This is a genomic window from Calothrix sp. NIES-2100, assembly GCF_963875285.1.
Taxonomy (GTDB): Bacteria; Cyanobacteriota; Cyanobacteriia; order Cyanobacteriales; family Nostocaceae; genus Aulosira.
In genome coordinates this window covers 1718266-1775936 of sequence record NZ_CAWNLA010000001.1, presented here as the reverse complement: position 1 = coordinate 1775936, position 57671 = coordinate 1718266, and the positions used below count along the sequence as shown (strand labels likewise).

The window sequence follows — 57671 nt, the reverse complement described above, 5'->3', positions numbered from 1 at the left end:
TCAACAGGGGGCTATAGATTTACTTGTTCTCAGCGCTTGCGAAACAGCAGCCGGTGATAGCCGCGCCGCCTTAGGAATAGCTGGTATTGCCGTCCAATCTGGCGCACGCAGTACATTGGCGACGCTTTGGACTGTCAATGATGAAGCAACTGCGGCGCTAATGATTGAGTTTTATAAACAGATATCTCAAAACCAAAAAAAAGCTGAAGCTTTGCGTAATGCCCAACTATTTCTGCTATCTGGAAAGTTAAATTCTGTGTTTAAACATCCATACTACTGGGCACCTTTTGTATTAGTTGGTAACTGGCAATAATACCTGGAAATTAACCAGATTTTTGCTACCTTTAAAGATGCCTGTCCTTGCAGTGATAAGAGTAGGCCATTGCACACAACTATGTACTTTACATAAACAGCCTTGAAACCCCTACCAATGACAAATGACAAATTTTCAGATATTCAAAACCATTGGGCAAAAGCATCTATTCTCGCTGCTGCTGGGCGAAATATATTAAGAGGTTATCCAGACGGTACTTTTCGCCCGACTGCACCTGTAACTCGTGCGGAATTTGCGGCAATTATTGCTACAGGTTTACCAAAACAACCAGCATCTCGCCCTCCCATTACCTTTACAGATGTACCGGCTAATCATTGGGCGGCTAAGGCGATCGCCCAAGCATATCAGACAAATTATCTCTCTGGCTATCCCAATGGGGTATTTAAACCTAATGAAATTATCCTGCGGGTGCAAGCTTTAGTGGCGTTAGCTTCCGGCTTGAAATACCCAGCCTCAACTGATCCAGTCAGTATTTTGAAGAAAAATTACGACGATTTCGCCCAAATTCCCAGTTATGCGACAAGTGCGATCGCAGCTGCAACTGAAAAGTCAATTGTTGTCAACTATCCCGACATCAGACGCTTACAGCCCAATCAAAACATTACTAGAGGCGAAATCGCAGCTTTAATTTGTCGAGTTCTCGGAATTCCGACTGTACCTCACAAGTACATCCCTGGTATAGAATTATTCGTGATTCCCCCGAAATTTGATGCAGCCGATGCTTTTACGCAAGGATTGGCACGAGTGCAAATCAATAATCAGTGGGGTTATATCGACAAAACGGGAAAATTTGTTATTCCCCCAGAATTTGATGAAGCTCATCCTTTTTTAGATGGATTGGCATTAGTTAGAGCAAATATCAATAAATCAAGCATAACCTGATTCATGGAAATTCGCGGTATTTGGATTCCGACAACATCTAGCCAAGTCTTAAATTCTCAACGAAATATTGCAGAGGCGATGGATTTTCTCGCCGACACTGGATTTAATGTCGTATTTCCTGTTGTTTGGAATAATGGGGAAACCATTTATCCCAGTAAAGTGATGCGAGAAAATTTTGGGGTAGAAATTAATCAACGATTTCAAGGTAGAGACCCCTTAGCCGAATTAATAATTGAAGCCAAACGAGTTAATATTGCCGTTATCCCTTGGTTTGAATATGGCTTTGCTAGTTCTTATCAAAAACAAAATGATACAATCCTCACCAAAAAACCAGAATGGGCGGCGACTGATGCGACTAAGAAATTAGTTGTTAAAAATGGCTTTGCTTGGCTTAATGCTTTTGATATTGAAGTGCAAAACTTCTTATTAAGTTTATTTTTAGAAGTCGTTAAGAACTATAAAATAGCAGGAATTCAAGGAGACGATCGCTTTCCCGCTTTACCCAGTGAAGCGGGTTACGATGACAAAACTGTTGCTCGTTATAATCAGGAATTTAATCGCCTCCCACCAGAAAATATCAAAGATCCACAATGGTTACAGTGGCGCGCTGATATCCTTTCCAATTTTTTAACCCGCTTCTACCGGGAAATAATTAGTATCAATCCTGAATTAATTATTTCAATGGCTCCCAGTGTTTATCCTTGGGGTTATGAAAATTACCTGCAAGATGCCCAAACTTGGGTTGATTTAGGATTAGTTGATTTAATTCATCCGCAGTTATATTGGCGAGATTTTGAAACTTATAAGCGAGATATCGATAGGCTCTTAGCTAAGAATTTTACCAAACAACAATTACCCCAATTCATCCCTGGGTTGCTGTTAAAACAAGGTAACTATCGGATTTCTCCAGAATATTTAGTCCAGGCGTTAAACTATAATCGTTCTGTTGGTCTGCAAGGAGAAGTTCTCTTTTCCTATGAAGGTTTACGCGAAGATAATAACGCTTTAGCTCAGTTGCTAAAATCGGAATTTTATGCTAAGTCACCTGCTAAATTCGACCCCAAAGAAATCAAAAACAATAGCTTTACCCATAGGCGCATCAATAGTCATTATATCTCGCAAAATCCAGCACAGGAAATTATCCTAAAGGCGCAATTTGACTGGGTTGAACCATTTTCTGAAGGTATAGCAGCCGTCAAAATGGGATATAAATACGCGCATATTGATAAAACAGGTAAATTGCTCAACCGCTTTGAATACGATCAAGCTGAACCTTGTTCAGAAGGACTAGCATTAGTAAAACTGAACAATCAATACGGCTATATTGACAAAGTCGGTAACCTGAAAATTAAGCAACAATTTGATGATGCTAAATCATTCTCTCAAGGTTTAGCAGCCGTTAAAAAAGCTGAAAAATGGGGATATATTGGGCAAGGATATATTGGTAACAATATTCCCCTAGTTATTCCCGCCAACTTTGACGATGCAAAATCCTTTAGAGAAGGTTTAGCCGCCGTCAAAATAGCTGAAAAGTGGGGATATATTGATAAACAGGGCAATGGAATCATTAAATTTTATTTTGATGATGCTAGAGATTTTTCCGCAGGTTTAGCATTAGTTAAATTCCAGGATAAATTAGGATATATAGATATAAACGGCAATTACATTATTCAACCCCAATTTGATGATGCTGATATTTTTTCTGAAGGTTTAGCTCCTGCTAAATTAGGAGATAAATGGGGATATATTAATCAGTATGCCGAATTTATTATTACCCCAAATTTCGATTCTGCTAAACCTTTTTTTGACGGGATAGCCTTAGTTAATATTGAGGGTAAATGGGGATATATTCGCAAACCTTAAACATAGATTGGCGGGGAGATGAGGAAGTGTGGGGAGTGTGGGGAGTGTGGGGAGAAATGGGAAAAGGGAGACAAGGGAGACAAGGGAGAAATCTCTAATGACAAATGACAAATGACAAATGACAAATGACAAATGACAAATGACAAATGACAAATGACAAATGACAAATGACAAATGACAAATGACAACTGACAACTGACAACTGACAAATGACAACTGACAACTGACAAATGACAACTGACAAATGACAACTGACAACTGACTATTGACTATAAATCTGATGCTGATTTACCCTCAGCTTCCAAATACTCAAAATTAGGATAATCAAAAATCGGAGACTGAGTAGAAGTAATACCCTTAGCAGCTAAGTCATCTTTGAGTTGACCCGTAAAAGCTGCGATTAAAATATTATGCTGGTGCAGAATTTCGGCGAGTTTTTCTATACTCCTGTGTTCCCAATAACCCGTTTCATCGGTAATATCGCAAGTAATCCCTAACTCGCAAGCAAAATCCAGCATTTTCACAATCAGCAAATGACACTTGAGAAAATTCTCTAAACCGCCATATTCAAGATTACTAGCATATTGAGTTTTACAAAAACCAGTCCAAGACCAATCATTAACATCTTTCATGGCTGAGTAGATAGCCAATCCAAATACAGAATTTTCAGCACCTTCTCCCACTAGAGAATTAAAACCAATAATATAGGTAGGATTTTGCCAAGAAAAGGTATCCATAGCGATTTCTATGGGTTTTCCAGCCCTTATTTTAATCAACGCATAGGGGTCATCACAATTATCTGGCTCGAAATCACAAGCATCCCCGGCGATTTCCACTAATTCATCAACTCTCTGAAATGGCAGTTGCAATGCTAAATTATGTAAAGCGATCGCTTTTTCCCTGGCTTGAGTAACAGTTGCATTATTTAAACTAAATTGATAATGAATAGTTAATCCCATTGTTTTAATTAAATCTCTCCAAGTGAGGATTTTAACAACTATTAATTATGTTATGCAAATCCACCAGCCAGAATATTTAATCCGCTTGAATAGTGATCATTCAGACGAAAGCAGCGATAGAGATACACAAGAATATGGCGATTTTTTTGATCAGCAATTAGACAGACATTATATAGCGAGACGAACTTTAGAGTTCATAAGAAATCTACAGATAAATTACGAATTATGAATTAAGAATTAGCTGCGGTGATGTTATCTACTCTCGGAAATTTTTAGTCCTTATTGCTGATATTCTAAACCATCCTCATAGATGTAAAATATTAATATTACAGTCTTGAAATCAAGACAGGGCAGGGATTATGGTAACATTAAATGTTTCTGAGTTAGATCAGGTTGATCCGTTTCGGAGTCTGCAATCAACTTTGCGCGATCGCTGGAAAACTATCGAACTGTTTGACAACAGTGAGGCGGATATTGTAATTATTCCTTCTTTGAGTATTGACCAGCGTGAACTGCAAAAAATCGAAGGCTGCGAACATTATGAAGAACGATTATTATTTTCTTTGATGCGGTTGCGTAATCCCCGCACAAGGTTAATTTATGTAACATCAATGCCCCTGCATCCGAGCATTATTGATTACTATCTCCAACTGTTACCAGGAATTCCTTTTTCCCACGCCCGCAATCGGTTACTGTTACTTTCTACTTATGATTCTTCTCTTAAACCCCTGACTCAAAAGATTTTAGAACGTCCACGTTTGCTAGAGAGGATTCGTCAAGCTGTCAGGCACGAACAAGCATTCATGGTGTGCTATAATTCCACATCTTTGGAAGCAGAATTATCGTTAAAATTAGGTGTCCCACTGTATGCAGCTGCGCCAGATTTGCAGATTTGGGGGTCAAAAAGTGGTAGCCGTCAAATATTTGCCGAAAGTGGTGTACCCCATCCAGATGGTAGCGAAAGGGTATGGAATCCACAAGATTTAGCACAAGCCGCTAGCGATTTGTGGGAACGTCAGCCAACATTACAACGGATAGTAGTCAAACTTAACGAAGGGATTTCGGGCGAGGGAAATGCCCTCTTAGATTTAAGACCGATAATGAATGTAGCTCCAGGAGAAGCTACTAGTGCTAAACGAGTAGCAGCAATTAGCGATCGCTTTGCAATCATGAGCTTTCAATCTTCCCAAGAAACTTGGGCAAATTTTTCTGGGCGGATCTCGGAATTAGGGGCGATTGTAGAGGCTTTTGTGGAAGGGGAAAATAAGCGATCGCCCAGTGTCCAAGGACGCATTACACCCACAGGCGAAATCGAAATTCTTTCCACCCATGACCAAATTTTAGGCGGTCCCGACGGTCAGATTTATCTAGGTTGTCGATTTCCCGCAGACGAAAGCTATCGGTTGCAATTGCAGCAGTTAGGCTTAAAGGTAGGCAGAAAACTCGCCGAAAAAGGTGCTTTAGAACGATTTGGTGTAGATTTTATCGCCGTTGACCAGGGAAATGGCCAGTGGGATATGCAGGCGATCGAAATTAACCTACGTAAAGGCGGCACTACTCACCCGTTCATGACCCTAAAATTATTAACTAATGGGCGCTATGACCTTTCTACAGGCTTATTTTACAGTCAACAAGGTCGTCCTAAATATTACATCGCCACCGACAACCTGCAAAAAGACCGTTATCAAGGATTATTACCCAACGATTTAATGGATATTATTGCCCACCACAGATTGCATTTTGATAGTTGCACTGAGACAGGGACAGTGTTTCATCTGATGGGTTGTCTTTCCCAGTTTGGCAAATTGGGATTAACCAGCATCGGTGATTCTTTGCAACAAGCAGAAGATATCTATAACAAGGTTGTCAAAGTTTTGGATCAAGAAAGTCGCAGCGATAATCTTGATGTTCCCTCATTTTCCGATTCTGCTTTCCCCTTAATTTGGGATGGACATAACGACTAGTACCAGCCTGCACAAAATTTCATTTTGACGCGCGATCGCACATCACTAACTGCGATCGCATTTTTTTACCCATTGTGGTCAGATAAATTCCAATAGCAAAACCGCTTGTAAAAATCTGGACAAGACTACCCAACGATAGATAAGGCTAGACATTTACATTTGTAATCCTAGTCCAAAGTCCTAAAACTACAGGGATAAACGGCAATCCCTCTATCCCATCCATAAAATTTGGGATTACTTTACGAGCTATGTTTAGACTTCCATTGGTATCAGCATTAATGAACTTACCAGTGGAAGTTTTGTATAAACCTCGTTGAATACGCTGACCACTAAACACAGGTTTATTATTGGTTTTGCGGTTATATACTGGCAATTCATCACCATCTAATGCACTAGCTTTACTGGTATAGCTTTCTTCAGTGAGGACAATTGTCATCCCTGTTAACTTGGCTTTGTAAGTCAGTAAACTGATTAATTTAGCGTGAGGAATTTTGGTGAATTCTTGATTATTCTTTTTGCCAATATTGATATATTGCTTCCATCCTGAGTTCTTGCCGATAATCAATTGACCGATATCATTTAACTGACACCAATCAATTACCCGGCGGGTACTAGTATGGAGATAATTATCAATCCTTCTATCACGCTTATCCCAAAGTTCTTTGACTTGCGCCATAGCGTTTATAGATTGTGCTTTTGCCACTCGTTTATTGAAGAATTGGTTAATACTTTTTAATGGACTACCATTAATCAAGAGCGGCTTGATACCGGGATGATTGGATGTTATAGCCATTAAATTGTTTAAACCCAAGTCTACACCTGCTGAGTATTTGCCTGTAGATTTAACTCTTTCATCAACTGTATAAACAACTTCAATAACATAATGGTTTAGCTTGGGTACAATCCTGACTTGGTCTATGTTTTTAGCTTGTGTTGGTATCTGAATATGAGACTGAGAAAGCTTAACAACACCTTTGATTAACGCTGGTTTTGATATGGCATCGAGCGGATAGATTACGACATTTCTCCCAAGTTCTTTATGCTTGTATCTTGGCATTTTTGGTTGCCCAAGATATTTATCAGGATGCTTTGACCAGTCTGTTAATGCTGCTAACCACCCTTTCCAAGTTTCGGAAATCCTCCGGACAATTTGCTTACTAACTTTAGTTGGCAAATAACGATAAGCTGCTAAATTCTTGGTTCGATTATAAATATCAATTGAGTTGTAATACTTCTTAGTTTCAAAGAAATATTGACGCTGAACGTAGTTAGCAGCATTGTAAAGATGTTTAGACTGTAAAGCTAAATAATCACATTCTTGCCAAAACTTGTGTTGTTTGTTAATTATGTGTTTCTCAACTAATTGCATTGCATCGAAGAGACAACGTTGTTATACTCATATAATATATTGTCAAGAGAAATATGGCTATATCATTGAACTGCTGAAAAATAAAAAACTCACCGTTGAGCAAGTGCGTCAACTGATGAAATCGCTCAATAAAGCCAACAAAACACCCAAACCACCACAAAAAGTGATGCAGTGACACAGAGCGAAGACTGGAGAGCGCTCTTTAATCTTGCGTTTAGATGCGGAGGTGGGGACAGAATTTGCCGCCAGATACGAAGAATTTGCCGTACCCTTGCCATTATTTGTGCGTTCCCTTTTACGAGGGGAGTCTGCCAATCATGTTTGGCAACAAGCGCAGCAGGAGTTGGAGTTATATATGGAAGAGCAAGCCAACCAAGTAGACGAACTAGTAGAGCTGCAAACCAAAATTGCGCAATGCGATCGCATCATTTCCCAATTTGCTAACTCCACAAATCCCTCAGAAATCATGGTGGTGGAGGTGGCGCAGGCGGATAAAATTCAGCTGCAATCCCAGTGGGAAAATTTGCACAGATTAGCAGCTTGAAACTCCGCTACAGGGTGCGATCGCATCGAAGGCAATAACTGATAGACTCACGGTGAGCGATGCATTCTTCTCATACAGAAACCTAAAGAAACGCTAAAATCGAGTCAGCCTTTGTATTTTAGCGGTTGTGTCCCACAACACTCAGACTGCGGTTCACTGCATAAATCCCGATTGTCAACGTCCCTATCCTCAACCTTGGGGAAACAAATTTTGCAATAGCTGTGGCGCACCGTTACAGCTGTTAGACCTCTATGTGCCAATCCAGCCTTTGGGTGCGGGAGGATTTGCCCAGATTTACACGGTTTGGGATCAAAAAACTCATACAGAAAAGGTGCTGAAAGTCTTGGTGGAAAGTTCAGCCAAGGCACTGGACTTGTTTAGACAAGAAGCTGCTGTTTTAAGAAGTTTACGCCATCCGGGTGTGCCTAGAGTCGAGGCTGATGGCTATTTTTTACTAAATTTATCTAATCCCAAACCACGCCAACTGCATTGTTTGGTGATGGAAAAAATTAATGGTCAGACTTTAGAGGAAGTACTGAAAAACTATCCTCAAGGCTGTCCGGAAGAGATGGTGTTAAACTGGCTGACCCAAGCTGTGCAAATTTTACAGGAATTGCACAAACGCCAGATTATTCACAGGGATATCAAACCTTCTAATTTAATGCTACGTACCCCCACTGCAAATACATCAATGATTTTGCCAGGAATGGGGGGAAATCAGCTAGTATTGATTGATTTTGGCGGAGCAAAACAATTTAGCGACGCTAAAGTGCGATCGCAATCCAGTTCTACGCGGTTATTTTCTTCAGGTTACAGCCCACCAGAACAAGTTATCGGCGGTCATGTGGGGCCAAGTGCAGATTTTTATGCTCTTGGGCGAACGATGATTGAATTACTTACAGGTAAATATCCGCCAGAATTGGAAGATCCCCAATCTGGGTTATTGCAATGGCGCAATCGGGTAAATGTTAACCCCAGATTGGCAGATTTATTAGATGACATGGTGCAGGATGATGAGCGATCGCGTCCTTTAAATGCCAAAATTATTCAAAGACGCTTAGCTAAAATCACTCAAGTCTCCTCGCCACAAGCTTTATCTGTTTTCATTAAAAATAGTCTTCAGCAAGCATCAGCCCGGTTGACACTGTTCATGCAAGCAGTGAAACAAGCCTTAAGGGAATTTACCCAGGCTGTAAGTAAAATTACCCTATTGATTTTGAAGGCGATCGCCCAATTTATACTGGCCTGTTTAATCACTATTTGGGCAATGATACTTACCGGGAGTGGGGCTATACTCGGTACAATCGCTGGGTTCTTTTTGGCTTATCGGACAATTTTCGGCGATCGAGTTGCAGAACAGATATTGTATCAGCTACCAGGCTTGTTTACCGAAGAGCAAACAGTATCGATAGCATCCGTTTTAGTATTTGCGATCGCTGGCTTAGGAACCGCATGGGGACTAACAGTAGCGGGAGGTTTTGCCCAGCGACGGCGGTTTTTCGTCGTCTCACTCATGGGTACAATCAGTTACAGTTTAGCTTGGTTAATTTTGCAATTAACCATACCCAGAAACAGTAATGAAGGATTAGTCATCTCAATTGTGTTTGCAGTTTTCCTACTCACCTTGAGTTTAGGACTGCGCAGCCATCGTATAGTCTACGCTGTAATTGCTTCTTTAGGAACTGCACTGTTATTTGCTGGTGCAATTCGCTTAGAAATTCTACCAACTATCTTCCAATTTTCTAGCCCGATCCAATGGCATCAAGTATTAATACCCATTGCTTTTTTTGCTGTTGAAGGCATTTTGATGAGCTTCTGGTTAGGAGTAAGTTATTACTTAATCGTACCTGGGTTGCGCTTATTAGGATGGCGTTAGGCATTGGGCATGGGGCATTGGGCATTGGGTATTTATCTCCCTTGTCCTCCTTGTCCTCCTTGTCCCCGTCTCCCCCGATCGTCAAATAAATGCCCAAAATTTAAGATCCCCCTAGCTGCTCTTGATCGTTGAGCTAGGGGGATCTCATATATGGTAGTCTATAGAAGGTTCAGTATAGTTCGTTACGACACGATTCTAATCCCTAAATTTTATTTTGGGTAGTACAATCACCATAATTTATAAGAATTTTATAACTTCTTCATTGTCGCTTCATTAGCTGTGATTTGTCGAAAAATTCGGATATGTTTAAGTATGACAGTCAATATAGTTTTTATACCTTGTCCGTGACCGTTGAATTAGCTGTAATCCAGTCACTGTGCCTTTCTAGTGGTGTTAGCCACAGGATAACCTCTCGGTATCGAGGGAAAGACTCAGGATAGTCTCAGTATTATAGGTGTTCAATGGGACTTGCTATTAAATCTGATTTTTGTGAATATCCCTAAAAAATATGAAACTCCAGATTGCCACTACCCTCACCCTGTTAGCTTGTTTTGGGTTCGCAGGACAAGCGATCGCCTTCAATCAGCAAGACTTAGACCAATTGAAAGCAACGAAAAATTGTCCCAGGTGCGATTTAAGTGGTGCTGACCTGACTCAAGTTCCATTAACTGGAGCCAACTTACGCGGGGCTAACTTGAGAGCAGCCAATTTATCGCAAGTGAACTTGACATATGGAGATCTCACTGGGGCGGACTTAGAAACTGCAATTCTCACTTCTGCCAATCTGACTGGTGTCTCCTTCACTGGTGCAAATTTAAAATCAGCATCATTAGAAAACGCTAATCTCTCCTATGCTGGGTTTATTAGCGCCAATTTAGAAGCAGCTAACCTCAAAGGTGCGACATTACTGTTCACTAATTTCCGGGCGGCAAATTTCCGACTGACAACTCTGGCTAATGGTGTGGTCACTTCAGACAAGCCCTATGGCTGGTCGTTACAAGAAGGTACTGAAGCACAACCTAATCAGAAGAAATAGCGGAGCATCCCAAATGTGTAAATTTATTTTGTTGTAGTGATGGCTCTCTAGCCCGCTTTTGACCTGAGGGAGCAAGATGCTCCCACTACAATTAAGGGCGGGGTCTAGCGGGCTTTGAGGTTTTTAGGCTGCTCTTAGCAGGCTTTGGATCGATAGCGTCCAAGCTATCGATTTGGCGGGCGTTTCCGAAAATTAGCGAAGCTATTGGGATAGTACAGTAGTTAACGATTTGTTAACGCTTCTTTATCATGGAAACTAACCTGTCAACTGCGATCAATTCATGCTTAACCAGATCAAAGACTTAGCCACAAAGCTAGCACCTCGTCTGATTGAAATCCGTCGCCACATCCACGCGCACCCAGAACTCAGCGGTCAGGAATACCAAACAGCTGCTTTTGTTGCAGGTGTGTTGTCTTCTAGCGGTCTTCAGGTGCAGGAAGGTGTTGGCAAAACAGGTGTGATTGGCGAACTGCGCGTTAATAGTAGCGATCAGCGTTTATTGGCAATTCGCACCGATATGGACGCTTTACCAATTCAAGAACGCACTGGCTTAGAATACACATCTCGCGCCGACAATGTGATGCACGCTTGCGGTCATGATGTCCACACCACAGTCGGGTTAGGAACAGCAATGGTACTATCCCAAATGGCAGAAGAGTTAGGTGGTAAAGTCCGGTTTTTATTTCAGCCAGCAGAGGAAATTGCCCAAGGCGCAAGTTGGATGGTAGCAGACGGGGCGATGAAAGATGTCTCGGCTATATTGGGCGTGCATGTTTTTCCTTCCATCCCCGCCGGTTCGATTGGCGTGCGTTATGGCGCATTGACAGCAGCAGCCGATGATTTAGAGATTTTGATTATTGGCGAATCTGGACATGGCGCACGTCCCCATGAAGCAATTGATGCTATTTGGATTGCGTCGCAAGTAATTTCTGCTCTACAGCAAGCAATTAGCCGGACACAAAATCCCCTACGTCCTGTAGTATTAACCATAGGGCAAATTAACGGTGGCAGAGCGCCGAATGTGATTGCCGATAAAGTGCGGTTGTTGGGAACAGTGCGATCGCTCCATCCCGAAACCCGCGCCCAACTCCCCAACTGGATTGAAAAAATTGTCGCTAGTGTTTGCCATTCCTATGGTGCTAGTTATCAAGTCAATTATCACCAAGGTGTACCTAGCGTCCAAAATGATTATGCCCTGACACAATTGTTACAATCAACCGCAGAAGAAGCTTGGAATAGCGATCGCGTCCAAGTCTTACCCGAACCCTCCCTGGGCGCAGAAGATTTTTCTGTTTATTTAGATCACGCCCCTGGTTCTATGTTTCGCTTGGGTGTAGGCTACAAAGAAAGAATTATTAATCACCCATTACACCACCCCGAATTTGAAGTTGATGAAACTGCCATTATCACTGGTGTTATAACTATGGGTTATGCTGCGTATAAGTACTGGCAAACTTCTCCAGCCCAGTAAAATCAAGACTTTGCTACTGCCAAAGCGTAGTAGCAATTTAGTAGCGTAACAGGATGAGTATTTATTCTCATCCTTCTAAAGTATTGAGGATTCACTCTAATAAGTTGTGGGGGATTATGAAATATACCTTCTGCTTTCTGAAGTCCTGTAAGGTGTAGCACCAACCACACTGTACTGATTCAGGAAAGTAAGATTCATCTTCCCGGCAATATTTTCCACAGGTACAGCAAAATCTGTCTTTTGCGGCGTTGCTGTTGTTTAGATCCATTGGTTGATTTTCGTAGGAAGTCACAGACAAGTTAGAGACAACTTGGAGACATTTCAAAACCCCTGCACCCAGGTATAGGAGTTTTAGATCGTTATTGAAGATCCCAGAACTCTTGACTTTGATAGTTTTTAGCTTCTGCGTAAGCGATGCACTCTTCGTAACTCCCGGAAAACTCTACATTATCTTTTTCCGTGGGATTTTTTATCACGTCGTAAATCACGGTAGAAGCCTCTACCGAGTACCACCAAGCAACATAGTACATACTTACCTTACTCCGATCGCTCTTGATAACTCTCTAATAGGGCAGTTTTACTGCGGCTATATCGGGATTAACTAATGACAATTTCATCTGTTTTAAAAATCAAGCTCTTTCACTGGATAATAACCGACCGATTTACCACACCAACAGCAAATTTTTCTTTTCATAATCTGGGGTTTGTTTTATCAACCTAAAAAGTCCGGAAAGGGGGTAAGCTGTGATTTCCATAACTAATGTCAGATTTCACTCTCGCGCGTAAACTTTTTAAATCACGTTTGTTGAACGCCTACTACTGCTCAAACCAGTTTAAGTTAGGACTTGCCCCGTGTTTTCGTCGGTCAGCCTCAGAACAAGCTTTGCTATAAACCTCATCCCAACCACGAAGAAAATCTTTTTCATGAGATTCTAAATCCCCATACGGTACAGCCATTTCTCGTTCTAAAGCTTGTAATAATTCTTCAAAAGTCTGAAAATATCGAGGTTCGATTGAGATTGCTTCAAAGAAACTCAACCAATTATTTTTAAATTCTTGACGCAATAGTTGCAATGCTTCAACATTCATCTTCAAAGATGGAGTCAGTGACAATTTCGCCATTTTTAACTCTTCAATAAATGCCTCAATATGTTGTTGTGCTTTTTTGTATTCAGGTGCTTGCTCCTCTAGCTGCAACGATGCCAAGTAGCGAGCGCAAACTTGTTGATAATCCTCAGCGTAGCTGGATGCTTGAGCGAATTTCATATGTTTTTAAAAATCAGGACATTCAGAATCGACAATATCGGGGTGGCAGTAAAATTTTAAGACCGTCGTCACCTCATCCCCAATCCACAGAGCTACACGATCCGGGGTGATACCACTGGTGATCGCCCAAGTGGCGAAAGTGTGGCGACAAGCATAGGGCTTGAGATATGGGCATTTACCCTCAGCCGCGAGCGATCGCACTACACCTGGGTAAAATTTCGCTTCCCGCCCGCTGTAACCATTCCAGAAATTCTGAAGGATATCAGTAGAGAGTGGGCGGCCAGTTGATGAGCGAAAAATTAGTTCACTCGGTCGGTAAAACTCCGGCGGGGGTTTTATATCGAGTAGAAGTTGCTGAACTTTTGACCCCTCAGTTGTGGGAAATGTCCGGCGCTTACCGTTTTTGGTTCCTTTCTTCACTCCGTAAAGGTTGCAGGATTTGTTAATTTCTATCCGGGTGCAATTTTCGCGAATATCTCCCCAGGTCAAAGCGAAAGTTTCACCCAGTCTTGCCCCCGTCCAAAATAGAAATTTAACTAGGGGTGCGTAGTGAGCATAAAGCCTGTGACTTTCAAAAGTTTCAATAATTAAATCGCGTTGCTCTAGGGTGAATGCTCTATGGTCTTCAGTTGTAGAGCGTTTTTTCGGCTTTTTAATTTTGAGTTTTTCAAAAGGGTTATCGGCTATCAGCCCGCTAGCAATTCCCCAGTCGCAACACTCGCTAAATCTCACGAGTAAAGTCCAAGTCATGTAGTGAGTAGTATTTTTTAAAAACCAGTCCCTAATTTGTGGGGCATTTTCTAGCTTCGTCGTTGGCAGTTTGCTTATATAGCGCTGGGTAGCCCGGTAATTGGCTCTAATTGTCGTTTGTTCGAGAATAGCTTTTTTATACTCTGTAAAACGCTCCCAAAGTTCGGCTAAATCGTATTGGTATCGATTTTTGACATCAATTGAGCGTGGGGCTGTTATGTGGGTAGTAAATTGATATTTCGCAAGAGTGCCATCAAAAATACCAAGTTTGATATCGCTGGCGATTAAATCACGCCTGCTTATAACTAGTTCGCGACTGGCCGCAGTATCAGTTAAACCGGTGGCAATAAAAAATTGCTTGGGATGATTTTTGATTTTAAATCGAAGAATGAGTTTGCCCGTTCGCTTATCCGTTGCTATCCACTTGTCGCCCATTAGCTTAAGTAGGAATAATTGCAGTTTAGACAGGTAGAATTGCTCATAAATCTAGTAAAATCTTCTCCATTGGATTTTGTAAAACTCAGTTCTTACGCGGGTTTTCTCTAATTGTCCAGAGAAAACCCGCTTTTTGATGCGGTTAGAATTGTCACAATCCTTATAGTGTTAAGACAACGGCGATCGCTTTTTAGGTAGATGAGGCGATCGCTTTTTTTGGCGAAATTTCATGTTTTTATCCCCCCCCCCTAAAAAGTGTCTACAGATTCTAAAACGCTTGCGTAGCAACGGTTTAAGCCGTCTACAGGCGCATTTTTCCGGGCGAAAAATTGTAGACGCTGTAGACGGACTATTGACCGTTGAGAGTTGACCGTTACTCAGCTACTGCAAAATGAAAATATTTTAGAGTAGCTGAGTAACTGAGCTAAAAAGCAGTGCTGATAAGGTGTAGACGTGCTGTAGGCAAGCTGTAGACAATATTGTGAGTTATTGTGTCCACTTCCAGCCCAAGCGATCGCCGGTTCCCTCAACTGCTCCAAGCGAGCGATCTGCTAGGGAAGCAAAGATAATTCTGATGTCATCTGGTGTCATCCTGTCGAATAGTCGGCTTGCTTGCAGCAGTATGCGGGCTTTTAAAATCTCCCCCGGATGAGATTTTCCCCAATCAACAATGAATTGCTCATATTCGTTAAGGTCGATTTTTGGGGGTGTTTCTTCATCAGTAGCTGGAAGTAATGCATCGGGAGTTATGCCCCAGTTACTTAGATCCAATTCGCAAGGAAAATCATCAACCATGAACCGCTTTTTACCTCCAGCTTTTAACCACTGCTCAAGCTTGGGGTCTTTGAGCCTACGGGCTTGCTCATAGGCGAATTGACCTAACCGCACTAAGCAGAAGCAGCTGTAAAGAGTATCTTTATCACCTGCTAGACCGAAGTTTTCAGCCGTGTCATTTTGGGCGATCGCTAAGATGAATTGCTTATATCGCCGCCCGCGCTTGGCGTGTTTCTTCAGCCAAACTGGGGCGTTATCGCACTCATCCACCAGTATGGGGAATTCTTCGGCGATCAGAAAACGCTCACGACCGACTAGTACTTTATCCCCCTTGTCTCCCCGAAGCTCTACTAATTCCGCAAGTTGCTGGAGGTCATTCCCCATGCCCTCATGGATGGCAGCGAAATTACCTTTACGCCCGATGACGTTCTCCTGGGGAATCCATGACCAGTCATCTGGTTTAGCGTCACTGTCATACACTACAACCTGTCCACCAATTTTAGATGAAAGGTATTGTGTGAAAGTACTTTTACCATCCCCAGTCCCCCCAATCAAAGCAACGTGTTTTTGCTTTTGTTGAATATAGTTAACCGGATCGGTAATTAAATTTTCAGGTTGCCAATTGACATCGATACTGCCAACAGTGACAGCTAACTGTGCTGTGGGTAAAGTTTTCGCCTTTACCCAAACAGCGAAGTTATGCTTTGATGCTATTTCGATATCTCCTAGAGAGTCCCCCAGTTGTTTGGCAGATTTTCTCAGATTTATTCCGCCAATTAATGCAGCTGTAGCACCAGTTAAAAGCCAGGGCTTTACAGCTTTCTGGTTTAAATCAACTGCGGCCGCTAACGCAAAAATTGCACTGCCAAGACATAAATAAGATGCTATTTTGGCACGATCTCGCATTAGTAAGTACAAATGTACCTGGGACGGGTGTAACTCACTCATTTTCACCCCCTACCACGTATTCTTTTGCCTTCCGAACTAGAGAAATCTGCTCTTCTGTTGCCTTAAGAAGTGATGCATCTGGGTAGTGTCGGCTGAGAATGGTAGCCGCTTCTGCTGCTAGCTGTTCAGGACACCAGTGATCGGTCAGCACATCGTAAATGGCTTGTTTAATTTGTTCCCGACTCATGACCCTATCCCAATACCAATAGCGACTAAGGACAATCTAAAAAACATGATTGACCTGATTTCCGGGATATAACGTAATATCTGTACTAAAAACAGCGCATGTATAAGGATGAAGATCCAGCCAATTACCCGAATAAAGTTAGGCAATGGGGTAAACAAAGCAAAACTGGTTATCAATGCGGTAATGGTGATCGTCCCCAAACTGTCAAAAGCCAAATCAGCCGGATTATCAGGTGGCGATAAAATCTCTAGCCAGTGTTGCCGAAATTTTTCCAGTCCTGAAGCTTGAGGGGCATGGGGAATAGGGGTGAAGTTACCCGAACTATGTGGAACTTCAACAACTATTTTTTGTGAATCATCTGTTGTCATTGTTAATTTTACAGGTTGAGGAGTTCATGATTTCAATTGAAGCTTTGAGAGAAAGGGATGCTAGGGGAAGGATGAGGAATAGAAAGAGAATTGCGGCCATTGCTTCCCCTAGTCCGGTGGTGAATTTGTCCTGAGACATTATGTTGACGGCTGAGAATTGGCGGGCTGATCGCTCCAGTCCATGAGCCTGGCAAAGTCGTAAATCGTGACTTGGGGTTCTGGCTGAGTTTCCGTTACTTCCGGCTCAAGTTGGTTTGAGGTTAAGCCGATCGCGTCTTGAGTCTCAGCTTCTAGATTCATAACTACTCGTCATCCCCCAGATCGAGTAAAGTTGGTTGTCCATCTGGTAAAATCCTTGTGTACTCTGATGTACTAGGCGATCTGCGTTCCGTGCAGAAACACGATCGCCTTTAAAAATCTGTTTTACTAGCTGTAATCGAGTTAAAACTGGTAACTAGCCAAACTTGCCAAGAGTTACGCATAGTCGGTTTAATTTCGATCGGTCTTCCGGTATCTAAATTGATGGCCCTTCCGTCGTTGAGCTTTACATGTAAGTTTTTCCCGGTCTTTGAGCGAGAAAATAACTGACCGGGTTCGACAACTGACCAACTTAATGGAGATTTACCGACAATATAGTCAGCGCTATGACTATCAAAACCCTCAGCAAGTGGATCTTGAGATAGATCCTTCCATTGCCTAGGTCTACCTTTTCTTGGACTAGTGTGAGGTTTACTTCCATTAGAAGTTGAAGTATTCGTCACTTGTTGTTCATTCATAAATAAGCGATAGTTGACTTTTACTGAACAAATGACAAGCAGAAGAATAAGGCTGAAGTCCTTAATAGGGTAGGACTTTAGCCTTTTTTGTGCCCGTCATATCAGGCGATCGCTCCTGGCGCGGTAAATTCCTTTGAGTAGGGAATTCTTTGTTTCCCATCCCGACAAATTGATAATGCTTGACGTACACCTTGTAAGGAATCACCAAGCGTAATATCTGGGCTGTAGCAGTCAGCTTCCAGTAGTTTCAGGTATTCTGGTGAGTCGGTCACATTCTCTAGTAGCGTCTCAATAGCTTGCAGTTGGTCAATTAGTTCTTGCATAAATCCCCAAGTTTTTTGATGGTCAGTTGACTGTTACCCCTAGCAGGTCGTTGCTATTTGGCTCAATGCCTTGCAGGCTGCTATCTCTGCATGGTTTAGGGAGTTGAGAATTAGGTATATCTACTACTCAGCACTAGCAGATCGTTGATTGCCTCAATGGCGACAGGCTGCTATTTCTGTCTGTTTTGTGTGAGTATTTATTTATTGCCCATGTGATAACGAAATGTTAGCATTGCATGGGGAATAATTGCAATCTTCACACGGGTAAAATAGGGGTAGTTTACATGGGCAAACAATTACATGGGACGCAAAACCAAGACGGCAGCTCACGGCATGAAGAAAAAAGACGTAACAGTAACACTCACTCCGGAAGGGGTGGAACTATTGGATTCAAAAGCGAGTATTCTGGGCATCAGTCGGAGCGAGCTGATCGAACGAATAGCACGGGGACAAGTCACTTCAATTTCCGAAGTGGAACGGATGGGGGAGTTGTTGATCAACTGATCGACGAGTACCGCGAGCAGGTTGAACTAAAGAAATGTGCTATTAAGAATCTCCAAGTTGAGATAAAACAGCTTGAAGACCGTATTCAAGACTTTGAACAAGTTCGAGAACAATTAACTGAAGCTTCAAACAAGTAAGCAGTCCTTCATCTGATGGGCTGCTTTTTCATGGGTGCATTCTACCCAATGCCCAATGCCCAATGCCCAATGACCAATGACCAAACCAATACCTATGAGAACCTACAGCCATTCACCACAAGATCCTGATTACTTGCTACCGCAAATCGATCATTGCCTTGATACCTTCGGCGAACATTTAAGCGCCCTAGACTTTGCCATTGAATGTCTGGAGGATTTAAAAAAAGAAATTGCCGAAGGCACTAATGACGCACAGACAACTGATGCTTATTTGTATGGTGCTTTGTCTCGGCTCAAAGACGCAAAAAAATATTTATCTCAAGACATTTCAACCATCAAGCGTAAATTATCTGATTTCCTTGATCAGCGATGCGATCGCCCAATGCCCAATAACCAATAACCTATGACTCATAACCCACTCAAAGATCCATGCCCAAAATGCGGTTCCTTTAACACCATGAGCAAGCCGCTGACATTATTTAGCTTGATATGCCGCACATGTGGTCACGACTGGTTGCCTGAGCAAAGATGGGAACCAAAAAGCGATCGCACTAATAAGTAAATCCCCAATGCCCAATCACCAATAAACAATGACTAAACCACTTACCTCCATAGAAAAAGCCACTAACTACGCTGAAATTCAGATGGCTTATTTCGTTGAATACCTGACGTTATAAAAAATAAATGCTTAAAGAAATTGAAAAATGCTGGTTATGGGCTGCAATACATCACAAAGATTTTTCTAAATGCAGCCTCAAAATGTACAAACCACCTATCAGTATTCGTAGCAGTTTCTTATCTCCATACAGTCAAACCCTAGCGACTGTATGCATAGATTTGATATTCCCTGAACTGATGCTAGACATACCCTATAACATCATTGAAGCTTACGAGAATGAGATGAAGAGGATAGGGGTAACGGTAAATATCCGGTGCATTATTGATGACATACCTTTTTAACTACCTGTAGCCATGAATACGTTTAACCAAGCACAAAAAAATAGACAGCAAGGGCCGTCCACTAACATAAAAAGGATTAATTCAAAATGATAAATACGATTCAACCTAATAACAATTATACCGCAAACATTCCCGAAGATATCAGCCTAAAGCACTGGAACGAATGGAAATCTAGCGCGGTTGCTGACCACATAATAACCAGCAATTGCAAGACGATTAATGATGCAAGAGAAATAGATAAAATCTTGAATCGTAATGTTAAACGTCGCCGAAAACATTCAGATCATCTGGTTCCAGCGTGGTGTGTTTCCGGCATTGACCCATTAACAGGTGAGAACACTTTAGAAGGCGTACAAGTAAAGCCAGATACAGCCCAATTTGATAAAAACGGCAAAATTCAAAAGTATCTGGGTGCTACTGGCGGTAGTGCAGCCCCACTATTTTTAAATACGGGCACAGAGGGCTACTGGCAAAACATATTAAAAGATAAATCTATCCCCATAATTATCACTGAGGGGGCTAAGAAAGCAGGTGCAGGTTTGAGTTTGAGCATTCCTACAATTAGCATTCCTGGGGTTAGTACCTGTAGGAAATACGGTAGATTGCATTACTGGCTAGACTCTTTTGCAGGTTTTGGTCGTACTTTCTATCTCTGTTTTGATGCGGATGTTATTGAAAAAAGACCTGTCCAAAACGCTTTAATATCGTTGGCGCGTGACTTGTCTGCGACTGGTTCTAAGGTCATGATCATCGTTCTCCCATCCCTGGATTTAAAGGGGATGGATGATTTTATCTCTGCCAAAGGGGCTGAAGAATTTAAAAAATTAATTGACGATGCACTCACGATTGAGGAATGGCGAAAAGATTTAGAAGAAAAGCGCAAATCCCAAGAGTTTGAATTTGAGGACGAAAATAAAAAATCTAAAATCTATCGTGCTTATAAAATTATCAAGCAAGGCTGGGGGGAATCTATCCGGCTTAATCGGCTAAAAAAATACATTGAATTGGAAGATTCCCGATTAGATTTAGACCTCTTGAAGCTCTATATAGCACTGGAATTTGACATAGATATTTCCAAAGAAGACGCTCACTCTATCGTTATGGCGATAGCCAAAGCTAATGCTTACTCCCCAGTAGTCGAGTACCTTGACTCCTTGTCCTCCAGGTTCCCCAATCCAGATTTATCAATTTTAGATAATTTGGCTTTTAAATATTTTGGGACTCCAGATCCACTACATAATACTTACCTGAAAAAAGCACTCATAGCATCTGTCGCTCGAGCCAGACAGCCAGGATGTAAAGTTGATGATTCCTGTATTCTTGTTGGCGCTCAAGGATTAATGAAAAGTACCTTCTGGAAGGAGCTATTTGGTTCTGACTGGTTTACCGATGAACTCAGCGACAGCAACGAAAAAGACGAGTTGATGAAGCTGCACCAGTTCTGGGGGCTAGAGATTCCCGAAGTAGAGCATATATATAAGAGAAAAGACGTTGGCTCAATGAAAAAATTCATGAGCAGTAGTGTTGACGCTTTTCGTACACCTTACGACCGGGAAATAAAAGAACACCCCCGCAGCTGTGTACTAGTCGGGACTTCTAACGAAACAGAATTACTACACGACCCCACAGGAAATAGAAGATTTTGGATTGTTCCCGTTTCTCAAGCTATCCCCATAGACGAATTGATTCGCGATCGCGATCTGATTTGGGCGGCCGCTAATCATCTTTACCAAGCCGGGCATCAGTGGTGGTTAACTCATGCTGAAGCTGCCCAGCAATCAGAAGCGAATAAGAATTACCAATCATCAGATCCTTGGGAAGAAATAATCATTCCATTTATACAGGGCAAGGAAGAAGGCGTGACAACTCATGAGATTTTGTTTACAGCTTTGGGCGTTGAAACTGGTCGCCAAGACAAGCTAGCGGAAAGGCGCGTATCTTCCGTCATGCGTCAGGAAGGATGGGAACAAAGGCGAAAGTGGGTTAACGGTCGTGCGCTACGTCAATGGTTCAGAAAATTTTCAAATTTCAATGGATCATCTGGATCATCTGGATCAACCCAGTCACAGCAAGTCTTTGAAGGTGATCCAGATATTTTTCCACATCTGGATCATCTGGATCAGTATCCGCAAAATTACGACAGTAGCACAAGCAACAACCCGATCCCTGATCCAGATACATCAAAATATCTGGATCATCTAGAACCCAGTCACAGCAAGCGTGATCCAGATGATCCAGATATTCCGGATATTTTCCAAACTTTTCTAGAAAATAAAAATAGCAATAGCGATCGCGAGACTGAACCCACCCGAAAAGAAATAAATTGCCCCCGAACCGGATTACCCCTACCTAATCCTTTTTGGGGTGGAAGAAATAAATCAGTCGTTTTCACTCCGCTCCGTTATCAAGCTGACAATAAAACTAGGTGGCAGATATCTGTTGGCGGGAAAAATATGGAAGTAGCGATCGCGGCACGAGGAAAAGATGATGCTATCGCCCAGTTAGAAAAACACGCTGAGGCGTTTATCACCAAACTTTGCGAGCAGTGGCGGCCGGAAGTGAATAAGTCAGCACTCCTCGACGGGGACTTGGTGCAAGTTGTCGGCTTTACATCAAACCCGCGAAAATTCCAGGTAGAACATCCCACAGGCAGGTTTGAATATGTCAAACCCGATAAACTCAAAGACCCCAATGGACAAAAGTAATTTGACTTGTCCCTACTGCCAAAGTCTAAAAATTATGCGGCACGGGTTTAGTGTGCGCAAGTCTGGTGAGAAGTTACAGCGGTATTGGTGTAATGAGTGCGATCGCACTTTTACTCTTAAAAATGCATAATAGTAAAAACTTTATGCATTTTTATCATGGCAGAACCGACTTTAGTCCAAATTTTTGGCGCGAGCGCTACTCAAGATAGTACGACGTTAACTATTACTAAATCTTCTCTCACCGGGCTGACAGCAAGCGGTTCAAACTCGGCTGAGAGTTTATTGGTGGCGATTCTTTTGAAAGCTCAGGCTTATTTAACTCAAACTAATTTTGATGCTAATACTGACCAGAGTATTTATATAAGTAGTGGTTTTAGTAGCTTTACTACTCGTGGCACAAACAATGATCCTTACCGGGTAGATCAACTGACAATCAACCTAGCCAAACCTGACACCGGCTCAACTCTTGATCCGGATGATTACTAATGTCAGATCCACATCCCCAATACGGTTGTCCTGGTAGCTGGACAATCATTAGTAGCTACCAGGGAAATAATTATTCATATACATTTTCAGGATATGAACTGGACTATCCCGCTTTGCAGTGCCAGAGCGGGAAAGATTATTTAGTATCACAAGTCCGGGGAAATCTTGAACTGTGGACAAGTTCAGGCTGCAATGTTCAGCCGATTGTCTCTACTTCATTCGTCAAGGATGATCCAAATTGCGGTGTAGCAACAAAGTATGACTGTATTAATGGGGCTTGCATTCCCAGCACGACTTACAGCACCCCAGGAATTTATGCCAATTTAGAAGCTTGTGAAGTCGCTTGTGGTACTGGATGCAGCGGGGTGTGTATTTCAAATAGTGACTGGGCAAAAATCGAAGGGTTATCTAGTCAGTTAAAGAATAAAAATTGTAGTTAACAAATGAGTGCTTCTCTAACAATTAACAATCTTCAGCAAGCTCTTACTTGTGCTGGTAAGTGTGACTGCTGTGATAAACTTCAGCAACAAATTAATGATATTTATTCTAAGATAGCTGGTTTAAAACCTGTAGATGAAGAGGCTTTAATTAACAAGTCTGTTGACAAAGCAAAGATAGTTTTAATCCCAATACTAGGATTCATAATTGCTAAAGAAGTTACAACCGTAATTACACCAATTAAGGCACTTCTTAGTAAACTAGCACCACTAGCACCAGTAGTTAGTTTACTCGTACAACTTGCAGGCGTAGCGACTGGATTACTAGCCTTGTTGGCTAGCAACACAAATTTTGATGCATTATCACATCGAATCGATGTATTAGAAAGAGAAGATAGTAAAATTTATCGATTAATTCAACTCAATAAATACGCAATTGAAAGAGCAGATGCTAAGGCTGAAAAAGCTAATGAAGGAGTTAAAGAAAATACAGCATCTATTCTCAGGCAATCAGTCCAAATCCAAGAAGCGCTAAGTGTTGCCAGGAATGCTCAAACAACTGCTAATGAAGGTGTAAGGCTAGCTAATAGAGCGAAAGACTTTGCAGATAGAGCAGCAGAAATTGCAAATATAGGCATTAAAGATGCTGCTAGAGCTAACACCAGAATTGATAATTACACTGAACGATTAGAAACAGTTGAAAGTCAACTAGAAGATGCTCGTGGTGAAATAAATGCTTTAGAAAATGGTCAACTGCGAATAGATTATGAAATCGGGGAAATTAATAGAAGAGTCGCTACGGTTGAATCTACTATTCCTATTCTTAATACCAAGCTTTCAAATGCACTGGGTGAGATTTCTGGCGTTAGAACCATTGCAGATAATGCCAATGCTAGAGCCAAAAATGCTGAAGATATCGCCACTGTCGCTGATGTCAAAGCACAAGCCGCCCAGATTGATATTATTAGATTACGTGGGCGGGTGGGAACTGTTGAGCAACAAAATAGTAGGCAGGATAGCGAAATTCAGCAAGCTAATCAAGCCGCGCAAGCAGCTTTACAGTTAGGGGGAATCGCATTAAGTACAGCCGCTAACACTGCGCAAGGGTTATCAACTCTACGAGGGCAAGTTGGCAGCATTGATAACACTGCAAATAATGCTGATAACAAGGCTGATAACGCTCTAAATAGAATTAGCCAAATTAAAAATGGGGTAGTAACTAGCCCAGAAATTCAGAATGCGATTACAATTCCCATTGGCACTTTTAAAGCCGAGATAGGGCAACAGATAGGGCAACTCAAGCAACAAATCAGCACGATCAAGGATGGGGTAGTAACATCACCTGAAATTATCAACGCTACACCAGTAGAGATTGATAGGCTTAAACAGAGACAAGGAAATACAGATAGAGAAATCGGTCAAATCAAGGAGCAGATTCAACAGACTGGAGGAATTAATACCAAACAGGTTACAAGGCAAGAATTTGAGGAGATTAAACGCAAATTAGGAGAAGCCGACAAAGTGAACCAAGAAGGACTTAAAAAGACGGATGAAATCTTGAGTAAATTACCTTTCATCCCTGCATTAACAGCTAGTGCAATCAAGCCAAGTATCCCTACACTTCCTCAGATTGAAAATGCTACAGGGACGGCAATGTGTAGAAGCATGAACGGGGGGTGTAGTGGTAGAAAAATTGATGATGCAACTAATAGTATTAACCAGAATTTCAACGATAAAATCAATGGTTTGGATGTCGCTAACGCTGGCGCGAATGCTGCTCAACTAGGTTTATTAAATACCATCAACACAAAGCTAGGGGCTGAGGTTATTGGGGGTATTTCTGGTAGCTTAGGTAAATTTTATGAATGGGCCCACCTCGACCGAATTCTAAATATTCTCACTTTCGCGGCTACGGTTCATAATGCTGCAATGCTATCAAATGATATTGCCCAAACTTTGATAGGTGCAATCAATAATGTACTGTCTTTGATACTTCCAAAAGACAAAGATAATAACCCGCTTAATGTAGATGAGATTATTGGTAATACTATTGAAAATGCAATTAAGGGGATGATTGGTGAAAACAATTACACAACGCTATCCGAGGGATGGGCTAAAGCTAATAGAATTTATCAGGCTACTACCAATATTTTGAATAGTTTTTTAAATCTGTCACAAATAATATTGCAAGCATCAGAGGTAATCGCTTCTTATACTGGCAAAATTGGTAACGCTCTTAAAAAAGGTGGTGTGATTTTAGAAAGTGCATATGGTTGGATGAATCCTCAGCCTAAATTTAATCGGGTAACTGGATTTTTACAAAATCTGCAAGAAGGTGCAAATACCATCCAAATGGTGACACAAATACCCGTTGATGTGGTTACGGCCACCACTGCTTTAACTGACTCCTCTACCGAATTTATTAAAGCGATTAAAGAGGATGACAAGGCAGGAAATAAAGCACCGGCTACACCTGAACCTGATGTATTAAAAGCAGTAGAGGCGACTGGTAAAACTAATTCACAGCCAGTTTCTTTTGATTTTTCAGACTTGTTTGACGGAGAAGATTAATTGTGACTTTACCTGACGACTTTAACCCGTTCGAGCATTTACAGCAAACTTATAAAACTGAATTTAATAGACGAGTAGATAGATATTTTAATGACGTACAGGGGACTGGTGACTTATCATCCACTAGGTCATCTTTAAAATTAGCTTGCAGAATTACTGATGATGACAATGACGCAATAATGAATATGCGTCATAACTTATTCTTTAATGTAATTGGATATGGGCGAAAAAATCTAGCGGTTATGTATGGTAGTACATTTAGTAACGCTCCTCCACTAGCAGGTCACCCTCAATTATTTTTTGTGTTCTCTCAGGATGCCTCAGCAACGCCTACTGAAGAATCTCCAGTGCAACATGAAAAAACTGTAAGATTAATGAAATTCGCCTGCACTAGTGGGCATAGTAAGCCAGCAATTACTAAAGCAGATATGACAGAAATAGCTAATGAAATTAAAACGACTTTTCTGTCTGGGGGCAGGGGTATAACCTATACTTGTGGTAATAAAGCTGCTAGTTATACCGATCCAGAAAATGGATTTGCAAAGGGCAATTACATATTAGTTAATGCTAAGTCAGATGGTGTAGAAATTTACGAGAAAATTTGTAATGTTATTGACGTACCATTCCGTTCTGATAAGGTTTTAATCAATGATCCAGAAAAGCCTAGTACAACAACCGCAACAGCAGGTAAAATAACTATTCTTGGCAAGCAAGTACAAAAACGCAGATTTAGACCAGTTGCAGTACTCCGTTTTAGAAGTGCGTATATTTCTTTGGGCGCTCTTGTCCCCCCAGTGTTTTTACTAGATACAACTATGCGAAATATAGGTTTGGTTAAATATCCTTAATTATTTGCGGTTATTACTTACTTAAACCTAAAAATTATGGAGCTAAAAACCTCTAGAGGTCTCTATAAAAAATCTTAAGCATTTTTGAGGGTAAGATTATGTATAAATTTTGAACAAAGTGATTAACCTTTATGGGATTTAGGGACTTACAACGCTATCCGCTACAAAAGGCTAGATATGATAAATACATTTTATGGCTAGAATCCACACCAGCAGAAAGACAGACTAAATATGCGGAAATTACCGATGAAACTAAGCGAGCAAAGATAGCACGAGAAGCTGGATATATTTCTCCCTTTGGCACGGCCGGAACTACAAAAGTTTACTTACCGGCGCGGTTAATTGCTGATGGTCAAACCGGGCAAGGTGCTGGGGTCGCTAATGTTCTCCGAACGCTTCTTGCTAGCTATACCACAACTGAAACAGAATTTGGCGCTCTGACAAATCCATTGTTGATCGATGCTAAAAAATACAAATTTGCAAAGCTAACACTAAAGGCAATTGTGCCTGGTACGGAAAAAAAACCTAGTCGTATAACTGGAGCAAAATATCTCAAGCCTGATGTAGATTCAGTTACTGCTGCATTTGGTCAAAATACTGGGGGGCAAGAGTATGATGCAGCCGTAGCGGATATCAAGGGTTCATCTGGCTTTACCACTTTTGTGAATGGCAACAACGGTAAGAATACTTATAAATTTACTCCAGAGGGTTAATGAGCGAGATAGCAGCAAGAACGGGAATTATTTGGACTCCAAATGATGCGATTGATTTGCTATCCGTCTCTGTTGATGGTACAGCAACTGAATCTGAATTTCAGGCTATGCTTGCCATCAACCAAGCCGCTAGAGACTGGCTAGCAGGGAAGATAGATATTATTGACTATCTTGATAAACTTGAGTATTACGGCATCCCAAACCCATTTGAGATGTTAGACGAGTTCGCAGATCATGTTGATTTTGTAATCTCTCGCAGCTAGAAAAAGTGAGAGTATGAGAGTAGTAGAATTAAACAACAAAGATAACTGGGAAGACTTATATTATACAGACATCGCTGCTATACAAGTTCCTTTACAAAATGGGCGCTATTTACTTAACCCCATTTCTGAAATAGTTATCCCTTTTAGCCTTGATAAATTTATTCTTGCGGTCAATATAGAAACAGATATTCCGGAAGGCTCAATTTGGAACTTTGCAGGATATATTAACCAAAAAATTAGTACTGGTTTAGTCGTCGGTGGTAGTCAGGATGCAACTTTAGTTAAAGGGAAAGTACTATTTTTAGACAGAATTAATCTAATTCTTTTTGACAAGATTTCAACGTTATACGCTACTAGTATTAAAGTACCTCGATGGTTTCCTAGAGCCAAAGTTACAGTATGGCAATACATCGGAGTAGACGATACATCAGAAGAAATTCTCTCGACCCAGGAATTTGCAAATATCAATTTTAAGCTTGACCAATTACTTTCAAGATAAATAAATCAATAAAGAGAAAAACACTTGATTGCATTAATCAAGTGTTTTCCTCATTCCCAATCACCCGTTAGAAAATATAAAATAAATATAAAGAATAATGAGCCAATAAAATACACCTGATAATGGCTCATTAAATAAATGTTATCAAAGGAATTATACTATGAAATTCATAGATACGATAATCAGTTTAATTCCCCTTGTCGGGGGAATTTGGGTAATAGCTAATTTGCATAATCGCCTATACCGCGATTTTGATACTAGAAGCGATTTAATTGAAAAAAGAATATCTATGCTCGAAGCGCAGTTTTTAGCATTTCAGAGAGAGATGCTGACTTCACAAAAATATATTGAACAAACACTAGATCGGTTGGAATCTCTAAGAACTTAAAATATGATGTAACCGATAGATGCACCCTGAAATTAAATTTGACGCGATTGACCACCATATCAACTCGCGTCATTTTCGTTTGGGGGCTTAACATTTGGGGGCTTAACAAGTTCCGATAACCGATCAAAGTTGTCTTGTAGTTCACTCAACTGCAAAGAATCCGCAAATAGAGCAGTGCTAGCAGTGGTAAGTTGGTTTTGAAGGAAAATGATCCGCTCCTCCTTCTGCTGCAACTGAAGATCCTTGTCGCTTAGCCTGTCTTCAAGGGTCTTTTTTATCTGAGCTTCCCGCTCGATGTATTGAATCGTCGCCTCAACTAAATTGAGCCAATCGTAAAAATTCATTTGAAAGCCATACCTTGTTAAGGATTTGATGAAGTTCATTGACCCTACGTAAAATGGGAAGTCACAATTGATTCTAGGGTATGGCTTACCCTCACATAAATTACACCAAATAAAAGCGATCGCCATTCTTGGAGGCAATCGCTTTTTTCTTTTAACCAGTTTATCTAACCCACAAAAAAGCCCTAATTTTAGTAGCAACTTAGTAGCGTTTTCAGGATGCTACCATTTGATCCAGCCAAAAACCAAGCTACACAAACAATTGACAAGTTTATCGCCACAACAGCGTATAAATACTGGCAGACTCCGCAAACCTGATAAAATCAGGAGTTGATGTTTTGCTTCAACTTGATTACCTCAGTTGAAGCAACTTTTGCCTTGTGCAAATTCTTGCAGTTGAGCGATCGCATCCTGTATATGCTGATTTATCATATTTATCTCACCGTATTATCTCGTAGTCGAGACAGAAAAAGGCGGACAAGCCGCCTCCTGAGAGAGAAAATTTTGAGCTAAAGGTAGAGTCTCAACTACTCTGCTGGCTACACATTATTATCTGTGTTTCATGCAGCCAGATTAAAGCGAACTGAAACTACCATTTGTGTTTGATCCAATCGTAAATCTCTACATATTCCCCACCAGGAACATTCCATGAGTAGTCATACTCCATACCTTGAATAGCTAATTCGCGGAACTCTTCAGGAGAGTAATTCCACAAATCAATTGCCCGTCCCATTGCGGATTCAAGCGCCTGATTATCACTCTCATAAAACACATATCCATTGCGTTTTTCTGGTGGTAAATTCTGGTCGTAGTTGCGGTCAAATACTGTATTTACCAAACCACCAACACCGCGCACAATCGGTACAGTGCCGTATTTCAAGCCAATCATTTGAGTTAACCCACAGGGTTCATAATTGCTGGGGACAACAATCATATCTGCCCCGGCATAAATCAGGTGGGATAATTCTTCGTTAAAGCCCAGTTCTAAATGGACATCTGGGTTATTATTTAAAAATTGTTTTTCATGCTGGAATTTCGCATTGATTGCTGGTTCAGTTGCGGAACCTAGTAATACAAATTGCGCTCCTTTATTCAGGGCGTAATAAATAGCGTGATGCACAAGATGCACGCCTTTTTGATTATCTAACCGACCAATGTAAGCAACAATTGGTTTATCATCTTGGCGGAGCATGAGCCGCTCTCGCAAAGCTTTTTTGTTATCAAATTTTTGTTCAAAATTGTCTTGCGTATAGTTAGAAGGAATGTAGCGGTCAACTTCTGGATTCCAAAAATCGTAATCAATCCCGTTGAGTATCCCACGGAATTTATCTTGATGCAAATGCAAAGTATGACCTAAACCACAACCAACTTCACTAGTACGCGCTTCCCAAGCGTGGTTTGGTGAAACTGTGGTGAAAGCATTGGCGTAAACAATCCCCGCTTTCATAAAGTTCAAAGCAAAGGGGTTGAAGTTATCACGCAACTTATCGTATTGGAAGTAATATTCTGGGCGATTTAAACCTGTAGCTTGGAGAGTTTCGATACCGCCCATTCCTTGATGCTTAAAGTTGTGGATGGTGTAGCAAACTCGTTGATACTCCATGCCATAATACTTGTACATTTCATGGAGCATAACTGGAACTAAGCCTGTTTGCCAGTCATGACAATGAATTACATCAGGTCGCTTGTTGCTTTGCAGTAAAAATTCTAAAGCAGCTTTGCTAAAGAAGGCAAAGCGCATATTGTCGTCATCGCAGCCGTAATAGCAACCGCGATTAAAGAAATTATCTTGAGAATGGGGTTCAATGAAGAAACACACCCTTCCATGTACCCAACCGCATTCAACAGAACAATTAATTGCTCCACCATACCAGGGTACAGATAAATTGCGATAGGCTTCGTGTAGTCCCCAAATATGGTCGTAGCGCATACAATCATATTTGGGCAGGATTAGCTCGACACAATGCCCGCGAATCTCTAATTCCCGACTCAGTCCGTAGACAACATCCCCTAAACCGCCTGCTTTAATTACAGGAGCGCACTCCGAGGCAATCTGTACAATGTACATTCCTAGTCCTCGCTTCACAAAACTTTATTTTAACTATATTATTATCAGTACATGAAAAATGTACTCATTGACACCGGAGTGCATGAATGATAAGAAAAATAAGTTAAACTCGTCTCTAACGATAATCAAATCTATTAGGATTGGGCATTGGGCATTGGGCATTGGGCATTGGGCATTGGTTATTTCTCCTCTGCTTCCTCTGCTTCCTTGTCCCCCTTTCCCCCTTCCCCCTTCCCCCTTCCCCCTTCCCCCTCACTCTTCCTGCTTCAACGCCCGACGGGCTAATTTGACGTAGGTTTTCACGGTGGTATAGGGCATTTCTAAATCCTGGGCTATTACTTGTAATGATTCGCCCATTTCCCGGCGGGCGAGAATTGTTGCCCATGTTGAGGCTATTTTATCAGTGCGATCGCCTCCGGTGCGTTTGCGTTGGGCTGTAAATATCGCTGTTAATTCCGCAATCCGTTCTCCCAGCAAATTTGTGAGTAACTGGGTGGGTGTATGTGGTTCTGGTTCCACCCATTCCAAGCGCGTTTGTCCTAGTCCAAAAGTGGTTTTGTGTCCTGTACCGCAGTAAGGTGCAAGTTTGACTAAGGCATAAAACAATTGGGTAAATTCTGGATTTGCTAAAGCTGCTTTACTCAAACCACAGGACATTGCGCCGGTGAACCCAGTTACCGAACCCCGTTTACCAGCCGCCACTTTTACTGACTCTAAGCGGTGCTGGTGGATGATTACTCCTTCGTCTATCCAGTCGAGAAAAGCTTCTGGTTCTACAGCCATTCCCGAAAAGTCATTCCAGCGCCGCAGGTAACTGTGGAAGAGATTCATGGGAACCGGGAGGGGGAAATGATGACCTTTGCGGCGAAAGCTGGTAGGTGAGACAAAGCTCAGACTAACATTAGTTTGTTTCTCTAAAGCTGACTGCAACAATTGAGCGTAGGTGGTGGGTGGATGGGCGATACTCACCTGTTTGATTTGCAAAGGTGCATCTCTTAAAGCTAAAGTTTGTGGCAATTGGGTTAACCATTGACCGAGAAACTGCGCCACCCTTGGGGAAAGAGCGTTAACATGCCAATGGTAAATTTGCTTGGCTTCTAGATGCAGTTGTCTACCACTAGGGAGGAGTTGACCTTCCAGCGCCGAAATATTGAAGGGCTTTTCTGACTCCCCATCATGGAGATAAGCCGAAAGTTCGGGGTTGAATTGCCTTACTTGGTCAAGAAACCAAGCATGAAGTCCAATTGTGTACTGGGAATAGAGGGAAGTTGAACTAGTCGCCTCAAGGTCAAACACCAATCCCACCAATTCTGTGTCATCCGTCCACTTAGGAAGTGCGGGAGACACAGTTTTAGACTTGGCTTTGCGACTGGTAGATGTAGCTGCTCTTGCCATCGCTGCTTGCTATGCAAATAATGTGGAATATTTTACTGCGGTTTCATCCCCAAAGGGGGATAAATTTTCCGGCTAGGGGCGATGTCTTTTGACTCGCCGCTTGGTGTCTACACACTTTGAAGAAACACAGGGAACAGAAACAGGGGATGATATGGATCATGAGCGATCGCATTTTCATTAACTTTAGACAACTGAGATCACATAGATTGAATTAAAAATAAATAGGGATCAATTTCAACATAATTCGTAATTACCAATTAACTCTACAATTGTTGACTTTTGTAAAGTAAAAATTGGATTTTTAACCAGGTTGTAATTGCTGAACTTGTTGTTTTAGAGGGCGTTCGGCAATATATTACAAATTGTAAATAACTTAATTAATGTCGCTGTAAATATTTTTTTGTATCGAGAGAAATAATTTATTGTTAGGAGATAATTTAGTTTTTTGACCTTTTATCGGAATATTTGGCGTATAAATTCGCTTTATGGTCTCTTCGCTCAATACTGACACAAATAGTTTTCTCGCATACCCGATATACCGCCCGCAGGCTAGAAGCCTGGGGCTATAGTTACAAAGCCCACCTTCGTGGGCTAAGAAATTGAGCCTGCGAATGCAGGCTTTGTACAATTAGCCGCACCCTTCTAGGGTGACGGCGGTATTTTGGGATAGCGAGGTGACAAATAAAAAATATCCCAATCATCAATTTGCTTATTTTATAACTCGTCGGTCTGGGCTGGGAGACCCCGCCCCTACGATTTGGGTTAATTTATTTTTTGCTATTCCCTTATTCAAGATAATTAGCCATCAATCGAATTGAGCAAGAATAATTTCTTTCTCCTCATTAGGAAAATTAGCTACTAGTTTTAAACTTCCACCAAGAGCCTGAATATAACGTGAGAGAGTTACAACTTGAATATCCTCTTGGTTTTCTAAATTAGAAAGAATAGATTCAACACTACCGAGGTCTTTTTCCAAATCATCCTCTGTCAAAACCAACGACTCTTGGAGTTCCATCAAATTAATATGAAGTAGTGCGAGTTTAGCACGAGTTTTGCTTTTCGCCCTGCGTTCGGGTGTCATTCTCTTGCGCAACTCACTAAAAGGTTTTGTTTTCATCTTCACCTTTCATGTTTATTAAAATACGCATTTAATATCAATTTCAAAAAAGAATGCAACAGATGAATTTGTAGGGGTGGGGTCTCCCCGCCCTTGACGACAATTCATAACACAAAATCATGAATTAAATTGGCATCACATTTTTCATCCGCCTATTTTCCTTCAAATTTTCATATTTTATCGATCAATTAGAAAACTGCAAGGAAAAGCGATCGCTCTTTTTAAGCCTAAGTGTATGGGTGAACAACCTAAATAAATATAATACCTGCTTTTTAGTCCCCTTGCGGGGAAGTTGAAAAAACTGAATCAACAGTAATATCAACGTCTAGGAGCGTGTTTCAATCCCCTTGCGGGGTAAGATATAAGTCCTTTTTAGGTATTTGAAACACATATTTCCCCTAGTAATTAAGACAGTATCGTTACAAGCTAAGAAAGTCAAGTTAGTCTCAAGATAAGAAAAAGTTGGCTGACTGTTTTAACTAATTTTTGGTAAATACTTACAAATAGTGGAGGAAAAGCCTTGCAAAAGCAAGGCTTTCGTATTTTTAGTCAGTTTCTCTAGAATCTAGCTGGACTTGCTCAACGCTAGATAACTGATCAGAAAGAGAGCTAATATTTACGTTGTTACGTAAATTCTGCCAGACCTGTACACCATTATTAGCGGCAACAAGAAATGCAGATAATATTCCTACCAGTTGAGGAAGTTTTTTATAATTATGGTGAGATTTGATGAGTTTTTTACCCACTTCGTCACTTTGTAGAGCAGAGGGGTGACGATCCATTGATTGGGTTTGAGATATACCAGAACAGACTGTGACTTGTACTGACACAGATATATTGAGCATGACTACCTTCTTTGTATTAAATACGCTAACTAGAGGTTGTGGATACGGTTGAATCAGTTTGTTGTGATTATTTCGGGTTAATGACACATTTTTTTTCTCCTTGAGTTCAGATATCTAAAGTTTAAGCACCCAAAATATTAAACTTTGAATACTATCTTAATGTTACTTTGGCAACATAAAAATAACAAGCAATTATTTTTGTATTATTCAATACATTTAACTTTCTTGATGCTCCCATCTTCTTTCAGGTCTAAAATTTCAACCTTAACTGTTTGCCCTTCACTAAGTAATTGTGCTTTTTTTGGTTCTTTTTCAGTTAGTTTTATAGCTCCCAGGATTTCGTAAGTTACCTTATTCCCTTTAATAGCAGTAACTCTAGCTTCTACAATTTGACCAACTGTAAACTTCTGAGTATTAGTAGCTTTAGCAATTTCCACTTGACGCGCTGACTCAAAAACAGGCGTTGTCGGAGTCGCAATTTCCCCAATTGGAACGCCAGCATCTTTGTAATAACGCATCAGGCGCGATACCCAGCCTAAAATTTGCAGCATGGTATAAGCATCGGTCACGCTTTTGAGATAATCACTACAAGCTCTCTCAATACTGCGGTAATAATCGGTAGTTTTACTACTGTGTCCAATTTGTCTACCATTACTGACGAGGGTTTTCAGGTATTGGAAAAACCTGGAAGTGGCATTTGGCTGATTTACAGAAGCGCGGAGATAAGCAACAGCTTTACCCAATTCGTTGACATCTGTATTATCTTTGACCAGTGTTTGGGCGATCGCATGAGCAATTTCCCACTGTGCATCTGTGAGAGATTCCGAAGATAACTCAGCTATTGTCATAATTTAGTACACTCCAGATGGGGGTTCACGGTCGGTTGGATAGCGCAAAATCGCAGCGAGTTCTTCTAGTTGCTGTTTTTGAATCAGCTGTGAATGTGCTGCTTGAATTTTTTCCTTGATAAATTGTTGTAATTTTTCCCCAATCAACTCATCAGATTGATTGAGATTATAGGATGAATAACGCTGTTTGAGATTTTGCGGCTGGTGGATTTTGTCGATTTTGACAGTCATTGTTCCCATACCTATCGGTTTACCACCGCCAACTTTTAAAGCCATCGGATATTTAGCATCTTGTCCTAAGACAATTAATAAAGTTCCTAATTCTTCCGCTGTCAAATTTTTAAAGTGTAATTGAGTGTTAAAAATATATTCTCTGCCAGCTTGTTGTACAGGAATTCCAGAATTTTGACCTTTATCAATTGCCTTGATAGTATTATAATAAAACTTGCGTCCCGCAACTCGACCGCGAATAAAGTATGCCCCACGTTCATCAGGACGGGGACGATACAAGGAAGGCATAAACCCTGTATAAAAGCTGATATTTTCACATTTCGCATCGTTGAAATCTAGCAAACCTTGCCAATCCATTGCACCGAAAACTCTACTAGCTGGACAAAGTTGTTCTTTGTGACGACAAGGTAAGCGTTCTGGGGGAATTTTATCTTTATATCTATTAGTAATAACTGCTAAAGTACTATTAGTAATCGCCTCATATACAGACCGGATGCAACCTTTAAGAGAACTCCCTTGAATCGAGAGCTTTTGGTCAACACCCTGTACCATTGTTTTAATTAAGGGAATGCGGTTATTGCCAATATCGCTACCCATAACCACCACCCCAGTAGAGACATGGAGAGCAGTCTGCACTTTCAGGGTAAGATATAAAGTACCATGCAGGCGATCGCTAAAATATTTATGATGTCCAGCCGGATGCTGTAAATTAGGGCGTTCTTGGGGAAACGAAACGAATTCATAAGGTTTTGACGGAAGTTCTGACGATGAACCCCCACCACTAGAACGGTTAGGTGGTTGAGGTCGTTGTGGACGATTTACTGTCATAATTATTGTTTAATTGTCAAAGCGACAAAATGAACTGTAGAAGTTTGTTTATCGATAAAATAACGTTGAGCAATATCTGATTTTTTGTCAGGAAATCCTTTAGGAAAACGGGTTTCTGTAGGTGAATGTAAATGAGCATCTCTGTCTTGAGTATGCCAATGTTCACCAACTGGTGCAAAGTCAGGATAATCTTTGGCGATGCTTGAAATCAAGACTTCATCACTATCTTTACTTAAAAGTAAAACTTCATACACATCTTGACGCTTGTACTTCCACCTTAATTCATAATAATGATTGAACATTTGACCTTCAATCATGGGAAAGCATTCTTCTATTGGTGCTTTTTTCCAATCTCTACTAACTTTGTGAGTCCAGCGCAAGAAATAGTAACTTGGTTCACATGTCAGTTTTTCAACTGCCAATTTTTCCAAACTTGTGATTAATTTTAATAAGTCTTGTACTGATAAAGGTTTTTTCTTATATACAACAAAAGGCTTCATCATGATACCCCTAATAAACCACTCCAAGACCGAACAGCCCGTTCAAATAAATCTGTAACCGTACCATCCCGCCAAGTAAGTTGGACACCAAAACCTAAATCCATCTCTTGTGCTGCTACAGGAGTATCTTGATAATCTGGTTGAGAGAAACCATATAATTTTGCATCTTCATCTGTTAAAAACTCTCCCGCACCTAAAAGAAAAGTATTAGCCCATTGTTTTTGACTACCAATAGCCTGAATTTGGCGTTTATCTTCCGACAAAACACAACCAGGATATTGCACAGTCGCCTGATTCAATTTCACTTTTACAGTACCCAACCCGCGAGATTTTGCGAAACCCAAACCAAACCAACCATCATTTAAATCGCGCAATACTAAACCAATTAAACCCAACTGAGAGAGAGTGAAATTTTTCAAATGAATTTTAGTTTTAAATTCCCCAGCCGTGCAAACTTGATAATTAAAAGGCCCCACCGCTACCGAACCAAAAACCCTATCAATTGCTACGCCATTTCGTTCTTCAATTTTCAGAGGCTGAGATTTATCTGGATAAGCATCTTCAATTCTCAATCTGCTAGCAATCGAAGTATTACCAAATATTTGATCTGTAAAACTAGAGAGTTTGTAAATATCTGGTGCAGGTAAATCTTTACCATCTCTAGTTTTGAGATAATCGTACTTATCACTTAACGGATCATTAGCCCAAGGTAATTTTTTGGAGTTGGGTTTATCATCGCCTACAGTCCTGACAATTCTTTCCGCATGGGCGCGGATTGCACCTTTTAAACTACTTCCAGGTAAATATATAGAACGCCCCCCTGCATGATATGTTTCCACAAATTCCATATCAGGCTTAGTCGGATCAGCCCCTTCCTTCCCCGATTTAATGAGAATCGCCCCGTCAGGAATTAGGGTTACATCAATAGTGCAATGGTTAACAAATCTTTTATGCATAGCTATATTTAATTGAAGAAATATTGCAGATTAGACAGCAACTAAATTATTTAGCTGCAATTCACATTGTTGAAAGATAAAATTCACAACAGCAAATAATTTATCTAGCTCATAAATGTTGTAGAATATTATATTTTTAGTAAATTTATCTGCTTTTAATTTGCCAAATTGCCATGCATCTCCATTAGAAACAATACCAAAGAGAACGATGTCATCTTCTCCATGTAGTCTTTGGGATGCAATCATTTCTGCTAAACATTGCGCCCAACCTGTTGAAAAATCATCTTGCTTGGCTTCTACTAAAATGAAGTACGGCTTGTCAAAGACAACTTTACCTAATGGTGAACGGTTAGCCAAAATATATTCAGGGAAACCTGATAAATTTTCATCATAATTCAATGATTTATGACCCCATAAAATAAATTTACTGCGATAAGTCTTCCAAACTTCTTTGAGTACGGGATAAATCAGATTTTCGCATATAGCAAACTCTGAGTTATTAACAACAGCATCCCGCATCATCAGTTCTAAATCTTCACGGAAGTAATCAGAAACAGTAAAAGCAAGTTCACTGATAAAATTCGCATCCGTGTAAGTAACTTGGAACGCCTTGAGAACCTCACCGATAGTTTTGAAACTGCTGAAAGCCATAATTACCCTCCTGAAGCAATTGAGTTGGTAGAATTTTGAGCTAACTTGTCAGTTAAATGATTGATCAAAGACTGTGTCCAAGTATTTTTAAACTGCTTACCATCTTCATAGATTGATGTATCGCTGGTATCTTCATTTACCAATGTTTGCAAGTATTGCAACAATTTTTCCGGGTTGTTATCGACATCAATCCACAGCATCTTGTCAATATCTAGTTTAACGACACCCAAGCCACGCGATCGCCCTCCACCCAGAGGTATTTGTTCAGTTTCAAACTGGTGTAAGCCAATCATCAATAAACCCAATTCCCAAGGTTCTGCATTCTCGACTACAGCCTTAAACTCAAACTGTGTCGCTGCTGGAACTACTTGAAAATCATAGAGTTTCCCGTCTGCGGCTGTTTCGGTGTCTCTATCAATGGCTACACCGTCTCTTTCCTGGTATTGTCCAAACCAAGTATCAGATACTACAGTTAAATCTCGGACTTGGAATTTGCTAGCAATCCAGGGTGAACCAAACAGGTAAGATGGTAAATCAGTATGCTTGAGAATTTCATCAGTCAAAGCTTGGTCATCATCGTAAGCATCTTTTAACTGCTTCATTTCCTGGGAAGTAATTGACCATTCATCCTCAATGGCTGGATTTGCCACGAGTTTGCGATTATTTCCTACAATACCTCTAAGGAAACTTTCGAGGCGCGATCGCATTGCACCTTTCAAGCTAGAACCTGGTATTAATGGATTACCTAAAGCATCTTTAACTACAGGTAAATCCGATCCTCTGACATCGCTAGAACCACCTGCGCTGATGCGTAGTGCTGTGATTGTGGTGAGTGTACCTGTGATTTCTAGACGATTTTTAAATGTGTCGAACATAAGATAATTAGGGGTTGTCGTTGACATCATCATGCTTTCCATAATGGCGGAGATATAAATTGCCATTTTTGGCAATACAACTTACACGCCAGCCTGTGTTTTTAATATAAAAATGATCAATTTCATTCTTTCTTACTCCTCCTTCACATTTTTGTCCACCTTCATATCTAGTAAAATGTAGTCTAGGGTCAAAACGAGTAGTGTTTCCATTAAACTTAATCATGGAAGCTGAAACTTCAGCTAATACTTCATGCAAATCAAATTTATTTTGTTTACTAACATTATCTCTTTGATAATCCTTCATAAAAGAAGAATTATCATCATAAATTAAACGTGGGAAAGCAACTGGTTTATTACCTGTTAAAAAGTCTCTTTTACATCTATTCCAAAGCAACCTTCCCCAGTTATTCAGTTTTGCTTCATTTCCAACTCTAAATATTAAACTATCTGGCACATTTTCAAGTTCTGATAATTTAACCCAAATATCTACAGATGAAGCCATGATAGCAAATTGGGCAGGCTTTATGACAGAATAATCAATCTGGAGTGGCAATTTAGGTATCGTAATAAAATCTAAATTACCCTCAAATATATAGATAATTTCAGCACCGTATAGCATCCCGATGGTGTTTGCATAACCTTGTAGTGCTTTAAAACCACCTACAAGATTAAAATAAATCTGATGACTGTCTTTATATGCCAAGAAAATTGTATCCCACCATTCTAAAAACTCATCAATACCATCAGCAAACCTTTCAGTATTGAATGTTGAAAGTTGTTTAGGTACTTGTATTTGAGCGTTAATTCCTTTATCTTTTAAGAATTCTTTAACAATTTGTGCTGTAATTCTACCTTGATAGGTATCTGTGGAAATCAGCCAATGTATATCTAATTTTCCTTGTTCTAGATTACCCCCGTATAAGCCATAAATACCATTGAGTTCGGCACTAGTGTCTCTAATTTCTTTAGTGTTCTTAGCATTATCAAGTTTATCCTCAGCCCTATATTTCAAGTCGAGAATAGTTTTTTTAGCTTTATCACTTATTTCTTCTTCTTGATCATTTGCTGATCTTTGTATATGTGTAAAATACTCTTCAGGATCAGTGTATACATCAATCTGATTTGTTAATAAACTTGTTCCTACAGTAGAAACTACAATCTTTGGCATAGCTACCCTCTTCATAATTTAAACTTCACCTTTATTTTTGTAAACCAAATAGCGAGCGCCATAGCCTAAATAACGGCGAATTAACTCTATCCAAATAGGGTTTAACTCATCCGCATCAGACTTTGTTCTAATATCTTTAGCTATGGTCTTAATTTTGTCGTCTATATCATTAATAATTTTGTGAGCCAGAGAATTTTCACCTCTACCCCACTTTTTATCCCTTCCAACTTGATAGAGTAAAAAGTTTTTAATCACTTCTACGCTTTCAGTAGTATCTGCAACACGAACTAAATTACGAAATTGAGACTCTTCTAATTTATCGTAAGAGGTCGTATCGTTTAATGCAGTTTGAATAGCCTTGACTAATTCATCTTCAGATTGACGAATTACTTGCTGAATTTTAAGTTGCTTTTGTTGCGCTGAAAAATTTGTCATGCAGCCTCCTCTCTAAATACAAGATGAAAATCATTACAAACTTCTACTTGTCCAAAACCTTCACAAGTACGTTCCCCTATACCTTGTAACTCTAAATCAGCTAAAGCGTTATACCAAATTTCTGGTTTTATAGTGCTAAATAAATAAACTGCACCCTTATTTGTGATTAGTTCTACATCTTTCATTAATCCCCATGCAGCATTCCAACCGGAACGATAATCGTAACTACTATAAGCAACTTCAAGTTTTAACGAATCATCTTCAATATTTGCAAATTGCTTTAACATCGGTTCAGAAATCACAGTAGTGCGTTGCCATTTATCCGTTAAAATCGCGTCTGATTGTAAATCTAAAGTAAAGTAAGTGCGTTTAGGTAATTCCGCAATTGGATTACCAAAAACTGACCATTTTTGCCAACGCTTCCAGAATGTAGCATTAAATAATTCTATTTTTTCTGGGATATTTTGGATAATTTCTCCTAATTTAGCCTTAATTTCTACCTTTCCTAAGCCTCGTGAAGTTGAACCCCCAAAGCGAAAATTTTTATAATTATCGTTGATAAACTTATGCAAGTTTTCTGGTAACTCTTCTACACTCTCTGGCACTAAAATAGATGACCTAAAAACTAAAGAGTTATTATTTTTAGTTTCCGATTCATTTATAACTTCAATACTGTATAATATTTCTTCTTCAGATGTTGCTCTTCTGCGATTAATCCCGACTCTTGTTAAGAGGCGTTTACTAACCGAAGAATTGTAATACATCCCACCTACTTTGCTATAAAAATTGCTATATGGTTCAACTCTCCCTCCATCTTGTGGACAATTAGGATCATAAGGTAAACCATAATATTCAGCACAAAATCTGTCTATTAAACTATCAAAAGCTCCTTTGTACTCAGTTGAACATTTTCCATTTCTCTTTCTGCAAAATCCTGGTTTAGTTTTGGAACTCAAAGCAGTAACAGGTAATAACTTTATTTCTTTTATCCTATCTTGGGGAAAAATTCTACCTTTCTCAGCTTTTACATTTGCCGGATAAACATTTTGAAAAATCGCAGGTTCATCACTCAAAAATAAAGCTTGAAAATCACCACCATTTTTGCTCAGATTATTAAATTGCTGACCTGATTGTTTTAAAATTTCACTGGCAACCGCCCCACGAATCACACTACCAGGAATATAATTTTCACATTCACTAACTGAACCGCCTGGTTTTTGTCGAGAAATGGCTAAGGGAGATAACGCCTTAATCTCTAATTGAATACGTTTCATTTAATCTCACATCTTGCTAAAAATTGCCAAACTTCAGCACATACATCAATATTTGGTAACTCCCAATGTAACCATCCTAAACCTGCTGACTTACTTCCCCCCAATGCATGAATTTGTCTTATACCTGCCCAAATTAATGCTTTTGCATAATCTGGTTGTTCAGGTGTTAAGCTGGGTTGGATATGAATTTCTCCTTGAAATCGAAGTTTTGCATTTGCAGGTGATGTTTCGATAAAATATAGTTTTTTCTCCTCGGCGCTACGACGACGGCGATTTATTGTCACACCAGTCCGCAAGAATTCAGGTAAATTTTCTGGTTCTTCTGTACATACTAAATCGTCAAAAATTATTCGTGAAGGTAAAACTGGATCGCCAAAAATTTGGCTGATTAAACAGTGATATGTATTTTCATATCCCGGAATTTTGTATTCATCGCGATTAAATGTAGAAGGCGCATTATCTCTACGAATAACCATTTTTCCAGCATTAGGAGATTCAGAAATTTCCCACCCTAAACCACGCAGTAGTTTTTCACATTCATGACGTACACGGCCTTTTATCTGTGAACCAGGAATTAGTAAATTACGTTGTGAATTTCTGATAATCGGTTTATCTGCTAAGGAACCAGAAGAACCTCCTGCGCCTACACATAAAGCTGAGTCAATTATGGCAGTAATTGTGTAAGTTTCAACTGTGTTAGTGCTGGATAATTCACTAAGTCTTATCATGGTGCAATCTCCTTATGTGATGGTTGTGGAGATTCAATTTCTGAAAAAGTAATTAAATCAAATAAATCTACCATTTCTCGCCAAATAGTTTCATATATTTTGAATTCGAGATTGTACATCCAAGGTGCGATGTTACCTTCATTAGTTTTTGCTTGACACCAGATATTTTCAAAATCGGCTTTCAGTGCGTCTTGTCCTTTTTTCAGTCGATGACGAAAATAGTAATAATTTAAACTAGCAGTTCGCTTACCTCGTTCTAGAAAACTACGAATTTGATAAAGTTGTGATTTAGGAAATTCAGCTTTTTGCAGTGCGCGAATAGATTTCAAAAGTTTATCTAATTCTGGTAGTGTATAAGGTGCAGAGTAAAGCTTAAGTTTTGCACCTCGGTTATCAATAGTTAATGCTTGTTTGCGAAAATCTTCGATATTTGATGAAATCATGGTGACTGATTTCATAGTAAAGAAATCTATCGTTCCACCAGAATAGCCATTTTCTTTGAGAGTTTTAGCATATTTTTTCGCAGATTTCATCAACTGGTTTGTCAAATCTTCTGCATAGTAAATTGGTGTATTGTAAGCAGTAATTAATACACCTGTTGACATACTAAGTTTACATTGTTCCTCTTCTGATATGGTTTCAGCAAAGCGATGGTGCTTATTAGAAACTAGCAAATTCTTATCTATCTTATATTTGCCTTTTATTTTTACTCCGGATATTTTGACTTTCTCTAAAAGTATGTTTTCAAATTGCTCACCTATCATCTTAGCAATTTGTAAAGCTCTATCTGCTGGTACTATCAAGAAAATGTCATCACCACCAATCGTAATAATTTCAAATGGATGAATTAAATCTCCATTTTGAACTTTTGATTCTGCTTCACTAATACCTTTAATTTCACGAGGATGCAGATTGTATGCTAAAGCTTGATAAACAGCATATTTTGTGGCATTTTCCACATCTTGGCTAAATTCTTGATATTCTTCCGGTTTGCGGATGTTTTGAATAAAACCACCCATGTTATTACCATCGGCATATATATATGCTACATAGTTATTACTTACTTTGCCCAATTGAGTTAAAGATTGGGCAATTTTAATTTCTTTATTACCATCGTTTTTAGTGCCATAATATTTCTGACGTTGTTCGGAATTATTTTGCAAAAAATCCACAAATTTATCTAGCCAACTTTCAATTATTCCAGGTTCCCATTCTAGCCCAGTATGTTGATACCATTTGGGTGTTTCAGAAATGCTAGTTTTTGCTCTATCGCCTATTCTGCGTTTATAAATTACACTTTCAGAAAGATAAGGTTTACCAGTTAGTTGATTTATCTGAGCAATAGCAGAACGTTTCTCACCTTCATCTCTTCTTAGGTAAGGATGAGTTTCAAACATTGGCGGATAGCGACGAGTCGGACGTTTTTCGCTATCATTTCCACTACGGCGTTGATTAAAACGAATTGCTAACTTTGTGGTTAATTCGTTAAAACTTTTATGCTTTCTAAATGTTTCTTCAAGTTTTGATACGTCATCAATTTTTCCGAAATACGCTTCAACAATGCTATTTTGATACTCTTTCTGATATTTTTCCAGCCAAAATGTTTCTGCAATATTATCTCTAAGCAACCCTAAGCTAGTTTCTAAAATTCTAAAAGTTTCTCCAACTGCACAAGAATTAGCAGTGAGGGTTCTTTGGGTATAACGTTTTTCTATAGCATTAGCTAAATTATCTACAAAACCTGCTGGACAAAAAGCAAGGATATTACCACCAGTTGAATAAATAATTAGTTCAGGAATTAAAGCATCTGATAAATTAGGTTTACAAGCAAAATTTTTATTCAGCCATCTTTTAATTTCTGGAAATTCGGCATTGTAGTTGTCAATAGTTGACTCTGGAATTACATTAAAGAAAGCAGGTAACTCAACCAAGTTAATTTTATCTAAAAGTCCAGAAGCGCCACGAATATCTGGGAGTTTAGATTCTTCAAACACATATTGCTTAATCTTAGTAGCACCACCATAAACTAAACCAATTTTAGAATTCCATAGCAGAGGATATTTCTCTGGTAATTGCTTTAATTTTTCTAGAGTATCTGGAAACTCTAAATTGTGTAATTCCTGCGCTTGCTTCACTAAAGCCTGAACTTCCTCCGGTACTTCTTTCCCATCATTCAAAGCCTCGCGCATTTGCCGCAACACTTCCAGGCTATGCTTAGGTTGTCGTTCATCGCCCCAAGCCAAACACCAAGCGATCGCAGTTGTGATCGAATTTGTATTTTCCATCTGTGTTGTCATCTGTACATACTCCAGCAATTTTGATTCGCACTCCAGCAACGAACGCAAGGATACAAATGCGATCGCTCATCGCTCTCTCTGTTATCATCACTGTAAATCACCAAATTTACGCAACTGTGGAGAGTCAAATCAGCCACTCAATCAACTAAGTCTCCTAATTTATACGTGGGATTGTGTGTGATAGAAATCACATATTTACCTATTTTAGGATCAAAAAAACCAACAGCACCGTAAATATGAGCAAGTTTATGTGCTAACACAAACGCCACAGGTATAGAGATCGGCCCGTTAATCTTCAATAGAGGGCCTCCTGCAAGTTCTCCCGACTGTGCCATTTCCTCTAGTCGCGCGGCTGCATCCTTGACAATTTGGTCATTTTGGGCAGGTTCACCAAAATTAACTCGCAAAATCCCGTCTTTTAATTCGATTTTGTAAGTAGTCATGTTACTTTCCTCGCTATGAATTGTTTTAATCATACAGGTAGCCTGGAAACAGGGTCTTCCAGTTTTGGTTTAAAACGGTAAAATTTGGGTGTTTACTAGTTGCATCCCCTTTTGGGGAATAAAACCAGAACGGCGTGTGATGTCTACGACAAGCTGCTGCGCGTCTACGCATTCTCCATTCCACTCACAATTTAAATAGCTCTGAATTTATTTGTTGCTAAATAATCCTATTGCAAGATATATTATTGCTCTACAGGTTGCTATAAATTGTAAAAGCCTTAATTAATATATATCTGGCGGACTCAAATCCTATCATCACCAACATTTGAGAGATTTCACCTTAGGAATAATCAACATACATTGCTGATTAATTGCAGCAAATTAATTGAGAGCAACTACTCCAATTCAAGAATTTTGTACTGAAAATCACAAATTAATAATATGAAAATGTCACCTATTTAACAAAAATAACGGCTGCTACATTTAAGTTTTATCAAGCTGCTAACTTCGATACATATAACAAAACAGTTTTTTGATAAAACAACTACTCCTAAATTTTTTATTTAGACTCTTTTGACAACTACTAAAAAAATCCTTAAGCTAATAGATAGGTTTAATTAATCAAAGAGAAAACGGCGATTTTCTTTGGTCAACAGCAAAAGTCGTTATCTCAAAAAATCCCCATGAACCAATGAATCGAGACTAAAACCCTTCACTGACGATTGAACTCTATCACTCAACTCCTCTACCACGAACCTAATATTAAAACAACCGGATATCGCCCCAAATATATGTATTTCTATATTCCGGTAATGGTAGAGAAGTTGTAGCGAAATCTCTAGGGTATCAATCGCAGAAGTTTGTTTGAGGTAAAACAGATATGCCTAGGAGAATACCGTGTTTGAGTATCTAACAAATTTGAATGACCACAATTTACCGTATCCAGATACGCTCCATCCCATCGTTGTCCACTTTGTAATTGCGATGGTGTTGTTTGCCTTCTGTTGCGATGTAATTGGCTATTTCACCCGTAACTTTCGGCTATTTGAGGTGAGTTGGTGGAATATGTTAATCGCGACAATTTCCATCTTTGTCGCCATCATTTTTGGTCAATTTGAAGCAGGTTTAGCACATCCTTACGAAGCTGCTAAATCAGTGCTAAATGTACATACACTCATTGGCTGGTCACTATCAGGAATTATTGCCGCAGTTACAGCTTGGCGCTATGTAATTCGTGCCCGCGACCCACAGAGAATATCAATTTATTATCTCGGTGCAGGGCTAATTTTAACAGCAATAGTTGGCTTGCAAGTGTACTTGGGAGATGAATTGGTTTGGGTATATGGACTGCATACAGTACCCGTTGTTGAAGCACTCAGAGACGGTATTTTGCCATGAACTCAGAACTCATTAATCAATTAAGCGGGCAATTAGGCCCAAACGGCTTACCTTACAGTATTCCGGTTCATCCGAACTTAGTCCATTTGACTCTAGGTCTATTCATCATTGGTATTACCTTTGATATTGTTGGGGCAGTATTTCCCTTCCAGAAATGGGTCTTTAAATTTTTTGCAATTTCTGTTGAACGTGACAACTTATTTGATGTTGGCTGGTACAACATGGTAGCAGCATCTGCCATTACCTTTTTCACAGTGGCGGCTGGCTTTTACGAAATGTTGCTAGCACAACCGCCAACTGACATCAAAAGTGCTTGGGGATTGCAGGCGATGGATACAATGCTTTGGCATGGTATCGGTGGTGTGTTGTTATTAGCGATCATTATCGGTATGACTGTCTGGAGAGCTTACCAGCGCTTTGTTACCCGCCGGTATGAAGAGAAACAAGTGCGATCGCGCTATCTCCTCACAGGTGTATTCGTGATGTTTCTCTTGTACCTCCACGGCACTTTAGGGGCACAACTAGCCGCCGAATTTGGTGTTCACAATACAGCAGATAGTTTGTTGCGATTAGGCCAAGACCTGAACACAGTGTTTAAGTAGTTAATTGTCATTTGTCAGTTGTCATTTGTCATTTGTGACTAACAATAACCAATGACCAATGACTAATGACCAATGACTAACGCCCAATGACCCATGACCAATAGACCATGAAACTTCAGAAGACTTTAAATATTTTTACACTGATAACAGGCGCGATCGCTATTACTGTTATGAGTATCTGGATTGGTAAGCAGGCTTATACCTGGCTTCCTCCACAAGCGGCGGCTGAATCTGTCCTGATTGATGATTTAATCAGCTTCTTGGTCACCCTAGGTGCTTTTATCTTTTTGGGTGTGACTAGCACTCTCATGTATTCGATCATTTTCCATCGCGCAGCTAAGGGTGATTTGAGCGACGGCCCAGCAATTGAGGGTAATTTAACCCTAGAAGTTGTCTGGACAGCTATCCCCATCCTGCTAGTATTTTGGATTGCAGCTTACAGTTACCAAGTCTATGAAAAGATGGGCATTCAAGGCCCAATGGAATTGGTTCACCTGCATAATCCAATGGGAATGGAATCAGCTTATGCAGCACCAATGGAAGACAAGGAGACGCGGGGACAAAGGGACACGGGGACTTCTTCTGTCGCCGCGTCACCAAGTCTCCCCCTCACCGCGTCCAACCTGGTACCAGTGGAAAACATTGACGTAGTTGCCAAACAATGGGCATGGGTTTTCCACTATCCAGAAAGAAATGTTACCAGTACTGAACTTCATCTGCCAAGCGATCGCCGCATCCGTTTGGCACTGAAATCAGAAGATGTCCTCCACGGCTTCTATATCCCCGCATTCCGCCTGAAGCAAGACATCATTCCCAACCATAATATTGACTTTGAATTCACTCCCATTCGCCCAGGTAAATACCAACTAACCGATTCTCAATATAGCGGCACATACTTTGCAACCATGCACGCAGATGTGGTAGTTGAATCTCCAGAAGATTACCACCAATGGCTAGCCCAAGCAGCAACCAACAAACTTGCGCCCGCAGAAAATCAAGCAGCTTCCGAGTACGCCCAAGCCGCTAGTCAGTCAGTCAAAACTGGTTGGGCTACTGTAGCACCTGGGTCAGCGCCACTAGTCAACTATCCTGGTTGAAAGGAACTTAACCGATGACAAATATCCCTATTGAAGGCATCAGTCTCCCTAGTGGAAAGCCGCAACACGAATCCCCAGGTAACTGGAAGCAATACTTTAGCTTTAGTACTGACCACAAGGTTATTGGTATCCAGTACCTCGTCACATCATTTATCTTCTTTCTCGTTGGCGGTATCTTTGCAATGGTCATTCGGGGAGAACTCATCACCCCCGAATCAGACCTCATTGACCGCACCGTGTACAACGGTATGTTCACCATGCATGGCACAGTGATGCTGTTTTTGTGGACATTTCCCTCACTAGTTGGTTTTGCTAACTATTTAGTGCCCTTGATGATTGGGGCGCGAGATATGGCTTTTCCCCGCCTCAACGCCGTCGCCTTCTGGATGGTGCCAGTAGTCGGGATTCTCTTGATGGGTAGCTTTTTAGTCCCAGGAGGCCCAGCCCAAGCCGGTTGGTGGGCTTACCCACCAGTCAGTTTGCAAAACCCCACAGGTAACTTGATTAACGGTCAAGTCATCTGGTTATTGGCAGTTGCCATCTCAGGTGTTTCCTCGATTATGGGGGCAGTTAACTTTGTCACCACAATCGTGAAGATGCGGGCGCCAGGCATGACCTTCTTCCGGATGCCCCTGTTCGTTTGGGCAGTATTTAGCGCCCAAATTATCCAACTTTTCGGTCTACCTGCCTTGACTGCTGGTGCAGTCATGCTGCTACTCGACCTCACCGCTGGTACTGCCTTTTTCGATCCCAGTAAGGGCGGGAATCCAGTGATGTTCCAGCACTATTTCTGGTTCTACTCCCACCCTGCTGTTTATGTGATTATCCTGCCTATCTTTGGCATATTCTCCGAAATCTTCCCTGTTTATAGCCGTAAACCTCTATTTGGTTACAAAGTAGTTGCTATTTCATCAATCTTGATTGCCGCAGTTAGTGCCATTGTTTGGGTACACCATTTGTATGTCAGCGGTACACCTGCTTGGATGCGGATGCTGTTCATGTTCACAACGATGTTGGTATCTGTACCCACAGGCATCAAGGTATTTGCTTGGGTAGCAACCATTTGGGGTGGTAAGTTACGACTAACTACACCCATGCTATTTGCCCTAGGTGGATTGATTTTGTTCGTCTTCGCCGGTATCGTCGGCATTATGCTTTCCTCCGTACCTGTTGATGTGCATGTGAACAACACCTATTTTGTAGTTGGTCACTTCCACTATGTACTCTTCGGTACGGTGACAATGGGCTTGTATGCAGCCTTTTACCACTGGTTCCCCAAAATGACCGGTCGGATGTACTACGAAGGCTGGGGTAAATTGCACTTCTGGTTGACATTCATCGGTGTAAACCTCAACTTTTTACCCATGCACCCCTTAGGATTGCAAGGGATGCTACGTCGTGTTTCTTCCTACGCCCCAGAATATGAATTCTGGAATATCATCGCTAGCCTTGGTTCCTTCCTCTTGGGAATGTCTACCTTACCTTTCATTTTCAACATGGTAGTTTCCTGGATGCATGGTGAGAAAGCACCTGATAACCCTTGGCGGGCAATTGGCTTGGAATGGTTGGTTTCTTCACCACCCCCAGTAGAAAACTTTGAAGAAATTCCCATCGTCATTAGCGAACCCTACGGCTACGGTAAGTCTGAACCATTGATTGCTGAAGCTCATAGCAAGTCGCATTCCTAAAGAGAGATGAAGGAAGTAACTTTTTCAACGCCCTAGGAATGCAGAGTTAGCACAGAGTCTTTTGTGAAATTCTCTACTTATATCTCTGTGCCACGCCAGTTGCTACAACGCGGGAAACCCGCGCAACGCACTGGCTCCTCTGCGTTCTCTGCGGGTTGTTAATTCTTCCCTTCCCATCAAACTTGAAAATAAGGCAGAGGGGACACTTCTCTTCTCACTCGGGGAGACGCGCAAGGGACGAGACGCTCCGCGTAGCTTGCTTCCCGTAGGGTACGACTTCGCTCAGTGTCCTGGAGGCAGATGGCAGAAAAGGTAATATTTTCATGTTTGGTTGTAATATTTTCACCCTACTGCCTGGAAATGAACATAATTCACAAAAAAAACCGAAAAATCATCTTCCCTAGCCCCTACTCCCTAGTCCCTAGCCCCTTATTACCCATCACTAAAGCTGCCGCAGTCTGCAAGGTCAAGGAGAATTTAAGCAATGGATAGTTATGTTGCATCCGGGGAGTTACATCACACAGGTGGTGAACATACCCACGACGAAGAAGGCAATAAGATGTTTGGCTTCATGGTCTTCTTAGTCTCAGAAAGCGTCATTTTCCTGAGTTTTTTCGCTGGATATATTGTTTACAAAATCACGACTCCTAACTGGTTACCAGCTGGTGTTTCTGGTCTAGAAATCAAAGACCCTGCAATCAATACAGTCATTCTGGTTTCTAGTAGCTTTGTGATTTATTTAGCAGAACGTGCCCTGCAACGCCACGATTTAAGGAAATTTCGGCTGTTTCTCTTAGCCACAATGGCTATGGGTAGCTACTTTTTGCTAGGACAGGCGATTGAATGGAACAGCCTCGCCTTTGGTTTCACCTCTGGGGTGTTTGGTGGAATGTTCTACCTACTTACAGGGTTCCACGGTTTGCACGTATTCACCGGTATTTTATTGCAGCTGATTATTTTGATTCGCTCTTTTATTCCCGGTAATTACGACACTGGCCACTTCGGTGTGAATGCCACTTCGTTGTTCTGGCACTTTGTCGATGTCATCTGGATTGTTTTGTTTCTTCTGCTCTATATTTGGCAGTAAGCTGACCTCTAACTGAAGTATGGCGGCTTTCGCCGGGAGCGACAAAAATTTTCAATGTAGGGTGGGCATAATGCCCAAAGCCACTCCTCTCAACGCTTTTAACCTGCGCACGAGGGTGGCTTTTCTACGTATAGTTTAAAAATTCAATATACATTCCATCTGATTGTATTGATATTTTGTTAAAGATTGTATGAAGTAGAAAAATATTTTATATTCTTTTGATAAAGAATACGTATTGTCATTGTTTTTTGATCGTTTAACAGACATACTATCTATAAAATCATGTAAAAAAAATACAGGAGCTTAACCGAAATATCACTAGTATTAGGTGTAAGCAAACTTTCGATTTGTTTCAGGAATATCATCTACTTCATTGCTCTGCATCCATATTTTCCAACCAGTGATTTTTTGTCTGAAGACAATTTGCTGCAACGGGATGTACACTGTATTTTTTGTCCAGGTGTTACCAGATTTCTGATTTCTGTTGTCAAAAATTACCTCTTTGGAGAAATTAACTTATGATGAAACCCGCTGTATTACTGCAAGCTTTGGGTGCAAGTCTCATGGTTATGTTCACTGCTTCCTCAGCCAGTGCAGCTACCATCACCTTAACAGGAACAATTCGAGACTTTAACGATAACCATCCAGACTTTGAAAAATTAATCAAGAGCGATCCAGGTATTGTGACATCAACCCTAGGTGCAGACGGTAAGCCAGTATATGCAGGCCAAGCAGGTAACCCAACAACTAGTGGTGAAGAAAACTTTAACCAATGGTATAACGATGTTGCAGGTGTGAATCAAAGCAAACAGTATAGTATTACGCTAGACGATACGGGCAATCCTCCTGGTATTTTCTCGTATACTAACAACAGTTTCTTCCCGATTGACGGTGAGTTATTGGGCAATCAGGGACGTAACCACAACTACCACTTTACTTATGAAATTGCTTCCAAGTTTACCTATAAAGGTGGAGAAACCTTTAAATTTAGTGGTGATGACGATCTGTGGGTTTTCATTAATAAGCAACGAGTCATAGATCTTGGTGGTGTTCACCAAACACAGACAGGAACTGTGAATCTTGATACTCTAGGTCTTACCCTAGGGAAAAACTATGATTTAAATCTCTTCTTTGCAGAACGACATACATCTCAATCTAATTTCTCAATTGCTACTTCGATCGATCTGGAAACACCACCAGAAGTTCCCGAACCTCTAACCATTGCTGGTACGGCGATCGCAGCAGCTTTTGGGTTGTGGATGAAGCGCAAGCAACAAGCCGCTCATACAGCATAGTTTCGTAGTTTTTACCGTTTCTTAGAAGATTTTGATGCCCTTACATCCTGTGTAAGGGCATTTTCCTGTTACCGCTACTTAAACTGTAGACAAAATATGCGATCGCACATCTTCTACCAATTTATGTAAATTCCCCATATTCAGGCGATAACTCAGCGGATGGGCAATCAACCGGGCGCTACTTTCATACAATGTCGTAATTTCAATCAAACCGTTTTCTCGCAAAGTTCGTCCAGTAGAAACTAAATCGACGATCGCTTCCGACATGCCGGTAATCGGCCCTAGTTCTACTGAACCATACAGCGGCACTATTTCTATGGGCAAATCCAGACTTTGAAAATATTCCCGCGCACAATTGACATACTTAGAAGCTACTCGACCATTTGCTGGTAAATCTAAAGGCGATTTGTAAGGGCTGGATGCTTTAACTGCTACAGACATCCGACAGTATCCAAAATGCAAATCTACCAATTGTGCAACCTGGGGCTGTTTTTCGCGCAGCACATCATAACCAATAATACCTAGTTGTGCTTGACCATATTCTACATAAACGGGCACATCCTGACCTCTCACCAACAGTCCTTTCGCTTGTCCACTAGCGTCAACAATCTGAAGTTGGCGGTTTCCTGCATCTAAAAAAGCGCTAAAATCCAATCCTACAGATTGCAGTAGGCGGATGCTATTTTTTAGTAGTTCACCTTTTGGCAATGCAACAGTCAACATTATCGTCCTTGGTATCCTTGGCAAATCGGCGGTTCATCATTGAGAATATCTCGATATGCTGACCATAAGTAACATGATACTCAGAAATTAGACTAATTTAACTGCCCATCAAGCCTTTGAAAAATCATCGAAAATAATTTTGAGTAGCATTTGAGTAGTAAATTCAAGTTCTCGCTTCAAGGATTTAGAGATTAATTTTTTCTGCATCTCCCGTCAATACAAAGGCCGCCCAGTAAGAGGGATGGGGTTGATTTTTCCGCACTGCAATCTGTGCTTGTTGTAAGGCCTTGGCTTTATCCATTCCCATTTTTAAATAGTGATAAAACTTTTTCATGAGTGATTGTGTTGCTCGATCTTCTACATTCCACAAGCTCGCTATTACACTGGGTGTGCCAGCATAGATAAAGGCTCGGTTTAGCCCAATAATTTCATCTCCGAGACTGACCTTTTGAGTATTGCCAATAAAAGTTTCACAAGCACTCAGGACGACAAGATTTGTAGAAGTGGTTAAATCTAGCTTGTAAACATCATGAACCTCTAGCCTACCGTCTTTCTGGGCGACTTCGGCTTTGTCATCCATTGCTAGGTGAATAGTACTGAACAGGGGGGTGTTGGGATTATACTTCCCATGAGCCGCAATATGCAAAATTTCAGCTTTTTTGGCTTGCGACCAAACAAGGCTTTCAGTAGCATCTTTTCCTATATAAGCTTTGGTTTGAAATCGGCAGGCGATCGCCTCTACTTCTTTTTGGGCAAAATTTAAAGGAGCTAATAATTTATCAAATGTGTTATCTGGCGCACCAAGCGCTAAAATTCTGTTAGTACTTCGACTACGTTTACCTCGCAAAAAGCGTAAGACATTCGCACAGGGAAGGTTTACCAGAGTATAGTCATCAATTAGGTAGCGTTCCCCATCAGTCAGAGCCGCAAAGGGGAGATAGTGCAGAATATTATGCGGAACGATGGTAAGTCTGGGTGTGGGTAGGTAAGATTTCAGAGGTGCAATTAGGTAATTGTAGAGGTTTTTCAGTTCCAGGGGATGGTGTTCGGATATATTGGCAAAATCCAGAAACAGAGTGATTTGTTCCTTGAGTTCTGCTCGAGTCACATCTAAATTAATTGGTTGGAAGCGATCGCGAGTAATAATAAAAACCAGTGTACGCTCATCAGTAACAAAGTATTCTAGCAAGGTTGTCTCTGTGTCTAATTCTTTCTGAATTTCAGCTAAACTTGCAACATCAACACTGATTAAGCTTGCTATCTCCGGATTCTGGATTTCCAACTTTTCTAATAAGTTGTTGTAGTCTTTTTCGCGGGAAAGTAACTTATGATTCGGGTCTTTGCTACGCAGGGACAATATTTGGTTTCTCAGATTTTGCTCCTGTTTCAAAAGATAACCGCTCACTCTTCCCCGCAAGCCTATCCTCGCATTAGCAAGTTTGTCGAGAAAGGCTCGGGCTTTTGACTGTTCAACGAACTCAAAGGCTTCTTCAAAGTGTTTTTCTTGCCAAAGTAACAGAATTAGACTTCTATAATGCCTTGCCCAAAAATTAACAAATGATGTTGTATTCTCTTCTATTTTTAGAGTACTGCGAATCTTCTCAGCAATTTGAATTCCTTTTTTGTAGTAATTAATAGCGTCAGTTATATTTTTTTGTCCTTTAGCAACTCTCCCCAAGGCTACCCATCCCATTGCCTCTTGTTGAGCGTCTTGGAGTTGTTGAGCTAGTTTTAAAGCCCACTCAAAACAAAATGATGCTTTCTGATATTTTTTAATGTATAAATAAAGTTCTCCCAAATGGTGCAAAGCTTGTATTTTGGCAACAGGAAGTTGATATTGACGGGCAATTTTGAAAATATGTAAGTAAGATTTAATAGCTTTTTTGTATTCTTTATTTAAAAAGTATGCATAACCAAAATGCTCTAAAGCTTGACACTCGGCTTCAATATCTTGATATTTTTGGGCTATCTTGAGGCTACTTTGAGCATAGTTAATTGCTTGATTAATTTTCTGAGTATCCACTACATTATCATCATCTACAGCTAAAGCCCCATAGGCAGCGCTCAAATCTCCCTGTAATCTTCCCTGGATTTTCTCATTTCTCAGTTCGTTGGCAATTTTTAAACTTTCGTTTAAGTACTCTATTGCCTTACTTCGATTGTAAAAGCCATAATTGTAAGCATTACCTAAAGCTTGCCAAACTAGCATTTCTAACTGATTATTTTTCATTTTTTCACGGAAATCGAGACATTTATGCCACGATTGTAAGGCTTGTAAAATATTAGATTTTTTCCAGCGTTCGTTTCCTTGCAGATAATATAAATTAGCCAAAATTAGTATCAGTTTTTCTTCGGCTCGACAATTATTTAATTTTTGGATAATCAACCGTACTTGCTCAAGGCATTGAATTGTTAAGTTATAGTTTTTCAACGCCAAACAAAATTGTTCTAAAATTTTGAACGCTATTGTTTCTAGAGTTAGTATTCTAGATTGTGATTGTATTTGTAATTGCTCTTGACTCTGAAGCATAAGTAATTTGCTCCTAGTTTAATAATATGTAGTCCGCTACACAAATTACGATAGGTTATAGATACCCGAATTTTTTTAAATCGGGTATTTGAACAAAATGCGGTAAATAAACCATCCATTTGAAATGTCTAAAAGCCTTATGCAATGGTAATTACGAATTACGAATTTTACGCCATTTCGCGCAGTCGTTTTTCTAAGTAACTGACCATATCTACATTTCCCAATTCTGTGTATATTGCTTTAGCAGCTTCTAACAAACTTCGCGCTTTTGGTTGTTTACCAAGAGTCCAGTTCACTTCCCCTAATCCAACCTGTGCTGCTGCTAGTTCCGATTTATCCCCAACGGCATCTGCCTTGGCAATTGCTTTTTCGTAGTATACTTCAGCTTCCGAAGGGAGTCTGCTTGAGTAATAGAGTTCACCGAGTTGGCGGTAAACAACTGCGTTCTTGTCTTCGTTTGGTAAAGCTTCTAAAATAGCGATCGCTTCTGCTGTCAGAAGTTTTTGATTATACAGTTCAGCTAGCTTTAATGCTGTTTCCACAGCAGATAATTCTTGTTGCTCAATCTCCTGAGCAGTATTTTGGATCTCAAGTGCTTTATCCTCATCTATCAGCTGAAATCCCAGTCCTGGGACTCCAATCTCTTCGGAAGATCTGTTTGTATCTGTTGTTTCAATCACCAACTTGTAGCTGATCCCCGGTTGCAATGGCTTCTCGTCGGGATAAACGAGTTCGCAGATATCCCCTTGACAAACATCTTCTCGGCTAACTTCTTTTGTCCAATTCAATCCCTGACCTCTTACTGTCACCTTGAAGCGATTGGCATCATTTGGAGCGTGCCATCGCAAAGTAGGTTGTTTGGTAAGAATTAGGGTATCCCGTGGGCTGATAGTATAGGGAATGGCAGGATCGCTGGCATTGCGAAATACTGTCGGACAGATAGAGAGTAATCCCGTTGCTTGATCATCTGGGAAAGATATTCCTTTACTCCCATTACTACAGCGAATTGTGACACTAGCACCTGGTTGTTTTTTCAGAATGTCACCTAAACGGATTTCTGTGCCTTCATTTACTAATAACCAACTTTGTTGATTACTCCGTTTAATCTGGACTACGCCGCTGAATTGAGTAATCTTAGCAGAATCTTGTGGCATTATTCTTCTCCTTTTTTCACGTTTTGCGGTGCCATGTCCATCCACCTATCTTCTTCTGGTATGCGCGGATTGCCATAAGCATTACATAATTTCCATTGCACTAATGCTGTTTTTGGTACTTTTTTTTGTGCTGTTTTTGGTGCTGTTTTTGGTTTATCTGCCTGTTCTAAAACTAGGGCTAACAGACAGTGAGCAGAAGCACGAGTGGGATGAATGACATTTAAATTAATCGTGTCATTAATGGCGATCGCTTCTTCTAAAAGTGCTTTAGAATCGGCGTAGCGTTTTTGCTCGAATCTCGCCCAACCTAGATTTTTTCGTATTTCATACATCAAAATATTGTCGTCTTCTGATATAGTCTGACCTAGCTTTGGCTCTACATCTTTTGCTTTAAAAAGTAAAGAGATAGCCTCTCCAGGCTTATTTTCATTTAGATACAATCGTGCTAAATCGCTGTAGGC

Annotated in this window: 60 protein-coding genes (2 of these 60 only partly in view); 27 read left to right on the top strand and 33 right to left on the bottom strand. The window is 40.5% G+C overall.

The annotated features are described in order from the left end of the window. The 3 genes from AACU32_RS07445 to AACU32_RS07435 form a co-directional block, all read left to right on the top strand. A protein-coding gene (locus AACU32_RS07445; RefSeq protein ID WP_096599007.1) for a CHAT domain-containing protein crosses the window boundary here: on the top strand, positions 1-313 show its final stretch. 2417 nt of this gene lie to the left of the window's left edge; 313 of the gene's 2730 nt are visible here — the last part of the coding sequence; the start codon falls outside the window, past its left edge; the stop codon is at positions 311-313. A 117-nt stretch (positions 314-430) separates the two neighbouring features. Next, the gene (locus AACU32_RS07440) at positions 431-1216 is read left to right on the top strand and encodes an S-layer homology domain-containing protein (protein ID WP_339377632.1); all 786 of its coding nucleotides are present in this window, start codon (positions 431-433) and stop codon (positions 1214-1216) included. 3 nt (positions 1217-1219) lie between these two features. Further along, complete coding sequence (locus AACU32_RS07435) at positions 1220-3079, top strand: WG repeat-containing protein (protein WP_339377631.1); 1860 nt, start codon at positions 1220-1222, stop codon at positions 3077-3079. A gap of 269 nt (positions 3080-3348) precedes the next feature. Here the strand turns inward: AACU32_RS07435 and AACU32_RS07430 are convergent, their stop codons facing one another. Beyond that, positions 3349-4038, bottom strand: coding sequence for a hypothetical protein (locus AACU32_RS07430; protein WP_096599005.1), 690 nt, complete (start codon positions 4036-4038; stop codon positions 3349-3351). A 359-nt stretch (positions 4039-4397) separates the two neighbouring features. Here AACU32_RS07430 and AACU32_RS07425 point away from each other — a divergent pair, with 359 nt between their 5' ends. Next, complete coding sequence (locus AACU32_RS07425) at positions 4398-6002, top strand: peptide ligase PGM1-related protein (RefSeq protein WP_096599004.1); 1605 nt, start codon at positions 4398-4400, stop codon at positions 6000-6002. A gap of 145 nt (positions 6003-6147) precedes the next feature. Here AACU32_RS07425 and AACU32_RS07420 read toward each other — a convergent pair whose 3' ends face one another. Then, the gene (locus AACU32_RS07420; RefSeq protein ID WP_096599003.1) at positions 6148-7371 is read right to left on the bottom strand and encodes an RNA-guided endonuclease InsQ/TnpB family protein; all 1224 of its coding nucleotides are present in this window, start codon (positions 7369-7371) and stop codon (positions 6148-6150) included. A gap of 208 nt (positions 7372-7579) precedes the next feature. On the opposite strand from AACU32_RS07420, the gene AACU32_RS07415 reads away from it, so the two are divergent. From AACU32_RS07415 to AACU32_RS07400, 4 genes are all read left to right on the top strand, one after another. Further along, positions 7580-7915, top strand: coding sequence for a hypothetical protein (locus AACU32_RS07415; RefSeq protein ID WP_096599002.1), 336 nt, complete (start codon positions 7580-7582; stop codon positions 7913-7915). 127 nt (positions 7916-8042) lie between these two features. Beyond that, complete coding sequence (locus tag AACU32_RS07410; protein WP_096599001.1) at positions 8043-9791, top strand: serine/threonine protein kinase; 1749 nt, start codon at positions 8043-8045, stop codon at positions 9789-9791. A 508-nt stretch (positions 9792-10299) separates the two neighbouring features. After that, the gene (locus tag AACU32_RS07405; RefSeq protein WP_096599000.1) at positions 10300-10827 is read left to right on the top strand and encodes a pentapeptide repeat-containing protein; all 528 of its coding nucleotides are present in this window, start codon (positions 10300-10302) and stop codon (positions 10825-10827) included. 280 nt (positions 10828-11107) lie between these two features. Further along, a complete protein-coding gene (locus tag AACU32_RS07400) occupies positions 11108-12298 on the top strand; it encodes a M20 family metallopeptidase (RefSeq protein ID WP_096598999.1) in 1191 nt (396 codons plus the stop codon). A gap of 359 nt (positions 12299-12657) precedes the next feature. Here AACU32_RS07400 and AACU32_RS07395 read toward each other — a convergent pair whose 3' ends face one another. From AACU32_RS07395 to AACU32_RS07355, 9 genes are all read right to left on the bottom strand, one after another. Beyond that, complete coding sequence (locus tag AACU32_RS07395; protein WP_339377629.1) at positions 12658-12828, bottom strand: hypothetical protein; 171 nt, start codon at positions 12826-12828, stop codon at positions 12658-12660. 286 nt (positions 12829-13114) lie between these two features. Next, positions 13115-13564, bottom strand: coding sequence for a hypothetical protein (locus AACU32_RS07390; protein WP_339377628.1), 450 nt, complete (start codon positions 13562-13564; stop codon positions 13115-13117). A 6-nt stretch (positions 13565-13570) separates the two neighbouring features. Next, on the bottom strand, positions 13571-14749 hold the full coding sequence (locus AACU32_RS07385; RefSeq protein ID WP_096598998.1) for a site-specific integrase: 1179 nt from the start codon (positions 14747-14749) through the stop codon (positions 13571-13573). A 486-nt stretch (positions 14750-15235) separates the two neighbouring features. After that, on the bottom strand, positions 15236-16429 hold the full coding sequence (locus AACU32_RS07380; protein WP_096598997.1) for a hypothetical protein: 1194 nt from the start codon (positions 16427-16429) through the stop codon (positions 15236-15238). Positions 16430-16463: 34 nt separating this feature from the next. Next, a complete protein-coding gene (locus tag AACU32_RS07375; protein WP_096598996.1) occupies positions 16464-16658 on the bottom strand; it encodes a hypothetical protein in 195 nt (64 codons plus the stop codon). Beyond that, the gene (locus AACU32_RS07370) at positions 16655-17026 is read right to left on the bottom strand and encodes a hypothetical protein (RefSeq protein ID WP_096598995.1); all 372 of its coding nucleotides are present in this window, start codon (positions 17024-17026) and stop codon (positions 16655-16657) included. Before AACU32_RS07370 ends, AACU32_RS07375 begins: the two co-directional genes overlap by 4 nt. Positions 17027-17164: 138 nt before the next feature. Continuing rightward, positions 17165-17326: a hypothetical protein gene (locus tag AACU32_RS07365; RefSeq protein WP_339377627.1), complete on the bottom strand. Its 162-nt coding sequence runs from the start codon at positions 17324-17326 to the stop codon at positions 17165-17167. 110 nt (positions 17327-17436) lie between these two features. Beyond that, positions 17437-17802: a hypothetical protein gene (locus AACU32_RS07360; RefSeq protein ID WP_096598994.1), complete on the bottom strand. Its 366-nt coding sequence runs from the start codon at positions 17800-17802 to the stop codon at positions 17437-17439. A 101-nt stretch (positions 17803-17903) separates the two neighbouring features. Then, complete coding sequence (locus AACU32_RS07355) at positions 17904-18125, bottom strand: hypothetical protein (protein ID WP_096598993.1); 222 nt, start codon at positions 18123-18125, stop codon at positions 17904-17906. 300 nt (positions 18126-18425) lie between these two features. Here AACU32_RS07355 and AACU32_RS40660 point away from each other — a divergent pair, with 300 nt between their 5' ends. The 13 genes from AACU32_RS40660 to AACU32_RS07295 all read left to right on the top strand — a co-directional run bounded on the left by AACU32_RS40660 (position 18426) and on the right by AACU32_RS07295 (position 28636). Further along, the gene (locus AACU32_RS40660; RefSeq protein WP_096598992.1) at positions 18426-18629 is read left to right on the top strand and encodes a ribbon-helix-helix domain-containing protein; all 204 of its coding nucleotides are present in this window, start codon (positions 18426-18428) and stop codon (positions 18627-18629) included. A 213-nt stretch (positions 18630-18842) separates the two neighbouring features. Then, positions 18843-19166 carry a hypothetical protein gene (locus AACU32_RS07345; protein WP_339377625.1) on the top strand — a complete coding sequence of 108 codons (324 nt, stop codon included), beginning with the start codon at positions 18843-18845 and terminating at the stop codon, positions 19164-19166. Between the two features lie 3 nt (positions 19167-19169). After that, positions 19170-19328: a hypothetical protein gene (locus AACU32_RS07340; RefSeq protein ID WP_339377624.1), complete on the top strand. Its 159-nt coding sequence runs from the start codon at positions 19170-19172 to the stop codon at positions 19326-19328. Between the two features lie 484 nt (positions 19329-19812). Continuing rightward, entirely contained in the window at positions 19813-22431 is a 2619-nt protein-coding gene (locus AACU32_RS07335) for a VapE domain-containing protein (RefSeq protein WP_096598989.1), read from the top strand. Continuing rightward, positions 22388-22561, top strand: a complete 174-nt coding sequence (locus AACU32_RS40655) for a transposase (protein WP_445223167.1) — start codon at positions 22388-22390, stop codon at positions 22559-22561. The genes AACU32_RS07335 and AACU32_RS40655 overlap by 44 nt, the downstream gene beginning before the upstream one ends. A gap of 26 nt (positions 22562-22587) precedes the next feature. Continuing rightward, a complete protein-coding gene (locus AACU32_RS07330; RefSeq protein ID WP_096598988.1) occupies positions 22588-22917 on the top strand; it encodes a hypothetical protein in 330 nt (109 codons plus the stop codon). After that, the gene (locus tag AACU32_RS07325; RefSeq protein WP_096598987.1) at positions 22917-23357 is read left to right on the top strand and encodes a hypothetical protein; all 441 of its coding nucleotides are present in this window, start codon (positions 22917-22919) and stop codon (positions 23355-23357) included. Before AACU32_RS07330 ends, AACU32_RS07325 begins: the two co-directional genes overlap by 1 nt. A gap of 3 nt (positions 23358-23360) precedes the next feature. Then, a complete protein-coding gene (locus AACU32_RS07320; protein WP_096598986.1) occupies positions 23361-25925 on the top strand; it encodes a hypothetical protein in 2565 nt (854 codons plus the stop codon). 2 nt (positions 25926-25927) lie between these two features. Then, complete coding sequence (locus AACU32_RS07315; RefSeq protein WP_096598985.1) at positions 25928-26773, top strand: hypothetical protein; 846 nt, start codon at positions 25928-25930, stop codon at positions 26771-26773. Positions 26774-26904: 131 nt separating this feature from the next. After that, on the top strand, positions 26905-27486 hold the full coding sequence (locus AACU32_RS07310) for a hypothetical protein (protein WP_096598984.1): 582 nt from the start codon (positions 26905-26907) through the stop codon (positions 27484-27486). Further along, on the top strand, positions 27486-27749 hold the full coding sequence (locus AACU32_RS07305) for a hypothetical protein (protein ID WP_096598983.1): 264 nt from the start codon (positions 27486-27488) through the stop codon (positions 27747-27749). The genes AACU32_RS07310 and AACU32_RS07305 overlap by 1 nt, the downstream gene beginning before the upstream one ends. A 13-nt stretch (positions 27750-27762) precedes the next feature. Further along, positions 27763-28248, top strand: a complete 486-nt coding sequence (locus tag AACU32_RS07300) for a hypothetical protein (RefSeq protein WP_096598982.1) — start codon at positions 27763-27765, stop codon at positions 28246-28248. Positions 28249-28408: 160 nt separating this feature from the next. Next, positions 28409-28636, top strand: a complete 228-nt coding sequence (locus AACU32_RS07295; RefSeq protein WP_096598981.1) for a hypothetical protein — start codon at positions 28409-28411, stop codon at positions 28634-28636. Positions 28637-28695: 59 nt separating this feature from the next. Here AACU32_RS07295 and AACU32_RS07290 read toward each other — a convergent pair whose 3' ends face one another. The 18 genes from AACU32_RS07290 to AACU32_RS07205 all read right to left on the bottom strand — a co-directional run bounded on the left by AACU32_RS07290 (position 28696) and on the right by AACU32_RS07205 (position 45636). Further along, the gene (locus AACU32_RS07290; protein ID WP_339377622.1) at positions 28696-29019 is read right to left on the bottom strand and encodes a hypothetical protein; all 324 of its coding nucleotides are present in this window, start codon (positions 29017-29019) and stop codon (positions 28696-28698) included. 547 nt (positions 29020-29566) lie between these two features. Further along, a complete protein-coding gene (gene glgA, locus AACU32_RS07285; RefSeq protein ID WP_096598979.1) occupies positions 29567-31045 on the bottom strand; it encodes a glycogen synthase GlgA in 1479 nt (492 codons plus the stop codon). A gap of 252 nt (positions 31046-31297) precedes the next feature. Beyond that, positions 31298-32440: a CRISPR-associated endoribonuclease Cas6 gene (cas6, locus tag AACU32_RS07280; RefSeq protein WP_096598977.1), complete on the bottom strand. Its 1143-nt coding sequence runs from the start codon at positions 32438-32440 to the stop codon at positions 31298-31300. An 805-nt stretch (positions 32441-33245) separates the two neighbouring features. After that, a complete protein-coding gene (locus tag AACU32_RS07275) occupies positions 33246-33557 on the bottom strand; it encodes an XRE family transcriptional regulator (RefSeq protein WP_096598976.1) in 312 nt (103 codons plus the stop codon). A 545-nt stretch (positions 33558-34102) separates the two neighbouring features. After that, positions 34103-34489 (bottom strand): hypothetical protein, encoded by a 387-nt coding sequence (locus AACU32_RS07270; protein WP_096598975.1) that lies wholly within the window; start codon positions 34487-34489, stop codon positions 34103-34105. Positions 34490-34605: 116 nt separating this feature from the next. Continuing rightward, entirely contained in the window at positions 34606-35250 is a 645-nt protein-coding gene (locus AACU32_RS07265; protein ID WP_096598974.1) for a hypothetical protein, read from the bottom strand. Positions 35251-35253: 3 nt separating this feature from the next. After that, on the bottom strand, positions 35254-36309 hold the full coding sequence (locus tag AACU32_RS07260; RefSeq protein ID WP_096598973.1) for an RAMP superfamily CRISPR-associated protein: 1056 nt from the start codon (positions 36307-36309) through the stop codon (positions 35254-35256). Between the two features lie 2 nt (positions 36310-36311). Beyond that, a complete protein-coding gene (locus tag AACU32_RS07255) occupies positions 36312-36812 on the bottom strand; it encodes a hypothetical protein (RefSeq protein WP_339377621.1) in 501 nt (166 codons plus the stop codon). After that, entirely contained in the window at positions 36809-37765 is a 957-nt protein-coding gene (locus tag AACU32_RS07250; protein WP_096598971.1) for an RAMP superfamily CRISPR-associated protein, read from the bottom strand. Before AACU32_RS07250 ends, AACU32_RS07255 begins: the two co-directional genes overlap by 4 nt. 30 nt (positions 37766-37795) lie before the next feature. Continuing rightward, positions 37796-38416 (bottom strand): hypothetical protein, encoded by a 621-nt coding sequence (locus AACU32_RS07245; protein ID WP_096598970.1) that lies wholly within the window; start codon positions 38414-38416, stop codon positions 37796-37798. 2 nt (positions 38417-38418) lie between these two features. Beyond that, positions 38419-39291 (bottom strand): type III CRISPR-associated RAMP protein Csx7, encoded by an 873-nt coding sequence (csx7, locus tag AACU32_RS07240; protein ID WP_096598969.1) that lies wholly within the window; start codon positions 39289-39291, stop codon positions 38419-38421. Positions 39292-39298: 7 nt separating this feature from the next. After that, a complete protein-coding gene (locus AACU32_RS07235) occupies positions 39299-40459 on the bottom strand; it encodes a putative CRISPR-associated protein (RefSeq protein WP_096598968.1) in 1161 nt (386 codons plus the stop codon). An 18-nt stretch (positions 40460-40477) separates the two neighbouring features. Beyond that, positions 40478-40894, bottom strand: coding sequence for a hypothetical protein (locus tag AACU32_RS07230; protein WP_096598967.1), 417 nt, complete (start codon positions 40892-40894; stop codon positions 40478-40480). Further along, complete coding sequence (gene csx10, locus AACU32_RS07225; RefSeq protein ID WP_096598966.1) at positions 40891-42168, bottom strand: type III-D CRISPR-associated RAMP protein Csx10; 1278 nt, start codon at positions 42166-42168, stop codon at positions 40891-40893. Before csx10 ends, AACU32_RS07230 begins: the two co-directional genes overlap by 4 nt. Continuing rightward, complete coding sequence (locus AACU32_RS07220) at positions 42165-42896, bottom strand: RAMP superfamily CRISPR-associated protein (RefSeq protein ID WP_096598965.1); 732 nt, start codon at positions 42894-42896, stop codon at positions 42165-42167. The genes csx10 and AACU32_RS07220 overlap by 4 nt, the downstream gene beginning before the upstream one ends. Further along, on the bottom strand, positions 42893-45193 hold the full coding sequence (cas10, locus tag AACU32_RS07215) for a type III-B CRISPR-associated protein Cas10/Cmr2 (protein WP_339377620.1): 2301 nt from the start codon (positions 45191-45193) through the stop codon (positions 42893-42895). Before cas10 ends, AACU32_RS07220 begins: the two co-directional genes overlap by 4 nt. After that, the gene (locus tag AACU32_RS07210; RefSeq protein ID WP_339377619.1) at positions 45123-45281 is read right to left on the bottom strand and encodes a hypothetical protein; all 159 of its coding nucleotides are present in this window, start codon (positions 45279-45281) and stop codon (positions 45123-45125) included. Before AACU32_RS07210 ends, cas10 begins: the two co-directional genes overlap by 71 nt. 49 nt (positions 45282-45330) lie before the next feature. Beyond that, positions 45331-45636 carry a CRISPR-associated protein Csx3 gene (locus AACU32_RS07205; protein WP_096607899.1) on the bottom strand — a complete coding sequence of 102 codons (306 nt, stop codon included), beginning with the start codon at positions 45634-45636 and terminating at the stop codon, positions 45331-45333. An 897-nt stretch (positions 45637-46533) separates the two neighbouring features. Between AACU32_RS07205 and AACU32_RS07200 the strand changes: the two genes are divergently transcribed. The 6 genes from AACU32_RS07200 (at position 46534) to AACU32_RS07175 (ending at position 52803) form a co-directional block, all read left to right on the top strand. Beyond that, entirely contained in the window at positions 46534-47034 is a 501-nt protein-coding gene (locus AACU32_RS07200) for a DUF2231 domain-containing protein (protein ID WP_096598964.1), read from the top strand. After that, the gene (locus AACU32_RS07195; protein ID WP_096598963.1) at positions 47031-47636 is read left to right on the top strand and encodes a DUF2231 domain-containing protein; all 606 of its coding nucleotides are present in this window, start codon (positions 47031-47033) and stop codon (positions 47634-47636) included. The genes AACU32_RS07200 and AACU32_RS07195 overlap by 4 nt, the downstream gene beginning before the upstream one ends. Before the next feature lie 107 nt (positions 47637-47743). Further along, the gene (locus tag AACU32_RS07190; RefSeq protein WP_096598962.1) at positions 47744-48733 is read left to right on the top strand and encodes a cytochrome c oxidase subunit II; all 990 of its coding nucleotides are present in this window, start codon (positions 47744-47746) and stop codon (positions 48731-48733) included. A 14-nt stretch (positions 48734-48747) separates the two neighbouring features. Beyond that, positions 48748-50421, top strand: coding sequence for a cytochrome c oxidase subunit I (ctaD, locus tag AACU32_RS07185; RefSeq protein WP_096598961.1), 1674 nt, complete (start codon positions 48748-48750; stop codon positions 50419-50421). A gap of 484 nt (positions 50422-50905) precedes the next feature. Then, positions 50906-51508 carry a cytochrome c oxidase subunit 3 gene (locus tag AACU32_RS07180; protein ID WP_096598960.1) on the top strand — a complete coding sequence of 201 codons (603 nt, stop codon included), beginning with the start codon at positions 50906-50908 and terminating at the stop codon, positions 51506-51508. 518 nt (positions 51509-52026) lie between these two features. Next, a complete protein-coding gene (locus tag AACU32_RS07175; protein ID WP_096598959.1) occupies positions 52027-52803 on the top strand; it encodes a PEP-CTERM sorting domain-containing protein in 777 nt (258 codons plus the stop codon). Between the two features lie 78 nt (positions 52804-52881). On the opposite strand, the gene hisG is transcribed toward AACU32_RS07175, so the two are convergent. The 4 genes from hisG to AACU32_RS07155 form a co-directional block, all read right to left on the bottom strand. Continuing rightward, positions 52882-53526 carry an ATP phosphoribosyltransferase gene (gene hisG / locus AACU32_RS07170; RefSeq protein WP_096598958.1) on the bottom strand — a complete coding sequence of 215 codons (645 nt, stop codon included), beginning with the start codon at positions 53524-53526 and terminating at the stop codon, positions 52882-52884. A 184-nt stretch (positions 53527-53710) separates the two neighbouring features. Next, a complete protein-coding gene (locus AACU32_RS07165; RefSeq protein WP_096598957.1) occupies positions 53711-56056 on the bottom strand; it encodes a CHAT domain-containing protein in 2346 nt (781 codons plus the stop codon). A gap of 167 nt (positions 56057-56223) precedes the next feature. Then, entirely contained in the window at positions 56224-57210 is a 987-nt protein-coding gene (locus AACU32_RS07160) for a tetratricopeptide repeat protein (protein ID WP_096598956.1), read from the bottom strand. After that, positions 57210-57671: the final stretch of a tetratricopeptide repeat protein gene (locus tag AACU32_RS07155; protein ID WP_339377618.1), read on the bottom strand. Its footprint extends 819 nt past the window's final position; only the last 462 of its 1281 coding nucleotides appear in the window; its start codon lies off the right edge, out of view; its stop codon occupies positions 57210-57212. Before AACU32_RS07155 ends, AACU32_RS07160 begins: the two co-directional genes overlap by 1 nt.

Excerpts from the sequence above, each read along its gene's own strand:
- AACU32_RS07440 (WP_339377632.1), top strand. The coding sequence starts at position 431 with ATGACAAATGACAAATTTTCAGATATTCAAAACCATTGGGCAAAAGCA.
- AACU32_RS07435 (WP_339377631.1), top strand. The coding sequence starts at position 1,220 with ATGGAAATTCGCGGTATTTGGATTCCGACAACATCTAGCCAAGTCTTA.
- AACU32_RS07430 (WP_096599005.1), bottom strand. The coding sequence starts at position 4,038 with ATGGGATTAACTATTCATTATCAATTTAGTTTAAATAATGCAACTGTT.
- AACU32_RS07425 (WP_096599004.1), top strand. The coding sequence starts at position 4,398 with ATGGTAACATTAAATGTTTCTGAGTTAGATCAGGTTGATCCGTTTCGG.
- AACU32_RS07420 (WP_096599003.1), bottom strand. The coding sequence starts at position 7,371 with ATGCAATTAGTTGAGAAACACATAATTAACAAACAACACAAGTTTTGG.
- AACU32_RS07405 (WP_096599000.1), top strand. The coding sequence starts at position 10,300 with ATGAAACTCCAGATTGCCACTACCCTCACCCTGTTAGCTTGTTTTGGG.
- AACU32_RS07400 (WP_096598999.1), top strand. The coding sequence starts at position 11,108 with ATGCTTAACCAGATCAAAGACTTAGCCACAAAGCTAGCACCTCGTCTG.
- AACU32_RS07395 (WP_339377629.1), bottom strand. The coding sequence starts at position 12,828 with ATGTACTATGTTGCTTGGTGGTACTCGGTAGAGGCTTCTACCGTGATT.
- AACU32_RS07390 (WP_339377628.1), bottom strand. The coding sequence starts at position 13,564 with ATGAAATTCGCTCAAGCATCCAGCTACGCTGAGGATTATCAACAAGTT.
- AACU32_RS07385 (WP_096598998.1), bottom strand. The coding sequence starts at position 14,749 with ATGGGCGACAAGTGGATAGCAACGGATAAGCGAACGGGCAAACTCATT.
- AACU32_RS07380 (WP_096598997.1), bottom strand. The coding sequence starts at position 16,429 with ATGCGAGATCGTGCCAAAATAGCATCTTATTTATGTCTTGGCAGTGCA.
- AACU32_RS07375 (WP_096598996.1), bottom strand. The coding sequence starts at position 16,658 with ATGAGTCGGGAACAAATTAAACAAGCCATTTACGATGTGCTGACCGAT.
- AACU32_RS07370 (WP_096598995.1), bottom strand. The coding sequence starts at position 17,026 with ATGACAACAGATGATTCACAAAAAATAGTTGTTGAAGTTCCACATAGT.
- AACU32_RS07365 (WP_339377627.1), bottom strand. The coding sequence starts at position 17,326 with ATGAATCTAGAAGCTGAGACTCAAGACGCGATCGGCTTAACCTCAAAC.
- AACU32_RS07360 (WP_096598994.1), bottom strand. The coding sequence starts at position 17,802 with ATGAATGAACAACAAGTGACGAATACTTCAACTTCTAATGGAAGTAAA.
- AACU32_RS07355 (WP_096598993.1), bottom strand. The coding sequence starts at position 18,125 with ATGCAAGAACTAATTGACCAACTGCAAGCTATTGAGACGCTACTAGAG.
- AACU32_RS40660 (WP_096598992.1), top strand. The coding sequence starts at position 18,426 with ATGGGACGCAAAACCAAGACGGCAGCTCACGGCATGAAGAAAAAAGAC.
- AACU32_RS07345 (WP_339377625.1), top strand. The coding sequence starts at position 18,843 with ATGACCAAACCAATACCTATGAGAACCTACAGCCATTCACCACAAGAT.
- AACU32_RS07340 (WP_339377624.1), top strand. The coding sequence starts at position 19,170 with ATGACTCATAACCCACTCAAAGATCCATGCCCAAAATGCGGTTCCTTT.
- AACU32_RS07335 (WP_096598989.1), top strand. The coding sequence starts at position 19,813 with ATGATAAATACGATTCAACCTAATAACAATTATACCGCAAACATTCCC.
- AACU32_RS40655 (WP_445223167.1), top strand. The coding sequence starts at position 22,388 with ATGTCAAACCCGATAAACTCAAAGACCCCAATGGACAAAAGTAATTTG.
- AACU32_RS07330 (WP_096598988.1), top strand. The coding sequence starts at position 22,588 with ATGGCAGAACCGACTTTAGTCCAAATTTTTGGCGCGAGCGCTACTCAA.
- AACU32_RS07325 (WP_096598987.1), top strand. The coding sequence starts at position 22,917 with ATGTCAGATCCACATCCCCAATACGGTTGTCCTGGTAGCTGGACAATC.
- AACU32_RS07320 (WP_096598986.1), top strand. The coding sequence starts at position 23,361 with ATGAGTGCTTCTCTAACAATTAACAATCTTCAGCAAGCTCTTACTTGT.
- AACU32_RS07310 (WP_096598984.1), top strand. The coding sequence starts at position 26,905 with ATGGGATTTAGGGACTTACAACGCTATCCGCTACAAAAGGCTAGATAT.
- AACU32_RS07305 (WP_096598983.1), top strand. The coding sequence starts at position 27,486 with ATGAGCGAGATAGCAGCAAGAACGGGAATTATTTGGACTCCAAATGAT.
- AACU32_RS07300 (WP_096598982.1), top strand. The coding sequence starts at position 27,763 with ATGAGAGTAGTAGAATTAAACAACAAAGATAACTGGGAAGACTTATAT.
- AACU32_RS07295 (WP_096598981.1), top strand. The coding sequence starts at position 28,409 with ATGAAATTCATAGATACGATAATCAGTTTAATTCCCCTTGTCGGGGGA.
- AACU32_RS07290 (WP_339377622.1), bottom strand. The coding sequence starts at position 29,019 with ATGAACTTCATCAAATCCTTAACAAGGTATGGCTTTCAAATGAATTTT.
- glgA (WP_096598979.1), bottom strand. The coding sequence starts at position 31,045 with ATGTACATTGTACAGATTGCCTCGGAGTGCGCTCCTGTAATTAAAGCA.
- cas6 (WP_096598977.1), bottom strand. The coding sequence starts at position 32,440 with ATGGCAAGAGCAGCTACATCTACCAGTCGCAAAGCCAAGTCTAAAACT.
- AACU32_RS07275 (WP_096598976.1), bottom strand. The coding sequence starts at position 33,557 with ATGAAAACAAAACCTTTTAGTGAGTTGCGCAAGAGAATGACACCCGAA.
- AACU32_RS07265 (WP_096598974.1), bottom strand. The coding sequence starts at position 35,250 with ATGACAATAGCTGAGTTATCTTCGGAATCTCTCACAGATGCACAGTGG.
- AACU32_RS07260 (WP_096598973.1), bottom strand. The coding sequence starts at position 36,309 with ATGACAGTAAATCGTCCACAACGACCTCAACCACCTAACCGTTCTAGT.
- AACU32_RS07255 (WP_339377621.1), bottom strand. The coding sequence starts at position 36,812 with ATGATGAAGCCTTTTGTTGTATATAAGAAAAAACCTTTATCAGTACAA.
- AACU32_RS07250 (WP_096598971.1), bottom strand. The coding sequence starts at position 37,765 with ATGCATAAAAGATTTGTTAACCATTGCACTATTGATGTAACCCTAATT.
- AACU32_RS07245 (WP_096598970.1), bottom strand. The coding sequence starts at position 38,416 with ATGGCTTTCAGCAGTTTCAAAACTATCGGTGAGGTTCTCAAGGCGTTC.
- csx7 (WP_096598969.1), bottom strand. The coding sequence starts at position 39,291 with ATGTTCGACACATTTAAAAATCGTCTAGAAATCACAGGTACACTCACC.
- AACU32_RS07235 (WP_096598968.1), bottom strand. The coding sequence starts at position 40,459 with ATGCCAAAGATTGTAGTTTCTACTGTAGGAACAAGTTTATTAACAAAT.
- AACU32_RS07230 (WP_096598967.1), bottom strand. The coding sequence starts at position 40,894 with ATGACAAATTTTTCAGCGCAACAAAAGCAACTTAAAATTCAGCAAGTA.
- csx10 (WP_096598966.1), bottom strand. The coding sequence starts at position 42,168 with ATGAAACGTATTCAATTAGAGATTAAGGCGTTATCTCCCTTAGCCATT.
- AACU32_RS07220 (WP_096598965.1), bottom strand. The coding sequence starts at position 42,896 with ATGATAAGACTTAGTGAATTATCCAGCACTAACACAGTTGAAACTTAC.
- cas10 (WP_339377620.1), bottom strand. The coding sequence starts at position 45,193 with ATGACAACACAGATGGAAAATACAAATTCGATCACAACTGCGATCGCT.
- AACU32_RS07210 (WP_339377619.1), bottom strand. The coding sequence starts at position 45,281 with ATGATAACAGAGAGAGCGATGAGCGATCGCATTTGTATCCTTGCGTTC.
- AACU32_RS07205 (WP_096607899.1), bottom strand. The coding sequence starts at position 45,636 with ATGACTACTTACAAAATCGAATTAAAAGACGGGATTTTGCGAGTTAAT.
- AACU32_RS07195 (WP_096598963.1), top strand. The coding sequence starts at position 47,031 with ATGAACTCAGAACTCATTAATCAATTAAGCGGGCAATTAGGCCCAAAC.
- AACU32_RS07190 (WP_096598962.1), top strand. The coding sequence starts at position 47,744 with ATGAAACTTCAGAAGACTTTAAATATTTTTACACTGATAACAGGCGCG.
- ctaD (WP_096598961.1), top strand. The coding sequence starts at position 48,748 with ATGACAAATATCCCTATTGAAGGCATCAGTCTCCCTAGTGGAAAGCCG.
- AACU32_RS07180 (WP_096598960.1), top strand. The coding sequence starts at position 50,906 with ATGGATAGTTATGTTGCATCCGGGGAGTTACATCACACAGGTGGTGAA.
- AACU32_RS07175 (WP_096598959.1), top strand. The coding sequence starts at position 52,027 with ATGATGAAACCCGCTGTATTACTGCAAGCTTTGGGTGCAAGTCTCATG.
- hisG (WP_096598958.1), bottom strand. The coding sequence starts at position 53,526 with ATGTTGACTGTTGCATTGCCAAAAGGTGAACTACTAAAAAATAGCATC.
- AACU32_RS07165 (WP_096598957.1), bottom strand. The coding sequence starts at position 56,056 with ATGCTTCAGAGTCAAGAGCAATTACAAATACAATCACAATCTAGAATA.
- AACU32_RS07160 (WP_096598956.1), bottom strand. The coding sequence starts at position 57,210 with ATGCCACAAGATTCTGCTAAGATTACTCAATTCAGCGGCGTAGTCCAG.